Origin of the sequence: uncultured Lactobacillus sp., from assembly GCF_944327175.1 — a bacterium.
Taxonomy (GTDB): domain Bacteria; phylum Bacillota; class Bacilli; order Lactobacillales; family Lactobacillaceae; genus Lactobacillus.
In genome coordinates this window covers 1-47,996 of sequence record NZ_CALVGT010000059.1, presented here as the reverse complement: position 1 = coordinate 47,996, position 47,996 = coordinate 1, and the positions used below count along the sequence as shown (strand labels likewise).

Here is a 47,996-nt window from a genome sequence, read left to right as displayed (position 1 = left end):
TTTTACTGGTAGTATCTTGCTGCTGGAAGCCTACAGGGGGAAGCCGGAGCTGGTGGCTAGTTTACTTGAGCAGTGCCGGGAGACCGGGATTTTTAACCAGATCAGCGGCGTTTTGCTGGGGACATTCAGTGAGCTGGACAAGTTAAAGGAAAGCCGGTTGCCAGAAGAAATTCTCTTAGACCTGCTGCCAGCAAATCTTCCAATCGCCAAGACGGAATTTATTGGCCACCGGCCGGATGCTAAGGCAATAAGGCTGGGGCAAGAGTGCGCTTTCAAGGGATTTGGCGTATAATATAAGTATAAAACCGCCCGCTAAGCCCCGTAGAAATCGGGTGATTATGATGCTTAGCGAGAAGATTATTGACTTGTTAGTATGTTTTGTAGCATTCGTTGTATTTGCAATTGTTGTTTCTATCTATCCAGAGGAAATGTTTGCATTGTTGATCGCGACCGTTCTTTTGATCGGCATTTATGCTGTAGCTAAGGAACTGGTCAAGGACTGGTTGAAACACAACCATCGTTTTGGGGTATGACGGGCGGAAAATAAGCGCGGACTGGATTAATGCCAGACCGCGTTTTTATTTTGAAGCAGAGAAGATTATGGAATACGAATACAGACTGGTTGACCGGGCGGCTTGACTATGGAGAAGACCTGGGAGATCGAGGAAAGAAACAGAAAATGGTTGGGGCTGGAGTAAAACATGGTATTAAACAGAGGCTAGACTGACATTGTGTTGGTCCTAGCCTTTTTTAGGTGTGTCGCCAAAATTGCTTTATTACTTTATAATGGTAAATAGCTAATTTGAGGTAAGGAAAAATGAAGAGTAATTTCGAATTTTTAAAAAATGAGGATGATCTCCAAAAGTATTATGCCAATGCAGTAAATGCTGAAAGGCTGTATGCAGATGGATACTATTCTGAAGAAGTGATCAACGTTAGAAAGATCGCGGAAGAGCTTACTAAAGACATCATGGATTTGGAATACTTGCAGGTTGACGAGCGCGCGACTTTTAACGATAATTTGACTCGCTTGCGGAAGGGTGCCTATGTGACTGACCAGGCTATTAGCGCCTTTTACGAAGTTAAGCGCAGTGGGAATGTTCAAGCACATGCTTTGAAAGAAACGGCCACTAAAGAAAGCGGCTTAAAAGAGCTGAAAAACATTCGCTACCTGCTCGCTGATTTTGCCCACAAATATTACGACATCCATGTCAATACCAGTTCAGATGAGTTTATTGAGCCGGAAAGAGAAACTAATTACTCTTCTTCTGAGAGAAGACTGGTTTACATTCAAACTGCTGATAATTCAAGTGGAAATTGGCCAGCCTATATTGGGGCACGAAAAGTTGGCAAGGCATCTATTGAAGAAGACTTTAACAATGACTTAAGACCTAATAGTGATTATCTGCGTATTCGTGCTGATAAGCGAGTTAAGCAGTACATGGGAACAGGTGGTGTACCATACGTCATTGAATGGGCTGAATTGGGCTACTCACCAGTTACCAAAAGATGGTTTGGTGATGAGGCAGTTCATGATGTCTTAGAACGGTCTGGTATAAAGCACGCTGAAGGACTGGAAGGCAATGAGTGGTACACGGTCGATCTTGAAACTGCGAAAAAGGCGATTCAGGCGGTTAAAGACGGCAAGAGTGCCATTGAGCTGGATAACCAAGTTCCTAAGCAGCAAAAACCAATTGAGGTTAAGATCACTCTTAGACCAGAGCAGAGGGATGCAATCGACAAGACCAAGGCCGCATACAAGCACTACAACCGTATGCTTTGGAACGCAAAGATGCGCTTTGGTAAGACCATCACTGCTTTGAGCTTGGTTAAAGAGTCTAAGTACAAGAAGGTCCTTATTATGACTCACCGGCCGGTGGTCAACGAGGGCTGGTTTGAAGACTTTAACAAGATTGGCATGACCAAGGTTGGCTATCTCTATGGCTCTAGAAACCGGGGCCACAGATCAGTTGAGGAACTGGAAAACTTAGACCAGCCATACGTTTACTTTGCTTCCATTCAGGACCTGCGGGGGTCAACGGAAATCGGCGGCAAGGTCAGTGACAAGAACCATGATGTTTTCTCAGTTGCCTGGGACTTGGTTATTGTTGATGAAGCCCACGAAGGGACGCAGACTGACCTGGCACAAAATGTCCTAGATGCTGTATTAAGAAACAAACGGACTACCAAGCTCTTGGAATTGTCTGGCACTCCGTTCAACCTGCTTTCCGACTATGACGAAGAGCAGATTTTCACTTGGGACTACACCATGGAGCAGGAAGCTAAGCTTGCCTGGTCAGAAGAACACCCGAATGAAATCAACCCATACGAGAGTCTGCCAAAGGTTTCCATGTACACCTTTGAGATGAGTGACCATTTCAAGGACATCAACTTTACCGGGGATGGCTTAGGGAGATACTCATTTAACTTCAAGGAGTTCTTCCGGACTGATGAGAATGGTAAGTTCGTGCATGAGAAGAATGTTCGCCAGTTCTTAAAGAACATTACTTCACCTGGTCCAACAAATTATCCATTTGCCAACCGATCTTTCCGGAACAACTTGCGGCATACTTTATGGATTTTGCCAGGGATTAAAGAATGTAACGCCTTGGAAGACCTGCTTAATGAACCAGGCACAGTTTTCCACGAAGAAGGATACAAAGTAGTTAACGTGGTTCGCGGAGACAAGACAGCTGATGAAGAAGCCAGTCAAAGCGATGTAGAACGTGTTAACCGGGCGATGGATCCAGATCCAGCAACAACTAAGACGATTACCTTAACAGTGCGGAAGATGACCACTGGGGTAACGATTAAGCCTTGGACTGGTGTCTTGTTCTTGTCAAACACCAACAGTGCCATGCAATATCTGCAGGCTGCCTTTAGAGCACAGACGCCATACGCGTCAGAGACTTTCGGTCAGAAAACCAACTGCTACATTTTCGACTTTGCGCCAGACCGGGCTTTGACAGTTATGGCCGAAGCAAGCAGTTTGTCGACGGGGGCTGGTAAGCTGAATAGCGATGAACAGGAAGAGCGGATGACCAAGTTGCTCAACTTCTTGCCGATAATCGGTGAGAAGGGCAATAAGATGCACGTCTACAACGTAAACATGCTGCTCACCAAGCTCAAGAAGGCTTACGCAGAAAGAGCGGTTCGCTCTGGTTTTGATGATAATTCTATCTACTCAGACAAGCTCTTGAATATTGAGAGTCAAGACATTCTTGATAAGTTCAACAAGCTGAAGGCAATTGTTGGGACGACCAAGAAAGAAAAGCAAGAGACAAAGATTGACATCAACAAGCAAGGGTTGACAGACAAAGAGTCAGAGACTGCAAGAAAGGCCAAGAAGAAAAAGCCAAGAGAGCGTACCAAAGAAGAGCAAGAAGCTCTCGACAAGGTTAATGCTCTTAAGCGCCAGCGGCGAGCTTTGATCTCGATTTTGCGTGGTATTTCGATTAGAATACCAATGATGATCTACGGGATGGACATCGACTTTGATGAAGACGTGTCAATTCAGCAATTCATGAACCGGGTTGACGACGTATCTTGGAAAGAATTCATGCCTGCTGGCGTCACGAAGGAAATGTTCAAGCAGTTTATCCCGTACTACGATTCGGAGATCTTCATTGAAGCTGGGAAGATCATCAGAAGACGAGTAAAAGAGATCGATAAGGCTGATCCGCTTGACCGGGTTGAGAAGATCGCGGATATTTTCGGGACTTTTAGAAATCCTGATAAGGAAACCGTGCTTACGCCATGGCGCGTAGTTAACATGCATTTGGGTAAGACGATAGGCGGACTTGTCTATTATGACGACGATTATGAGACCCAGTATGTTGATGGTAAATCTGCGATGCACTGGGTATCATCTGAAGATACAGAGCGGGTTTATCATGAGAATACCCGTATTTTAGAAATCAACGCCAAGACCGGGCTTTATCCGTTGTTTGCGGCTGCATCCCTGTACTGGAAGGAATTCCAGAAGATGAATGATCAGACGGCTGGTAAGTTTAGTTTGATCGACGAGCAGTTCATTTGGCAGAAGATTCTGCGGGAAAACATCTTTGTTGTGGCGAAGACGCCGATGGCAAAGGAAATCGCGATTCGGACTCTTAGAGGATATAATGCGGATTGGGATGTTAACGCGGAATACGTCGAGAATATTATTAAGGACGCCAAGACCGACGTTGATGCTGAAGCTAAAAAGATTGAGGGGCTATTTGGAAACATGAAATTCGACGTCGTAATCGGTAATCCGCCATATCAAGATTCTGCAACAGGTGATAATGACAACTATGCTGCACCGATTTACAGCGACTTTATGGATCTCTCATATAAGCTATCTGATTTGGTGACACTGATTACACCTGCTAGATTTTTGTTTAATGCAGGTGGCACATCTAAACAGTGGAATAAGAAGATGTTGAATGATCCTCATTTCAAGGTTGTTTTGTATGAAGCAAAGAGTGATGTAGTTTTTCCACGCACGGATATAAAAGGTGGAGTTGCTGTCTCTTTGAGAGATACGCATCAAGAATTTGAGCCTATTGAAATTTTTACTGCATTTCCAGAATTAAATGGCATTCTCAAAAAAGCACTTCCAAAAATTAGCAGATCTCTGTCAGAAATAATAACTGGGCGTGGCGTTTATAAGTTGTCAGACAAAGCACTGGTAGATCATCCTGAAATAGAACAATTACAATCGAAGGGACACAAAAAAGACGTTGGTTCAGGTGCCTTCAGAGTTCTAAAAGATGTAGTTTTCTTCAAAGATAAGCCAAGTGATGGACATGATGATTATGTTAGATTTCTAGGCCTATCTAATAGGACGCGTGAATATTGGTGGGGTCGGCAGATATATCAAGATGTTCCAGATAGCTTTTATCACTATAAGGTTTTTGTACCAAAAGCAAATGGTAGCGGTTCGTTAGGTGAAACTTTAACAACACCCCTAATCGGGGAACCCCTAATCGGGGCGACTGAAACCTTTATTTCAATTGGTGATTTCTCTACTAAAATCGAAGCTGCAAATTGTTTGAACTATATCAAGGGTAAGTTTGCTAGAGTAATGTTAGGTGTTTTGAAAACAACTCAAGATAATACTAGAGCAAAGTGGGAGTACGTCCCTCTTCAAGACTTTACCCTTAACTCTGACATTGACTGGACAAAGTCAATCCCAGAAATTGATCAACAGCTATACAAGAAATATAATCTCACTGAGGACGAAATCAACTTTATTGAAACGAAAGTGCAGGCAATGGATTAATGACTGATGAACGATTGATTAAATCAGCAGATCGGGTCAAGGATTTCGGTGAAGTATTTACACCAAAGAACATAGTTGATCTGATGCTGGATCAACCGGAAATTAGTGTTAAAGTAAATGACCTAACTGCCACTTTTTTAGAGCCGGCAGCTGGTGAGGGAGCTTTCTTAACAGAACTACTTACACGTAAGATGCAAGTAGCTCTTGAAGGCAGTACTTCAGTTGATAACTATGAAGATAGAATTCTATCGGCACTTTCGTCTCTTTACGGCATCGAACTGATGGAAGATAACTATAAAATGCTTCGGCACAACATGTACCAAACTTTTGTAGTCGAGTATCTTAGAGGACTCAAGGCAAAGGGACAACCAGAACATGGTAAGCGTAAGGTTTTGAAAAGTGCTAAAACTATCATTTATGCCAACATGGTTCAAGGCAACACTCTGACTTATAAGAATGTTTATGATCAGCCTATCATTTTCAGTGAATGGGCTTCATATAAGCAAGATGGTCGGATTTGGGTTAAGCGCACAACTCAGACTTTTGAGTCAATTGTAGAAGGCGAGCAGACCGATAATGGCTTAGTCGTTCCAGAAGATTCACAGCTCGACTTATTTGCTGATTTTGATCCAGATACCCATGAGGTAAAATCGAAGGATTCTTATCTCCAATATAAGTCCGTTCAAATTATTGACGTCTACAAAGAAGAGTTAGTTGATTCAAACAAAGAATAAGCAAAAAATGCATCCCTAAGTATGATCTTTCATACCAGGGATGCATTTTTGCGTCTATTTAGTTATTAGCTCAAGCCAAGAATCGACTTAGCTGCTCTGCGGCCTTGGTGGATAGCCCCAGATACCGCCGTGCCCGAGCCTGGGTAGTAGGATCCGATCCAGCCGCCGGCGTTCATCCCGGCCGCGTAAAGGCCAGGAATCGGTTGCCCAAAGTTGTCGATGACATTGCACTGCGCGTTGATCTTCAAGCCGCCGATCGCGCCCAGATTGCCAGGCGTGTTAGTGTAGGCATAGTATGGCCCGCTAAATGGCTTAACGCCCATGGTCCGTTCATATTCCGGGTCTCTGCCTTCATCCGCGTGCTTATTCCAGGTTTCCACGCTTTTGACTAGGTTTTCAGCTGGAACGCCAATTTTTTCCGCCAGTTCTTCCAAACTGTCGGCAGTCTTAACCAAGCCGCTTTCGACGTCCTTGGCCAGGCTTGCTTCATTCCATGGAGAAGCCGGCGCGGTAATCGAGTCCTTGCCAAAAATCTGGTAGGTCGGCTTGCCCAGTTTTTTCTCTTCGTTGAAAATTGCCCGGAAGCCATAAGCGTAGGTGGCGTCTTCATTGACAAAGCGCAGGCCCTGCCCGTTGACAAAAATTGACGGGATCGTCGGCAGGCGGTCGTCAGTCCCGTTGCCCGTCCGGGCATCAAAGTCAATCGTGCCGCCAAAGCCAGTGACAGCCGCGCCAATGTTCATGCCCATCACGATCCCGTCGCCTCTGTCAGAAGCAACAGACCAGCAGAGGTGGCGCTTAACGTCTTCATAATGCTGCGGACTGAGGTCCTTGGCCAGTTCTACGTTTTGGTCAATTGAGGCAGCTGACAGAATTACCCCACGGTTGGCCTTAAAAGCGTAGAGCACGCCGTCTTGTTCAGCAATCACCCCGGCTACTTCACTAGAGGTCTCGTTCTTTAAGACCAAAGCAACGACAGCTGTGTCGAATTGGAATTCTGCCCCTTGATTTAAGGCGTATTCGTAGAGCTTACGGGTTGCGATAATCCCGTTGCCGCCAGCACCGCCGCCTTCATAGACGTGGATTCTGTCTGCAAAGGAATCCTTGGCGTAAGGAATTTCAGTGTGGCCATACACGCTGGTCCACTTAACGCCAACTTTGTCTTCCAGCCATTCCAGATTTTTGCCAGCATTTTGAGTAAAGTCACGAACAAGCGGTTCATATAAACGGCCTTCACCAGCAGCCAGATATTCAGCTTCGTACTTTTCAGGCGTATCGTCCTTGTAGTCAGTGAATTCCTTTTGATACTTAGTGCCAGCCGCCTGCATAACGCCGCCGGAAAGGCTGGTCGTCCCGCCAGGAATACCTTGCTTTTCAATCGCCAAGACGCTGGCACCATTTTCCGCAGCCGTTGCTGCAGCAGAAAGCCCGGCACCACCTGCACCGACAACGATCACATCATATTCGTCGTCGAATTCAATGTCGCCTTCATAGAACTTTTCCTTGAGGAGGGGATAGTTGTTAGGCTGGTTATGAATAGAAGCAGAAGAGATAGCGTCAACATCCCCGCTGGTAGCTTCCGCATAAGCCATTTGAGCTGCCTTTCTTAAGGCACCGGTTGAAACTGAGGCACCGGAAATAGCATCTACCTCGACTGAATGCTCAGCGTTGGCTTCTTCCAGCCAGGTGTCAACCCCAAGGGCACCGACAGTGTTGGGCACTTCGCCTTCTGCCTTGACCTTGACAATCTTACCGTTTTCGACATCAACGATTGCCGTGATCTCTGAGTTGAAACCATGGGCTTTAGCTCTGTATTCGATCATGATTTTTTCTCCTTAAAACACAATGCTAATATCACTTATCTTTTTCCTAGCAGTGTTGGTTACGCTTACAAAGTTTATGATACCATATATTATTTAATTTATAAGCAAAAAATAATAAATCAGCTTATTTTAGCTCCATGGTAAAATAAAGCTGTTAGAAGTAAGTGCTTGATTTTTTATAGAGATGGTTATGGCAGAATTAGAGTTAAGAAGGGCTAACGTTGGGGACGCGGAAAGATTGCTTAAAGAAGCAGTTTTTTTAAACTTGAACGCCTGCATCGCTGCCCTTATCGGTGAAGACCCATACCTAGACGACAACAGCATTTGCTTCCATGAGCACTTAGGCTACAACTTTGTCGGCCGTTTCTGCCAGTGCGGCTATAAATTCGGCCGCTGGTATGACATGGTTTGGATGGAAAAGATGCTGGGTGAGCATACCGTGCCTGCACCAGCGATTATTCCTTTTCAGGAGATGAAAAATGATTAACGACATCAATACCCTGGCTGACTACTTAGGCCCCCGCGACTTGCCGGCCTTGACCCGGGCAGCACTAGTAGAGAAATATGGCATCCCCCAGGCCGATGCTTTCGTTTTATTTGGCGGCAGTATTTTGCCCGGCGGAGATATCTTTGCCGCGGCTAAAAAGGCGGGGATTGCCAAAAAGTATATCATCGTCGGTGGGCATGGCCACACGACTGATGGCTTGCGGACCCAGGCAAAAGCTGTCTTTCCTGATCTGGAAGTGGATTCTTTGTCAGAAGCGGAGATTTTTGCCGCCTATTTACAGAGAAAGTACCAAATTACTGCTGACTTGCTTGAATGCCAGTCGACCAATTCAGGCAACAACATCACTTACTTGTTAGACCTGCTTAACCGGCATAATATTGACCTGTCATCGGTCATCCTCTGCCAGGACGCGACCATGCAGCTGCGCTTAAGCGCCGTGTTGCGCAAGTACCGGCCAGAGCTGACCATCATTAATTGCGCGGCTTACCAGGTTCATGTCTTGGAAAAAGACGGACAGCTGGCTTATGATAAGGAGATCCCTGGCATGTGGCCAATGGATCGTTATATCAGCCTGCTCATGGGCGAGATTCCGCGCTTAAGAGACGATATAGATGGCTATGGGCCGCTTGGGAAGAACTATATAGCGCATGTGGATCTGCCATCTTCGGTTGAAGGGGCTTTTGCCCGCCTGCTTAAGGAATTCGGCGGCTCTGTCCGCCAGGCTAACCCGGCATATAAGAGCTAGTTTGAGGTGAAAAATGAACGTAGAAGAAGAGATTTTTTCTAAAAGACAGTGCAGGTTTAATAAGCTGGCCGCCTATGGCTTCAAGAAGAATGGTGATGACTATTATCTTGAAGTTCCCTTGAAAAGTGCTAATTTCCTCGCAAAAATTATAGTTGGATCCCAGCTAAAGCCGGCTTTTGGCCGGCCTTCTTGACTATTGCCGGTGAAATCGCCGTCGCCTTTATCGTCTGGCTGATTTTTTACCAGCAGGAAAAGAAGCTGGCCCAGCAGATGAACGACCGGATCAAGCAGCTGAAAAAGTAGCTATTAGGCAAGATTGGAAGAAATTCCAGTCTTGTTTTTTCGTATAAACAAGAAAGTTGAACTTGTAAAAAATAAGTAGTATTGTTTGTATATCTTTTAGATTAAATCTATAGAAATGTGAGCTAGTGCAATGAAAAAATACGACTACATTATTATCGGCAGCGGCCCGGCGGCCAACCACCTGCTCTTCAAGTTAGCAAGAACTGACCGGACCGCCCTGGTCATTGAAAACAACTTGTGGGGCGGAACCTGCCCAAATACCGGCTGCCAGCCGAAGATTTTTCTTGAAGGCGCCGTCCGGCCGATTTTGAATACGCATTATCTGACTGGCAAGGGAGTAAAAGCAGCCGCCCAGCTGGACTGGAAGACTTTGATCAAGCGCAAGAAAGCGATCTGGGCAGAATTTCGCGCAGAAGAGCGGCCCAGCATCGAAAATGGCCAGGTGGATACTGTCTTTGGCAGCGGGGTGATCACTGGTCCGCATACTGTTCAAGCTGCTGGCGAGGAATATGAGGGCAAAAATATTGTCATCGCGACGGGTCTTCTACCTCACCACTTGGAAGTGCCCGGCAGTGAGTATGCCATCACTAACGATGAGTTTTTTGACTTGGATGAATTGCCGAAAAAGGCGGTCGTCATTGGGGGCGGCTATGTTGCCCTGGAATTGGCCACAATCTTGCAGGCAGCTGGGAGTGAAGTCACGGTCTTGCAGCACTCTGAGAAGTTGCTGCGACCTTTTGACCAGGAATACGTCGAGAAATTGACGGAAATGATGGAAGAGCGCGGCATTGCGATTCATCTGAACACGTCAGTTAAGGCCATCGCCAAAAAGCCTGCTGGCTATGAAGTGACCGCGGAAAACGGACAAAAGTTTGAAACTGATCTGGTGATCGACGCCTCTGGGCGGCGGGCTAACGTCGACGGCCTGGGCCTGGAAAAATTAGGGATCAAGTTTGATCCGGTCAAGGGCGTGGCGGTTAATGAGCACTTGCAGACCAATGTCCCGAGTATTTTTGCCGCCGGGGATGTCGCTGATAATGGGCAAATGAATCTGACGCCTGTTGCCTGGGTTGATTCTTACCACATTTATGATTTTGTCGAAAATGGCCTTACTGAAGGAATTAAGTATCCTGCCGTGGCTACTAGTACCTTCACCTACCCGCAAGTCGCCCAGGTTGGCAAGCAGGAAAGTGAAATGGCAGAAGGAGATACGGTTAGAAGAATGAAGCTGGGGGCGACTTTTGCCTCCATGGGCGAAGGCGATGAAGAGGCGGAATTAAAAGTCATCTTCAACAAGGATGGCGAAGTGGTCGGTGCTTCAGAAATCAGCATCAATGCTGGGGATGACATCAATCTCTTCGCCCCGCTGATTGGGAAGAAGGACCCGGCTGAATTTGCCATGAATAATTTAGGCTTCGCTTTCCCGACTTTAGCCAACAAACTGGACGTTTTATTCCGCTAGAAGCTGTTAGCAAGCAGAATTTGAAAATTTTGAATTCGAGCAAAGGTTTATCCTTTGCTTTTTTCTTTGCCCGGGGATTGAAAATTGACTGCTTTTACAGATTGATCTGCCTGTAAAAAGCCCGTCAGACCAGGCTTTATCAGGACTGACCTGCGACTTTTTCCATTGGGAAAAATCTGCTTTAATCAAAACTGAGCTTCGAACGTTTGGTCGGATTGCTTAAAGTTAAGCAGTAAATTTAGGTGATGTATGAGAAGACAGAAAGGAAAAATTGATGACATATTCAATTCAGCAGATCCGGAAGGGCTTAGAGAATGCTGGCTATGTGGCTAATGACGAAATCACGACCGCCCTGTGGGCCAGCGTGAGCCGGGGCCGGCCCTTGCTTTTAGAAGGTGCAGCTGGGACCGGTAAGACCAGTCTGGCTAAGGCATTGGCAGACGGTTTAAACCTGCCTTACCAGCGGCTGCAGATGTATGAGGGATTGAGCGATGACAAGATTCTGTATGACTACGACTACCAAAAACAGCTGCTGGTTATTGAGATGCTTAAGCCGCGTCTGATGGAAGATTGCAAGGAGATGAATCTCAAGGAAGCTGAGCAGTACGCTCTTAGCAAGCTTGATTTCTATGGGGATGACTTTCTCCTGTCGCGTCCTGTGTTAAAGGCGATTAGGTCGGAAAAGCAGACTGTCCTTTGCATTGATGAGCTTGACAAGGCAGATGAAGCTACTGAATACATGCTCTATGAGTTTTTAGAGAATTATTCTCTGTCCATCCCACAATATGGCATGGTTACCTGCACGCCCGACCAGCGGCCCATCGTCATCATTACTTCAAACGGCTGTCGTGAGCTCTCTGGCCCCTTGCGCCGGCGGTGTAACTATCTTTACTTAAAGCGGAAGAAGACGGCTGAGATGGCCAAAATTTTGGCTCTGAAGACAAATGCTGACCGCAGCCTGGCATTAGGTATTGCCCTGGTGGTTTCTAAAATGACCAATCTGCACTATCAACCGTCACTCGCTGAAGCGATTGACTACGCGAGATTCCTCAGTCAGCAAGAAGATATCAGCAAAGAAACCGCCCTTTCAGCCTTGAGCATCTTACTTAAGGACAACCGGGACTATGACCGGGGAAGGAATTTGCTCTTGAAGCATGGCGGGGAGATCTGGAGCAAAGGCAGTAACGATGAAGACGACAGCGGAAACGATTGAACTGAAAGACTGCTTTTTGCCAGACCTCTTAGCCTTTGGCGACTACCTGCTTAAGCGGGGCTACCAGCTGATGCCGAATTACGCCGAGGAGACTTTGGCATTACTGGCAGACAGCTACTTTGATCAGCCCGATGTCAGCCTGTGGAATTACCAATTGCTGCTAAAGCCATTAATGGTCAAAAGCCCGGCTGAAGCCCAGCACTTTCAAGAAGACTTGAGGAATTATCTGCAGCTGAAAAACAGCTTGCGGGATAAAGAAGAGGACTTGGCCAGAAATCATGAGGAACTTGCTGGTGTTATGCGGAAATTTGACCAAGAAGTGGCCAGTCTGAAAGCAGAAAGCAGGCAATTGGCCCAAGAGCAGGAAAGCTTGCCGGGTAGCTTTAAGATTCCCAAGACCTGGCTTAAAAAATTGGCTAAGCTGCAGACCGAGAATGCTGAAGCCTTCAAAATACTGTTTGCGGATAGTCCTAACCAGAAATTAGGATAGTCCTAACCAGAAATTATTTGCAGAAATGGCTAAAACTCTAGCTGACAATGATCAGCCTGGCAACAGAGAGCTTTTTGATAAACGGCAAGATCTGCTTGCTGATTTAGGAGAAGCGGCTGATAAACTTATTGACTTGCTAAATCCCTTGGCCGGCATGCAGCTCTTAGAAGAGCTGGGCAAGATCTTGAAAAGAATTGACCTCCAGGACAAGCGACTGAAAAGAGCAGGGAGCAAGCAGGAGCAAAAACAAGGCGACTTAGAGCAGAGCCGGGAAGATGCCAGACAAGAAGCTGATCGCCTGCAGATGCGGATTAACGAACTGCAAAACAGGTTAGCATCCCCGGGAAAGCGGGAGTGGAGCAAAGAAGCAAATCAAGGAACGATGAACTTCATCGACAATACCGGCCTGTTAGCCAAGCCCTTTGCCAGCTTGTCCAAGCTTGAGCGTGAACAGATCAGTGACTATGTCAATTTGTACGCCTATAAGTTCAAAGCTCAAGTCGCTAAAAGGTTGATCAGTCCTAGGAAAAGCCGGATTGACCTTGCGGCCAGCATCAAACTGGCCTGCAAAAGTGGTGGTGTCCCACTTGAGCTGCAATACCAGCACCATAAAAAGCGCCCCTGCAAGCTGGTTATCTTCTTGGACGTGTCGGGCTCCTGCATCAAGGCGGCAGAACCCCTCTTCTTATTCGCCTGCTGCTTAAGGGAGATTTTCCCGACAGGCTGTGAGATCTATGCCTTTGTTGACCACTTGGTGGATCTCTCAAATGACTTAAAGGCAGGGATGTCCTATGGCGAACTTACAGAAGTATTGCGTAAGGTGCCAACCATTGGTGTCTACTCGGACTACGGCAAGCCGTTAAGAGAATACAAGGCTAAGCAGGGACAGTTAAACAAGCGGACCATTATGCTCTGGATGGGGGATGCCAGAAACAACCACTTGTCAAGCGAGGAAAAGATCTTCAAGGACTTATGCCAGCGGGTGAAGAAATGCTACTGGCTTAATCCTGAAGCTAAAAGCAAATGGAATACCGGAGACTCTGTCATTGGCAGATATACCCCATATGTCAGTGAACTGGCTGAGGTTACTAATACGGCCTCTTTGATCAAATTTTTGTGTGAATTGCAGAATTGAGGATGAAGATGAAAGAAGAAAGCAAAGTCTTAACTGAAAAGGAAACTGACCAGCTGGTTAGCGATTTCTTTGAGAATTACGGGAGCTACTTTAACCGGCCATATTACCTGGATGTGTTGGCCCAACCCCTGGCTAAGCAGTATCTCCGGCCGAGCAGCTTAAAGGTTTGCCTGGCTTACCAATTGCTGACTAAGGAGTGGCTGAAAGACAAGCTTAAGGAAGAGTCTTTCCTTGAAAATGAGAATCAGCGCATTTACCTGGAATCTGGTGAGTTGAAGAATTATTTGCCTAAGGAAGATTGGGACCTGGCCAGCGACTACCTGTTTCCAGGAGACAAGCAGGCTTACCTGGAACTGACAGCTGATAAAAAGAAACTTCTCTTACCAAGCAACAAGCGCCAGCAGCTTCAGCACTTTAAGACTAGTTTGGCTAATTGCCAGTCCTGGCAAAAGCTGATTTATCATATCCAGGCAAATCATGCTGACCTGTCGATCAATTGGCATTTCAAGAACCAGTCCAAACTGGAAGTGACTTTGACGGGGAGAAAGGATCACGAGCATGCTTTTGCCTTAAAAGATCCAGAGGCGATGGAAGAGGAGTATGACAAGTTTTTGGCCAATTCGAAGAAGAAAGAGGTAAATTACAAGAAAAAAATCAAAGAAAAGGTTGCTTCTTCCAGCCTGCGGGGGGACCTTTTAGCCCGGGCAATTGCTCAGCTTGCCATGAGAAATGATACGCGGATTACGCCAAATAACTGTCTGAAGATTCTGCGGGGATTGTCTTATCCAGATTATGACGTTATTAACCATAGCGACTATGACAAACTTTTTCGCCTGCTGCCAAACCAGGAGATTCTGCAGGTAATTGAGGAGATGCAAAAAGATGGACTGATCGCGGCTGAGGAACGCTTTTATTCCGACTATCATGTCTATTACCATGAATTGGTGCCAACTGATTTGACTGAGGAATTTCTGAATGCGGAAGCAGCTGAAGGGTCAGATCTTGCCTTGCTGAAGGAACTTAATGAGTCTGCGAATAAGACTGATCTTTCTGCTTTTAACGTTGTCAAATTAAGCCAGGAACTTCTACAGCATCCCGCCCTGGTTTGCGTTGACCAGAGTTATCAAGCCTTTATCGACCAGCATGACTTGGCGAGAGAATACTTGAAGACCCGCCTACAGCTGACGACCAACAAGTTTACCAAGAAGTATCTTCGCCTGCTCTTGGAGGGGGATGCAGAAAAAAGCATCCCTGGCCAAGCGGTGAATGCTTGATTGGGGGATGCTTAGTAATTAGTATATAGTATTTAATTCTGTTTTTTGGAGGGATGCTACTTGGTCAGCTGGTCAACAAAGGCCAGGTATGATTCTTGCTCACCAGTTTCTTCAGTCTTTACCTCATCCAGTTTAACCTGGCCGCTATGCAGCTGGTCTTCTGGAATTTCAACAGTATGGGTTTCGGTCGCGTTGCCGATCAGTTCGATCCAGTAGCCGTGGTCCTTTTGGTGCAAGACGGTCTTGACCATACCGCCAGGATTGTAGACAGAGATCTCTTTTTCAAAGTGGCCCAGGTCCGGGTGCGTTAAGGCGAAGGCCAGAGAGCTGGCTGACATCCCCGTCCCGCAGGCGTTAGTAAAGCCAACGCCCCGTTCGTAGGTTCTGACAAAAAGCTGGCTATCGCCGCGGATAACGGTGTAGTTGATGTTGACCCCATCTGAGAAGTAGGGATTTTCGCCGTTCAAGTAGGCACCTAGCTCTCCTAAGACCGGGCTGTCCAGGTCCTCTTCTTTGATAAAGGCAATAAGGTGGGGATTAGGCACGGCCAGAGCGCTAAAACGCCAGCCTGGAACCAGTTCCGGAACCAGTGTGTCCAGCAGGCGGTCATGACCCAGGTTGTCAAAAGGCAAAGACTCTTTGTTAAAGCGGACAGGGGAGATTTCTACCCCGAAAGCCGGCACTCCTTCTGCAAAGTCATCAGCTTGCCGGACGGCCAGGTCAGCGTACATGGTTTCCACTTTAAAATGGCTTTCACCGGTCTTTTCGTGCAGGTAGCGGGCAACCGTTCTAAGACCATTGCCGCACATTGAAGCTTCACTGCCGTCAGCGTTGATAACCCGCATTTTGCCTAAAACGCCAGGGTGGCCTGATCCTTCAACAGACAAGATGCCGTCGGCGCCGCCAAGCAGGCCGTTTTCCCGGTCAGTCAGCGTCTGGGTCAATTGCCGCAATTCACTATCAGTCAGCGGATTTTCCAGTTCAGTCTGGTCCAGAATGAAGAAGGAATTCTGTGAGCCATGGACTTTCAATAATTTAGTCATCTTATTCTCCTTGTGCTTCTTGCTTGAAAAAGTAATCGTAAATCGCTGCTACTGCCCGGTCAGCATCTTTAGCTGCCGTGCCCAGCATGATGGAAATTTCGGAAGCCCCTTGGTTGACCATCCGGAGGGAAATGCCTTCTCTAGATACAGGTGTAGCAATGTCCCGCATGACCCCGATCCGGGCCCGCATCCCTTCACCGACCAGCATGATGATCGCGTAGTCGCTGATCCATTCCAGGTGGTCGGGATCGACTTCAGTTTGAATTTCGTTGCAGACTTGATCGATTAATTCATCGTTTAAAGTGTCTCTGTCAAAGATGATCGTCAAGTCGTCGATCCCAGTTGGCATGTGTTCGTAGGAAAGTTTGTGCTTGCTCAGAATCTGCAGGATACGGAGGGTGAAACCGACTTCCTTGTTGAGCAGGTACTTGTGCAGGTAGAGAGCACCAAAGTGCTTGCCACTGGCGATCCCGGTAATAATAGTTTCCGGCTTGAAGCCTTTTTCCGGCACGATCATGGTTCCGCGCTTTTCCGGATGCTGAGTGTTCTTGACGTTGATCGGAATCTGTCCTTGAATGGCCGGGATCAAGGCTTCATCGTGGAAGACAGAGAAACCAGCATAGGACAACTCCCGCATCTCCCGATAAGTCATCGTGTGAATCGGCTGCGGATCGTCAACAACCTTCGGGTTAGCAGAGAAAATAGCATCGACATCAGTAAAGTTTTCATATAAATCAGCGTGGAAGCCTCTGGCTAAAATTGCCCCGGTTATGTCTGAACCACCTCTTGAGAAGGTGGCGATGTGACCAGCCAGAGTATAGCCGTAAAAGCCTGGGAAAATCAGCTTTTCGTCTGAATCATAGGCAAAGTTTTCCAGGAGCTGGTAGCTTTCCGGATTAACAGATGCGTTATTTGGACTTCCAGTAACGATGATCCCGGCTTCTTTAGGGTCAACGTAGCGGGCCTTTACTCCCTTGCTTTGCAGAATCTTGGCGATTAACTTAGCGTTAAGGCGCTCGCCGTGGGCCTTAAAGGCTGCCTGCAGATAGTTCTTGTTTGGATAGTGCTCCTTTGGCAAATCCAGCAGGATTTCTTTCAAGGGCAGGATTTCTTCAAGCGGCAAGCTAAAGTACTCGCCGATTTCAACGTAGCGCTGGAAGATCTGGTCAGCAACTTCAAGCCCGTTTCTGCCATGGTTGATTTCATGGGCGTACTTGATCAAGAGGTCAGTGACCTTGACGTCATCGTCAAAGCGTTTGCCTGGGGCAGACGTAACGACAACTTGTCTTTCAGCTTCAGCGGTAATAATCTTCAAAGCATTTTCTACAGCAGGGCCGCTAGCCAGGGAACTGCCACCAAACTTAACAACTTTCATGGGCTACTCTCTTTCGTGTTTGTCTTTAATCATAATTTAAGTTTAATCAGAATGGACTTTACCATTTTTCTCTGGAAAATGCAAAGAAAGATTCTGGAGATTCATGATAATCGTCTTCTAAACACTGTGATATCAGTGCTTGAGGAAGCTTGAAATAAAAATATGCAAATAAAAAGCGAAAAAGCTGTTGACAAGATGAGTCCAATATTATAGACTGATTACAAATTGAAGAGGCGCAACCGACAAGAGTAAGGCAAGGAAGCCAGCCAGGCGGAGAACTTGCAAGAAAGGGGAGGTTGCCGAAGCATCCGTTTTGGCAAGGCGGATTGGCTGGGCTATGGCTTAAGAGGTCATGGACTGTCGCAGGGAAGGTACCTGCGTTGCGCTTGCAATTTGACGAGAGAATTTAATTTTGAATTTATTCGGGCTCCAGATTGTTAAAGCGATCTGGAGCTTTTTCTTTGCCTCTTCGAAGTAACAGAAACAGATGCAGATTAGAAAGAGAAAGATACTATGGCAGAATTAGACGCGCAAAGCATTATCAACTACATTGGTTCAGCACCAAAGAAGACCCCGGTTAAGGTTTACTTGAGAGGAGCAAGTCTTGATAAGGTCACTTTCCCGGAAGGCACGGATCCTTTTGTCAGCGGTCAAGCCGGCGTAGTCTTCGGCGACTGGCAAGTTCTTAAGCCGTTTTTAGCAGAACACGAAGCTGACTTTGAATCTGTACGCGTGGAAAACACGGCTCGCAATTCAGCTGTTCCTTTGCTGGACCTTAAGGAAATCAATGCCCGGATCGAACCAGGCGCTATTATCCGTGACCAAGTCTTGATCGGTGACAATGCGGTCATCATGATGGGGGCAGTAATCAACATCGGTGCGGAAATCGGTACTGGCTCAATGATCGACATGGGGGCCATCTTAGGTGGCCGGGCAATCGTTGGCAAGAACTGTCACATCGGTGCTGGTACGGTCTTAGCTGGTGTGGTTGAGCCAGCTTCTGCCTTGCCAGTCCGTGTTGACGATGATGTTTTGATTGGGGCCAACGCGGTTGTTTTGGAAGGCGTCCACGTTGGTGAAGGCGCGGTTGTCGCAGCTGGCGCGGTCGTAACTAAGGATGTTGCTCCGCACACGGTTGTTGCCGGTGTTCCAGCCAAGGTAATCAAGGAAGTCGATGCCAAGACCGAAAGCAAGACTGGTCTGGAAGAAGACTTGCGCAAGCTGTAAAGATCAAAGCCGACAAAACAGATAGAAATAAAAGTTAGTCCACATTAAGGAAGTTTTTCAATGGCAGTATTGACCGAAGCCGAGTTGCTTCAAATCCGGCGCCAACTCCACCAGATTCCGGAATTGGCTTTAGAAGAATATCAAACTCACGCTTATCTCTTGGATGTGATCAAGCAGATGAAGCAAGACTACCTGGAAATCAGGGAGCCAGCAGAATTGCCAACTGCCCTCCTGGTTCTGGTTAAGGGGTCAAAGGCCAAACGGACCATCGGCTACCGGGCGGATATCGATGCTTTACCAGTTACTGAAGCAACCGGCCTGCCATTTGCTTCCAAGCACCAGGGAGTGATGCACGCCTGCGGGCACGACATTCATATGACGGTTGCTTTGGGTATTCTCAGCTACTTTAGTGAACATCAGCCAAGCGATAACCTCTTGTTCTTCTTCCAGCCAGCTGAAGAAAGCGAGAGCGGCGGCATGAAGGCCTACCAGCTGGGACTTTTTACTGGCAAGTGGAAGGTCGATGAATTCTACGGCCTGCATGACAATCCAAGTCTGCCGGCTGGGGCAATTGGCTGCCGTAATGGCACTTTGTTTGCCGGAACGACTGAAATCAACATTGACATTCAAGGCAAGGGCGGGCACGCCGCCTTTCCGCAATTGTCAAATGACGCGGTTGTCGCGGCAGCGGCCTTGATTATGCAGGTCCAGACCATCATTTCCAGAAATATCGATCCAATTCAAAGCGGAGTTATCACCTTAGGCAAGGTGACTGCTGGCAAGATCAGAAACGTAATTGCTGATTCAGCCAGAATTGAAGGCACGATCCGGGGACTGACCCAAAGCATGATCGAACTGATTGACAAGCGGCTGGCTGAAGTCTGCCAGGGAATTGAGCTGAGCTTTGGCGTCAAAGTCAAGCTGGAGCTTAACCAGGGCGGCTACTGGCCAGTTGAGAATAACCCTGAATTGACGGAAAACTTCATTAATTACATGAAGCAGGCTGTCGGAGTTGAGTATGTCGAAACATCCCCAGCCATGACCGGGGAAGACTTCGGCTACCTCCTGGCCCAGATTCCGGGAACCATGTTCTGGCTGGGCGTTGAAGACGACTCACCCCTGCACTCAGCAACATTAACCCCCCAGGAAAGTTCAATCAGCCGCGGCATCGCGGCAATTACCGGCTTTTTAGAATACCGGATGACAGAAGAATAAGGAAACAAACAATAGAGGCAAAGACAATGAACCAAAACTTACAAAACGCGGACTTACTGACAGCAATCATTACGCCTTTTACGGAAGACGGACAGATCGACTTTGCCAGCTTGACTGAATTAACCAACAATTTGATTGACCAGGGCTCTAACGGCTTTGTAATCGGCGGGACAACCGGGGAGACGCCTACCTTGACCCATGATGAAAAGATCGCCTTGTACACCCGCTTTGGCCAGATTGTAAACGGGCGTGTACCGGTTATTGCCGGTACTGGCAGCAATAACACAGCGGAAACTATCGCTTTTACTGAAGAAGTTGCCCAGATTCCGGGCATCGACTATGCTCTGGTTGTCGTTCCGCCATACAACAAGCCAAACCAGCGGTCAATGATCGCTCACTTTACGGCAGTTGCTGACCAGGTTCACATTCCAGTAGTCATTTACAACATTCCGGGCCGGACTGGGGTTAAAATGGAAGTGTCAACCATTTTACAGCTGGCCCAGCATCCCAATATTGCCGGTATCAAGCAGTGCGCCAGCCTGGAAGAAATCGAAGAGATCGTTTCCGGCCGGCCAGTAGACTTTGCCGTCTTTACCGGTGAAGATGCCCAGGCGCTGACTGCCAGAGTTTTGGGCGCTGACGGGGTCATCTCAGTTGCCAGTCACCTGTACACCCCAAGAATGCGGGAAATGTACGATGATCTTTACGCGGGCAACTTTGCCTTGGCCGGCAGCTTGCAGCGCTGGCTGACCCCGCGGATGAACGCCTTGTTCATGTTCCCGTCACCATCACCGGTTAAGGCGGCTTTAGCTGCCATGGGCTACCAAGTAGGGGGCTTACGGTTGCCGCTTGTAGCTTTGAACGGTGAAGAAAAGGAAGAACTCGCCACTGCTTTGAAGCTGCCAAAGGATGCATTAGCTGGTCAGCTGACGCGTGATATGTTAGAAGGAGAATAAGATGCCAAGAATTTTATTGGCCGGTTTTGCCGGCTCAATGGGCCAGCAAGTCGTTAAATTAATAGCAAGCCTGCCAGACTTTGAAATAACTGCCGGCCTGGCCCACCGTTTAAAGAGCAGCGATCCAGCAGACTATGGCTTACCGGCAGATACTAAGCTGTACACCAGCCTGGATGAAATTCCAGCCGACGCAGCAGATATCTGGATTGACTTTACTGTTCCAGCCTCTGTCTACCAAAACGTCCGCTACGCCTTGGAAAACGACTACCGGCCAATCGTAGGGACGACTGGCTTGACTGACCAGCAAGAAGCTGAGTTGAAGCAATTGGCCAAGAAGAAGGGTATTGGCGGCTTGATCGCTCCTAACTTTGGCATGTCAGCTGTTTTATTGATGAAGTTCGCCCAGGAAGCAGCTAAATACTTCCCAGACGTGGAAATCATCGAAATGCACCACGAAGATAAGAAGGATGCTCCATCAGGCACGGCCTTGGCCACAGCCAAGCTGATCGCTGAAGTCCGCGAGCCCCACCAAACTGCAGCAGACACGACAGAAAGTCTGCCAGGTGCAAGAGGGGGCGATTACCAAGGCATCAAGCTGCACGCGGTTCGCTTGCCAGGCTACGTCGCTCATGAACAGGTGCTTTTTGGGGGCAAGGGGGAAGCCTTGACCATCCGGCAGGACTCCTTTGACCGGTCATCCTTCATGAGCGGGGTCAAGGTTGCCTTGGAAAAGGCAGCTGGCTTAGACCAGCTCTATGTCGGCCTGGAAAACATTTTGTAGAAAGTATTCTTTGTTTTTTATAGAAAGACGATCATCATGCCAGAAACAGATCCTAATTTGCGGGATTTAGGCAACAGAAAGCTTGCTAAAATCGCGCCTTCAGCCATCCGGGCTTTTGACGAAGAAATCTCCCAGATCCCAGGAATCATCAAGCTCACCTTGGGAGAACCAGACTTCGCGGTACCAGACCATGTTAAAATGGCTGCTATTCGGGGAATCGAAGCGGACGACTCCCACTACGGGCCATCAAAAGGGAAGCTGGCCCTGCGTCAAGCCATCAGCAAGTATCTCGCGGCAAGCAGACAGGTTGACTATGACCCGGAAACTGAAGTTATTGTCACTGACGGGGCAACTGAAGCAATTACAGCAACTTTACTGGGACTTTTAAATCCAGGTGACAAGGTTTTAGTGCCAACACCAGTCTTTTCCCTTTATTTCACCAACATTGAAATGGCAGGCGGGGAAGTGGTGATGATCGACACCTCAGATACTGGCTTCAACTTGACGCCAGAGAGCTTGGAAGCGGAGATTGAGGCGGCCGGCGACCAGGTTAAGGCAATCATGCTCAACTACCCATGCAACCCAACAGGGCGGACTTCTGCCAAAGCTGAGTTAACTGCTTTGGCAGAAGTGATCAAGAAGCACCATTTGCTGGCAATCTGTGATGAAATCTACAGCGAACTGACTTATGACCAAGAACATTTCTCTTTGGCTACTTTACTGCCGGGACAGGTAATCTTGATCAGCGGTTTATCAAAGTCACACGCTATGACTGGCTACCGGCTCGGATATATCGCGGCTCCAGCAAGTTTACTGCCAAATGTGGCTAAGGCGCATAGTTTCATGGTGACCTGCGTGGACAATATTGCGCAGGACGCGGCAATTGAAGCCTTGACCAAGGGGCTTGACGATCCAAAGGAATTTAAGGCGGCCTACCAGCGCCGGCGGGACTTTATGGTTGATAATCTGACTAAGCTGGGCTTTGAAATGGCCGTACCGCAAGGGGCATTTTATATTTTTGCCAAGATTCCGGAGAAGTTTGGCAGCGATGACTTTGCCTTTGCCAAAGATGTAGCTAAAAAAGCCCATGTTGGCTTGATTCCAGGCAGTGTATTTGGGAAGGGATCAGCTGGCTATGTCCGCTTCTCTTACGCGGCAGCTGATGACAAGCTGGCGGAAGTAGTCAAGCGGCTTGGTGAATACGTTGCTCAGCTCTAATATTTTTACTAAGACAGCAGTTTGCTGTCTTTTTTTATACCGAATGATATAATTTAGAAAGAATCTAAAGAATTAGTATGACAAGGAGCATATAAATAATGTCTGAATACCCACAACTTAACCTTGACCAAGCCAAGGGCCCAAAGGCAACTATCAAGACCAACCACGGCGACATCGTCATTCAGCTTTTCCCAGAAGAAGCACCAATGACTGTTGAAAACTTCGTCCGCCTGGCACAAAAGGGCTACTACGACGGCGTGACTTTCCACCGGGTGATCAGCGATTTCATGATCCAAGGCGGGGACCCGGAAGGTACTGGTGCTGGCGGTCAAAGCATCTGGGGCCATAACTTTGAAGACGAATTCTCAAACGAACTCTTCAACTTGCGCGGGGCTTTGTCAATGGCTAATGCTGGTCCAAACACCAACGGCTCACAGTTCTTCATCGTGCAAAACAAGAATATGCCAAAGCGGTTTATCCAACAATTGCGCGATGCCCAATATCCAGAAGAAGTTGTTAAGGCCTACAAGCAAGGTGGTACGCCATGGCTTGACCACAGACACACTGTTTTTGGCCATGTAACTGAAGGCATGGATGTCGTTGACGAAATTGCCAAGGTAGCCAAGGACGGCAACGATAAGCCACTTGAAGACGTGGTAATCACGACTGTTGAAATTGCTGACTAAAAGTAAGTGAGAAAGGCTTGCGTGAACGAGAGTGAAGTTAAAACGGGTTTGGCTCGTTAAGTTAATATTTGTACTGGCTTTTGCCATTATTTTGGCGCCAAAGGCAAAGACTACGGCAGCTTCAGATGCTGACAAACCGTTTTACAAGAATGCCATGGTCAACACATACGTGTACGACGAAAAAGGCAAACGGACCAAGGACAAGAAGATCTTGGCCGGTAAAGCTGTTGGCTGCTACAGCATGATAAATTATGTTGACGACAAGCCATATATTATGATTGGTCAAAACAAGTACGTGGCATATATGAATGTGATTGGCCTGGATTGCCAGCTGAATCATAACAGCTACATTTATTCCAGCAAAGGCAAACGAATGAAGAATTCCTGTGTTTTGCTGAAGAATGGCTCGGTAACTGTCTATGGCGGCAAGAAAAAGATCAATGGCCGCAAGTACTGGGCAATCGGTGTCGGCTTGTATGTCAAGGCAAGCAATATCGAAACGCCTAAAGGCGAAGTTACCAGCGATCCAAACACGCAGAATCAAACAACTGAACCGCAAACATCTTAAACTTGAGCACTGCAAATGCAGTGCTTTTTTTGTTTAGAGGGGACTGGATTTCGTTTTTTACTTATAGTTCGAATAATACATATTATGTAAAGCTAAGTAGTGAAATCTGGAAGAGAGGACGCTGATTAGCCCCAGATGGTAATTTAGTCCGGTAGTATTTAATACTGCGCTTTGATATAATTATGATAATCTTTTACGCAATTACTTTTAGATTGGAGATTAGTTTATGTTTAGCTACAAGATCAACGATGAATTAGAGTTAGCCGTGCCAAGACTGACCGACGGTGAAGCTCTGTATGACTTAATTGACAGAAACCGGGACAATTTATCCTACTACTTGCCTTGGGTTGACCACGTTCATGACATGCAAGCTGAGACTGACGCTATTAGACGTGGTTTAGTCAGGTTTGCTGAAGGCAAAGCCTTAGACCTGCACATTTGGTATCATGGCCGTTTAGCTGGTAAAGTCAGCTTGAATTCAATTGATGCTAGATATTCTGAGGCAGATATCGGCTACTTTTTAGGCAAAGAATTCCGCGGACGTGGGATTATGACGCTGGCTACCCGGGCAATTATTGATATCGCTTTTGAGGAATATGGCCTGCACAGAATTCAGCTGCAGTGCGCAGTAGACAATCAGCCAAGCAATAATGTGGCTAAACGGCTGGGGATGCGGTTTGAAGGCTGCCATAAGGGCCGGCTGATCCTTAGAGACGGCTATCACGACAGCAATGAGTACGCGGTGCTTGCTGAAGAATGGCCTGATTTGCAGGAAAAGTACTAAGCTACCCTTGCTTAGAGATCAAAGTTTTAGCGCTGTTTTCTTGTGTGTGTTAGTTTAAAACTGTAATTTTAATGACAGAAGTTCGAAATGCTCTTTTGGCTCAAGGATTTGCTTTTTGGCAAGTTTACTGAGTTTTTGAGCATTTTTTCTTTTTCTTTTCTGTTTTTGATTTCTTTTTTATCAAGCTACAGAAAATTTATCAAGCTACAGAAAAAATCTGCCGGTATTTGCAGCAGATTCACTAGCTAAGCCTTGTCAGATGGCTTTCGGCTGAACGACCAGATGATACTTGGCAGCCTCCTTCTTTTCGCCATCAAGATTCATTGCTACCGGCGTTGTAATTTTGCATTCTTTTACCTGCTTCACCACTACATCCTTGCAGCTATTCAGGTTCTTTCGCAGAATTTTATAGATATAATATGGCGCAAATAAGCGGTTCGCTTTTGGCAGGATAACCATGTCAATCAGACCGTCGTTAATCTTTGATTTGGGTGAAATTTGGAAGCCTCTGCCGTAAAAACGCCCATGCAAAAGGCACAAAGCGTGACATGGTCGTTAAAAAGCAGGCCATTTTGGCCCATGGCCTTCACTTTGGCAAACTTATAGCGGCTGATATTGCGCAGGATTGAAGCCACATATGCCTCGCTTTTAGGCGTTTTAACGTCATGTACCGTATTGGCAATCAAGGCGTCAAGTCCAAAGCAACCAACGTTGACGCAGTAGCGCTCAACATTGACTAAAATCGTGTCAATTGGAATCGCTGGCCGGTCTAAAGTCGCTTTGAGGATGCTTCAAGACTCATATGACGGTGAATCGCGTGGTAAAAGTCATTGCCCGTCCCAAATGGCAGGCAAACGACTTCGTGGTATGTATGCACGAGGTTTTGGATGACCTGGTTGAAAAAGCCATCTCTGCCAACTGAGTATAATCGGTTTTTTTCCGGGTAGTTATTAACGATTTCCATTACGTGGTCCTTGTACTCACTAAAGTAGATCTCGTAGTCTCTCCCCTTCATCACCCTAGCAATATTTTTGACTAAGGAATCACTTTTGGACTGATCCGGACTTGGCTTGATTAGAAAAACGTGCTTCATGTATGATATCGACTTCCTTTTACAATTATTTAATGTAAGCACAATCTCGCCAGTTTGTACAGAAGGCGGCAAGATGCTGCCTCCCCTATTCCCTCCCCCGCTCGTTGGGGTGAGGTCTTTAGTTGTGCTACTAATTAGTAGCATAACTTTTGAGGAGATGCTATAATAGTGATACAAAAATCAAGGAGATATTGGAGCCTATGGAAGTCGCTGAAGCACTGGCAAAGCTAAAATTTCTGGTCAGTCATGATAGATTTAAATTGGTTGCAAGACGAGGCACAATGAAAGAGCCTGTTTCTCGCATGTTAGCAAAGACAATCATTGAGAAGTTATCGTCAGAAGACTTTGTAAAACATGAGCGAAATCGCAATAATTATACTCAATTTATTTGGGTATTTAAAACTGAGTATGATCAAACATACTATATTAAGTTTGTTTTTGCAGAAAATGGTCATCTTGTAGTCTTTATCAGCTTTCACCTTGATTCAAATTAGCAAAAGGAGATGTTTTCTATGTCATACGTAAAAGATTTTACGACAGTCTACACTATCGGAAACCGAAACTACGAGATTACTGCGCCAGCTCGCTTCGATGATGAAACAAATCAGCCAATTTACGATGCTGAACTTGATGAACGTGCAACTGAAATGGCAAGACAAGCGTATCGCGACGACATGGGTCTTCTCTCGCCAACAGATCTCAAAAAATATCGGGCTAAAGTTGGTCTTTCGCAACGTAATTTAGCAGAATTGACAGGACTTAGTCCAAACACTATTGCTCTGTACGAAGCTGGTGCATTTCCTACACCGGCAAACAATAAAATGTTAAAGTACTTGATCAATGACGATGAATTGTTGCGTCAATACATAATAGATGACACTAATAATTACTCAAATGATCTTGTTGCTAAGGTCAGAGCATATCTTCAGCAAGAAGATATTGTTGTTATTGACCAAAGCTTCCAACCAAAGTTCACTGCTGTACAACTGGCAAATTGGCTAAGAGTTGAAAATTATTTTGGCCGAGAATTAGATGAAAATTTTGAGCCATTGACGCAAATGAAGCTATTAAAGCTACTGTATTTTGCGTATGGACGCTATTTGGTGAAAACGCACAACAAATTATTTACGTCCCCAATAGTGCACTTAAAGTACGGCCCTGTAATTACAGAAGTACATAGCAAATTTAATGGTCTTACGGTATTAGATACTGGAAAGCCTAGTAAAGAAGCCTTTGATGATTACAATTTGGTTTCTCAAGATAGCGATATCTCTCATCTATTGAGATTAGTTAATGAAGCCTACATTAATTATAGTGCATCTGGATTAAGCCAAAAAACGCATCAACCAGGATCTCCATGGTCTTTAACTGACGACGGCCAGATTATCAAGGATCAATTGATTTTTGATACATTCAGTAATGGCTTAGAAGAGTAAACGCTTTTATAGATAACAAGAGCCCTACCAAAACTTTAGGTAGAGCTCTTGTTGCTTTATTTAATTCTTTGTTGAATAAGCACTAGCATACCGGCCAGCAATTCGACCTGAATTCCAGGCAAAGGCATTGCTTAAACCTTCAATTGTTGGATAAGATGAGTCATAAAGGCCCGATGCGTCATTTCCGACCGCATAAATACCGTCAATTACTTGTCTCGTCACATTTAGAGCTTCAAAATGCTCATTGACTAATGCCCCACCGACAGTCCCCAGGGTAGTTGAATTAGCACGAACTGCATAGAAAGGTCCCTCTTTGACTGGCAAAGTCATGAAATGGTCATCTTTGTAAAGGTCCAGGTCTTTGCCTTCTACCACCAGTTCATTGTATCGGTTAACAGTTGCAGTAAGATTTGCTGGATCAACCGCAATCTTTTCTGCTAAATCTTGAATGCTATCTGCCTTGAAGACAGCGCCTTGGCTGATACCCTCATTTAAATCTTGATCTAGTTGCGGATATGGACCAACTTGATAAGTCATTGGCTTTTTATCGAGCAAGCGGAAGGTTCTTTCAAATGAACTTGTCCAGTCCAAGGCTTGTTGACGGAGATAATCGACAGTTGCTTGGTCAAAAAGGAAGTAGTAGTACCCACCGATCTGGTAGACTGAATCACCCCATAAGGCGAAATCATATACTACGTCTTCATTAGTAAATCGCTTGCCTTCCCGGCTAACCCATAAGAGTGGGATGTTGGTCAAGTCAAAAAGACTTGCGTTGTGCCACTTTGGATCCGTCTTTGAGTAGACAGTTGCCGCATGGTTTTCAAAAATTCTCTTGTAATCGCTAACGCCGCCAGCTTCTTTTAGCATCTGCAGGCCATCACCGGTAGCTTTCCGTTCACCCATTGAGTACAGGTCATCTGGATCAATTGCTAAAGTACGCTTAATTTCGTCCTTATTGCCAACAAATCCCCCATCAGCCAAGATTACGGCTTTAGTTTCCAAGGTGATTTCTTCGCCTTTTCTGTTTGCTTTAACGGCAGTTACTTTCCCCTGTTCTTGAACAATTTTTTCGGCTGAAGTTTCGGTCATAAGGACTCCGCCGTTTTCTAAAAACTTGTTCATTACTCGCTTAAATCCGTTAAACTTATCGATAAATTGGTGATAGGTTCTGGGATGCTCCTGGTGGACTTCTTGAGTGTTGGTCACTAATTCAGTCTCCAAACCTGATTCAGCCATCCAATCGATTGTAGCTGCTGATTCTTCAAGAATGGCCTTAACCATTAACGCGTTAGATGAATGGTGAGTATAATTGATGATTTCCTCATAGGCATCTTTTAGGTTGTATTTCACTCCAGCTTCTTTTTGAGCCCTGCTTTCAACCGCAAATAGTCCTTGGGCACCAAACATCCCTGCACCGCCAAATTTGTCGCCTTTTTCCAATAGTGCTACTTTTGCTCCGCATTCTGATGCAGTTAATGCTGCACTGATGCCAGAAGCACCAGCTCCTACTACTACGATATCAAAGTTCATTTTGTTCTCCTTAAAATAGCTTAGTTACCTTAATCACTATATTTACAGCATAACACGATATGAGGATACCGCTTTCTTTGTTGAGATTATACTGTGTTAAGGTTAAACTTAATATCAAAAGGAAGTTAGCATGTACAATTATGAACTTGATACATTTCTAGCAGTTGCAGAAGCTGGAAGTTTTAGTAAAGCAGCAAAAAAATTATATATATCTACACCAGCTGTTGTTCAGCAAATGAATCTTTTGGAAAAGCGGTTAAATGTCCAGCTTTTTGTTAGGAATACCCATGGTGTAACACTTACTCCAGCAGGAATTGAATTTATTAAATGGAGCAGACAGATAATTTTTGATTGCCAACAGGCGGAGAAGACATTAGGAAAATATCAGCAAAAAATTGTTTTTGCATCTGGATATTTAAATGGGCAAACTTTAAGTAGTCACCTAATTCCACAATTTCAAAAGAACCATCCTAAAGCACAAATATCTTTTATAGAGATAAATGATTATCAGCAAATACCTGCTGAAGTAGACATTTTAGAAATGGCTTATGCGAAAGAGCCGCTGAGTGAACACGAATTTTCTTTCATATCCATTGCGCCATCGCCTCTTCGAGTAGCTTTGCCAGCAAGTCATCCCTTAGCCAAGAAAAAGCAACTGTCTTTGCAAGACTTGGCAGCACAGGATTTAGAAATCGTGGCTCCATCTATTGCAGGCTTTGAGGATGCGATGTTAAGCAAACTTCTAAATGTTCGCCCGGCAGTTAAACTGCACTATTATAGCGTGTTTAACAAAGCAGTGGTCAATCAAGCACAGCTGATAAAGCATCTGTTACTAATTCCAGAGGCTTATTCAGAATTGTGCCATCCATATATTGTTAAGCCGGTCTCTTGGTCCTTTACAACCAGCTATGGCTTCTACTGTCGTAAACCAATTCCCAAATTAGTACAAGAATTTATTGATCTTGCCCAAAAAAGTTAGTAGATTCTTTCACCCTTGGCATATGCTTCTTTTACCTCAGCTAACGTCATCTTGTTTGGTCCACCATCGATATTTCATGAAACTGAAAGCGAAATAAGCACTCAGCCTTACTTCTCCATCACCGCTCTTAAAGGCGAAGAGACCATGTCCAGCGTTGGCTTTGCCTTGAATGGAACTGTTAAAGAAGTCGACCTTTCCTATCTGGACAAGATCTATGACCAGCATCTCGAAATGCTGGAGATCAACAAAACTGACTCTGAGCGCCGGAAACTGCTCCGGCCTTTTGAAATCACCCCAACTGACGGTTTCGTCTATGACTTGTGGCAAATGCCGATCTTCCAAAAAGCCTTCACCTTCTGATCCTATGGAAAAAGCGACCGAAACTGCATCATTTCCGACCGCTTTTTTTGCTATAAAAACTAGTCTTGCTTGGTCTCTTCTAAAACGATCCCCTGGTAAAGCTTAACAGTAACTAGGTAGTAAACCAGGTACAAGAGGAAGAAGGCCAAGAAAGGAATCCAAATACGGAAGTAGGGGTCTGGCAAGAGAAGCGTGAAGAACTTCAAGCCGAAGAGCACGTCCAGGCTGCCAAGTACCGCTGGTGCCACAAACAGAATGGCAATTTCTTTTCTGATCGCTGACTTCAAGACGCTGTTTCTAGCCCCAAGCTTGTAGAGCATCTTGTAGCGCAATTTATCACTGGCAGCGGCTGACAGGATCTTAAACATCAGAGTTGAAGCCAGCATCATCAAGAAGGACAAGCCGAGGAATAGGCCCATGAATTCAAAGCCTGAGCACATTGCCGCGATCTGCTGGTAAAGAACCGGCTTGGTAAATTCCAGGTAGCCGTAAGTCATGGAGTTCTTGCTGAAAAGCTGCATTTCTTGATCAATAAGTTTCAGCAGTTTCTTGTTGTTCTTGGCAAAATCCTCAACCTTGTAAAAAGCAATTACCTTGGTCGTCAGCTTCTTTTTGGCAAAAGCTGCATCTGACAAGGCTACAAAACCCTTGCTGGAATCTTCTGGGAAAAGTCTGGCGGCTTGAGCAGAATTTCTGATCGTGGCTGTAGTCTGCTTGCCAGTTAAGGTCTTGGAAGTAACCTTAACCGTGTGGTAGATCTGCCCTTCCTTATCAATCGCCTTCTTCTTGTCTGAAGATGCCGCATTATACATTTTGATCTTGAGCGGCGTCCGGTCAATTTCACTTTTATTGACATAGAGAACGCCTTTTTTCTCATCTGCCTTGTAGCTGTAAGTGACTTTCTCTTCTGTACCGATTTTTTCAACCTTGTCAGCCAGCTTCTTCTGCTTGCCAACCAAGACAAAGTCGTAGTACATAACATCAGTCATGGCATTCTTCAAGTTGTCAAAGTTAATGCCGACTGTAATAGCGCCAAGGGCCAGGGCCAGCATAATTGAGATGGCTGACAGGATTCTGGTGTAGCCATGCAGGCGGAACTTTAATTGTCCCAGAGTGTATGGCCGCATCCCCTTGTAGAGGAAGCCATGTCTTTTCCGTAAAAAGTCGATCACAGCCACAAAGAAGGCGTCAAAGATGAAAAAGCTGCCTAAAACGATAGTGACTAAAGCAATTGGAATTGCCTTCAGTTGCAAAGTAGACACATGCCACATTGCCCAGTAGCCGGTGGCCATTAAGGCAACACCAGCGATAGCCTGGATAGTCCGCAAGACTGGCCGGCTCTTCAGCTTGCTTGGCTTTTGGTCTTCTTTTAAGAGATTGATCAGAGTAGTCTTGGTCAGCCTAACCGCATTCCAGGAAGCGGCCAGGAAGAACAAGGCAACAAAGAAGAGTAAGGTCCAGAGAACCGCTGGCAGGTAGAGCGGGTTAAAGTGAGCCAGAGTCAGCCCCAGCTGCTTAACCATCAAAGCTGAAACCAGTTCAGTTAAGCCTACGCCTAAAACAATTCCGATCCCGGTTGCCAGAAGGCCGGTTACCAAGGTTTCAGCAAAGATCAGTTGGCCGATCTTGCTGCTTTTTGCCCCCAGCATCATATACATGCCATAATCCCGCTTTCTCATGCTCAAGAGGAAGCTGTTAGCATATGCCAGGTAAACCAGGGTTAAGATGGCCAAAAGGACGATCCCAAAGGAAAAAATAAACTTGGTCGATTGCATGGTCAGCTGGCCCGCTACGCTGGACTTCAGGAAAGACGGGTTAGCGGCCAGAGTCAAGAACATGTAGAAGATCATGCTGGCGGCGCTAAGGCCGGAAAACAGGACCAGGTAGTCTTTTAGCCGGCTTTTCAGCCCGGTCATTGACAGTTTAAAAATCATGTTAATCCCTTTCTTTACTCAACTAGTCGGCATTTTCGCTGAGCTGGCTGATCAGCTTCTTGTAAAAGTCCTGCCGCTTCATACCTCCGCGCTTGATCTCTTCATCAATCAAGCCGTCCCTAATAAAGAGGATCCGGTCAGCAAATGATGCTGAGAACGGGTCGTGAGTGACCATCAAGATTGAAACCTGGTCCTTCTCATTAAGCAGCTCCATCGTATCCAGCAAGGCTCTGGAAGACTTGGAGTCAAGCGCCCCAGTTGGCTCGTCCGCCATCAAGATTGCTGGTTCATGAACTAAAGCCCTGGCAGCAGCAACTCTTTGCTTCTGCCCACCGGAGATGGCTGCCGGGTATTTTTCCAAGACTTCGCTGATGTTGAGCTTGGCGGCGATCTTATCGACCTTAGAATCGATTTCTGAGCTTTTTACCCCTTGTAAAGACAAAGGCAGGGCAATGTTTTCTCTAGCGGTTAGGTTGTCCAAGAGGTTGAAGTCCTGGAAGATAAAGCCAATTTCTTTAGCCCGGAAGTCGGCCATCTGGTTCTTCTTCAGCTTGGCAATGTTTTTACCATTGATCGTAACCTCGCCGCTACTTGGCTTGTCCAAGGTCGACATGATGTTTAAAAGAGTAGTCTTACCAGACCCGGAAGTCCCCATGATAGCGACGAATTCGCCCTTGTCCACGCTAAGAGACACGCCCTTTAAGGCCTGGAACTGCTTCTCCCCTTTCTTACCGTAAGTCTTCGTAACGTTGTTGACAGTCATCACTTTTTCCATATTTACCCCCCTAAATCGTATCGGTGTATTACTGTTGTGATACACTAAATAATACTGAAGTCTTTTAGAATCGTCAATAGGAATTTTAGCGATTTATAAAAAAGTTGTAACAAAAAACAGGCGAAACTTTTCTTTGATAGAAAGCTTCGCCTGTTTCGGCATAAATGGCAGAGTTGTTTGGGTGCTTTACAAATCTTCACCCAGCGGAGTTGAAGCATATCTTACCAACAATTCCGGGGTTGCTTTGTAGTATGGAGTGCTCTTTTTCCAGCTTGGCAATTCCAGTCATTTCTTCGTCAGTCAGCTGCAAGTCAAAGATATTGAACTTGTCACGGATGTGGTCTGGCTTCTGTGAGTCAAGAGAGTAACTTTGTTAAAAACTTGTCATCATTATCTACCATGATTAACTCAACTCCTGTTTCAGCTTGAGAACCTTATCTTCGATTTCTTTAATCACCTGCATAAAGGCCTCATCATCCTGGCCCGTTGGATCCTCGAGTCCCCAGTCTACCCGCTTTTTAGCAGGCAAGTAAGGGCAGCGTACTCCGCATCCCATGGTGACTACGTAATCAACGTTTGGCAGGTCAGCGAGTGTCTTAGGCTTTTGACCATTTGCCAGCATATCGATGCCATAATGCTCTTTGATCAGCCGAACCGCGTTGGGATTGATCCGATCTTTTAAGTCCGTGCCGGCTGAATAGGATTCAAAGACATCTCCGGCCAACTTTTTGCCTAAGGCTTCTGCAATTTGACTGCGGCAGGAATTATGGGTGCAAATAAAAGCTACTTTTGCTTTGGTCATGATATTCTCCTGTTATTTCTTCTCAAGTTATTCACCTTTCCTAACTTAAACATCCAACTTGATCATATCCCTAAAATCCGTCAATAAAAAGGCTTTAAGCAAAAAAGCCGCATACAACCGTATGTGGTTCTCCATATCTAAAATTATGTTAAATTGTATTTAGATTTCATTTTGTTTCCGGGTTATTACTAAAACTGCCAGTGAATAGAAGACTATTCCAGTAAGCAACAGGACAACTACTGACACCCAAGCTGGGGCGGTATGGCCATCATAGACGAAGACAATCCCGAACATTTCCTTGATTTCTTTTAATACACTTGCCGGCTGCTTGGCAAAATTCTCCTTAATCGCTGCTTTCATCAACAATTGCCGGTAAAGTACTGCTGAGTGAGCACATGGGAAATACTTGACCAGCCATTGAACGTTGTCTGGCAGACTCCCAATTGGAATATATGCCCCGACCAAAAAGCCGATCAGAGTTCCGACAATCGAGCTGGCGGCAGAATAGGAGCTGTTGGTCTTCAAAAAAGAAATTATGAAGGAAGCAATCGCCGATGAAGCAAAGGCTGACAAGACAATTACACCAAATAACTTTAGTAAAGTCTCTATATCCAGTACTGCTCCGCCGGACAAGCCCAGGTAGATTTCCCCGAAAATTAAGGTAAAAATGGACATGATGATGCTGATGATGAAGCCGGTCACGATATAGCCGCCCGCGACCTGTCTTCTGCTGATCGGAGATGAGTAAAAGTCCTTAATCGCTTTATTCTCCCGGTCGCTGATCATTACCCCATATGCTCCTAAACTGGTCGTGATCGACGCCGAAGCCAGCATCCCCGCTAGCATCCAAGCCCGCATCAAACGATTGGGATGTGGCAGAAACTTTAATCCGCTGTTCACCGAGTCACCAATAAATAAGATATAGAGGGCAAAAATAATAATGACGCTCAGCATTGAGAAGAAAACCGAAGCTTTGTCTCTAAAGTAAATCTTGAGATTTCTTTTGACCATCGCGCTCATTCTCTTAGCCTCCTCCCTGTAATGTTCAAGAAGACGTCATCCATCGTTCCGTGCAGGACTTCAAAACTTTGCAGCCGGTCCCTAATTCCTTCTACGATATCGATGGCATCCATGGTATTCGTTAATTCAACTTCATAGTAGTCTGCTACCTTATCCCACTTGAGCGAAAGAGCAGTCAGCATGTTATCCAGATTATTTCCTGCCTTAGGATACAGCTTCAGCCGGTCATAGCTATAGCGCTCTTTCAAGCTGATCGGACTGCCTTCAGCGACAATCTTCCCGTGATCCAGTATTACCACATAGTCAGCCGCAGCAGCTTCTGCCATATAGTGCGTCGTCAAAAAGATGGTCATCCCCTGCTCTTTTTGCAAGCGCCGGATTGTCTCCCAGATGTGTTGCCTGGTTTGTGGATCAAGACCCGTCGTTGGTTCATCTAGGAAAAGGATTTTCGGCGTATTTAAGAGCGCTCTGGCGATATCCACCCGCCGCCTCTGTCCTCCGGACAATTTTCCGTATTGCTGCTTAAGCAGATCTTCAATCTCCGTATATTCGCTTGCCCGGGCAACAGCTGCTTTTACCTCTGCTTTGCTGTGATAGTAAAAGCCTGCACGAAGAGTTAAGTTCTCAAGTACTGTAAGCCGCTTATCCAGCAGTCCTTCTTGAAAAACAATTCCGATCTTCTGCTTGATCGCTTGGGCTTGAGACTTCATATCGATCCCGGCTAGCTTGATCTCGCCAGAATCGAACTTGGTCAAAGTTGATAGACAGTCGACCGTTGTTGACTTGCCGGCTCCATTTGGGCCAAGGAAGGCGAAAAGCTCGCCTTCACGAACAGTAAAGGAGATGTCATTGACAACTTTCAAGTTGCCATAGGACTTAGAAAGGTTCTTAACTTCAATAGCGTTATTCATTGCTTTACCACCGCTTTCTATTTATATTTCTGAGTCAATTTTACAGCTACTAGCATTTTCTTGGGTTAAATCTTGGTAAGATGCAAAAATACGCCGCTGAGTTGTAGCGAAAATGTTACGTACACATGGTAGAATGGTCGTAAAAGATCATTGTGAGGTAGCTATTATGAAAATACGACGTGCACAAGGCAAAGATATCCCTGCAATTTCAAAGTTACTGGGTGAGGTACTGGAAATCCATGCAGCTATTCGCCCAGACATTTTTATTCCAGGAACGACCAAGTATACTGCTGAGGAACTAACTGAAATTCTAAATGACAATCAAAAGCCAGTCTATGTGGCTGTTGATGAGAATGATGAAGTATTGGGTTACGCCTTTACCCAACTGCAAGAGCAGCCTTTCTCAACAAATATGGTTCAGTTTAAATCTTTGTTTATTGACGACCTATGCGTTGACAGCTCAGCCCGCTCACAAGGGGTTGGCAAGGCTTTACTCAATTTTGTCAAACAAGAAGCGAAAAGATTGGGCTGCTATGAGCTTACCCTCAATGTGTGGGCAGGAAATGATTCAGCAATTCGCTTTTATGAGAAAAATGGTTTAAAGACTAAAGAAACAACCATGGAATATATCTTGTAAGCTAAAAATCCCGATCTCACAACTGCTGAGACCGGGATTATTTTTTATCATTAAACTTTACATAAACTAAGTTATGTAGTTTTACTTTTATACAAAAGCAGCGTGCTGAGAGAGCGATTCTATCGCTCTCAAATATCCAAAGATGGTTAACTGCACGTTTAAATGCAACAGAATGCGATTTGGTAAATTCTTGCTTTTTACCCTAAGCGGAAAGATTTCAGATCTTCCTCCATGCTTTCGTCTTCTAGGCCAATGTAGCGCAAGGTGGTGGTTGGGCTGCTGTGGTTTAGCATCTTCTGTAGCTTATACAGGGCCCGGGGATCTGGATCACCTGCTGGTGTCGTCGCGCTCTTGATGTAGTGATAGCCAAAAGTCTTTCTCAAGGTGTGGGTACCAACAGTGTTGGGATCAATCTCGCACTGCCGGGCGGCCCGCTTCAAATCTTTATAGAATGACTTTCCTTCAATATGCCCCTCCCCTTTTCTAGAAGGAAAGAGCCAGTCACTTGGCTTCAGCTGCATCTGCTCAATATAATTTTCCAAGTCCCGGCTGATATTGCCAATGTAGGCATGCCGGTTCTTGTGGGTCTTGGTTTCAACTAGGTTATACCATTCCCCGTCCTCAATGTCTGAGACCTTGGCCTTGACAATGTCGGAGATCCGGAGACCCGTGTTGATCCCAAAGACGAAAATCATGGCATTCCGCAAGCCGTTCCTGTTTTGCCCAGTTACTGTTCCTGTCCCAAATTGCAGGGCCCGTTTCATGGCATTGATTTCCTTAGCAGTTTTCAGCGGCCGGATATTTCTGCTGCTCTCGGTTTTTTTGACTTTTCTGCCCATTTTGCTGTTAAAATCCTCCCCTCTTTGAATGCGTCTTTATTTATTCATTCTATCATAATGGTGCATTGAAGCGGGAAAATTGTCCAAAATTCCGTCCTAACTAATCAAGATTTGAATGCGTAAAAATGCTTATTTCTACGCATTAGGTAAAACGAAGATTTTTTGCTTAAACTGCTGAGAAAAGCTCTCATTTGCGCCCAAATTTATAGAGATGATTACTTGCCCTTTTTCCCGCAAATGAGGTCAAAAAGAAGTCAAGCAAACTTTAAACTAAAAAAGCAGCATCCCCTCACGCAAAAATCTGCAGGGATGCTACTTACTTGCTTCACAAATCCAGCTTGGCCGAATACTTGATGATCACCGATCCGTCATGACCTAAAACAGAACTGCTGAAGTCTTCCTGGTAAAAAGGCGGGACAACTTTTGCCGCGCTTTTCAAAAAATCTAGTGCCTGCAGCCCGTTTCTAGCAACTTCGTCATTCTTCATTTCCTGGTAAAAGCAGGCGTATTCCCCTGCCACTTTCTGGCTCCAAAGTTGATTGGATTTAAATTTAAAGAAACGCCATGTCTAAAGGGACTGACTTCCAGGTATTCTTCCAGACAAGTCTCAACCGTCATTTTTTTAAAACCGGTCTGTTTTAAATCACTGATTCTCTGGTCACTAGACTTGATCTTCTCCAGCTCAGCAATCTCTTTTGCAACAGCCTCCTGCTGCTTAACCAGATATTTTTGCCGGTCGGCCAAATCCTTTAAGGCAAAAAAGTACCCGACCTCCTGCAGACTGCTGCCCATTTTTTCCAGCAAGCGAATCGTTGCAACCTGGTCAACTTGTTCTAGGCGATAATAGCGGTAGCCATATCTTTGACGACCGCCGGCTTCAAAAGTCCTTTCGTCTTATATATGTAAAGTGCCTTCTTAGTGACAGAGCACATTTTGGCAAAATTACCGGTCTTGACCAATTCCTCGTCCATGCCAGTTTCGTCATTTTTCTTTGCAAAAATTCCTCAGCTCTTGACTGTTCCCTTAGGACATAGTTTACCCTAAAGGTATGCAATTTGAAAGTAGGTAAAATATAACAGAAGAATTGAAAAAGAAAGTCTGGTCCTACAGCCTCCCGATGATCAGCAAGCTTTTTGTCCAGCAGCTCTACAGCGTCATTGACATGGCCATCATTGGCCGCTACCTGGGAGCCAGAATCATCTGCGTCTTAGGGTCAACCATCTTCGTTATTAAAGAAATGAAACACTTGGAAGCAACAGAAAAAGCCGGTTAATACCGGCTTTTTGTCTGTAGTCATAACAGAGATATGTAAAATGGAAGTTTCACCGGGCCCGGTGGTCGTTCTCTGCTTTCTTGTAGAATTCCTCTTTGGATTTCCGCATGGCCTTGTCTGCTTAGTAGAGCAGGTCGCTGATGTTCACGTGGTCAGCTTTCTCTTGCTTGATCCCCAGCGATATATAGTAGCCTTGCTTTTTTCAGGTTCAAAAGCAATTGATCGCACTTTTCCTGGACCTGGTCTAACGGTTCGTCCAAGGCGATTTCTAAAAAATCATCTCCGCCGAAGCGGAAGGACATGTCTTGTCCGAACTTATTAGCCAATCACAGGCAAGAAGGCAAAAATCCAGGCGACGACAAAAGCTGGTAAAAAGTTGGCAACCCGGACTTTTTTATCCCAAAGCAGATTAACCCCAACGCAGAAAATCAAAACAGAGCCGACCAAGGAAATATTTGCTAAGGCAGCAGTGGTCATAACTGGCTTGATATAGTGAGCCAGTAAAGTTAAGCTTCCTTGCAAAAGGCCGACAGACACAAAGGAAAAGATGCAGCCCTTTCCTTTGGCACTGGTCATTACCATGATAATAACGAAGTCGAGAATCGCTTTAGCGATCAAGGTATCTGGCTTATGATAAATCCCATCATTGATTGAGCCAACAATCGCCATAGCACCAATGCACACAACCAGGGATGCATCGACAAAAGCCGTAGTGAAGGCTGGGTCTTTGCTGTTTCCAGTTTTGCGCTTGAGAAAGTGGCAAAAAGATTCAAAATAGGCCTCAATATTAAGCAGTTCTCCCACCAGGCCACCGATAGCCAAGGACAGGATCATCATCAAACTGGAGTTGCTGGTCAGATGACCAGCCTTGACCTGTAACATTTTTTCCATTGTACCGGCAATTCCTAAGAACATAGTCCCCAGTCCACAGGCAACCATTAATGTTTCTTGCACCCGGGCTTTTAGTAAGTGGCCAGAATTAAGGCCTAGTAAGCCACCACAGATGATGGCGGTGACATTGATTATAGTTCCGATTCCTGGCATGTGTTTCACCTCAGTCAAAAGTATAGCATAGGAGGCAGGATTTTTAATTTAAATATCATTTTAATAACACTTAATCGTTTAGAGTAGATATTTGAAGTAGGTTGGTTATAATCAAAGCACAATAAAGATACTTTGTTGACCTAGAATGTTCACATAGCTATAATCAAAGTGGATGTTTTAAATCTAATATATTAATATATGAATGGAGAGGAAAAATGAAAAAGAAGTTAATAACATTCTTAGTGAGCCTGGGTTTGGTTCTCAGCTTTGGATTGTTATCCAATTCAAGCAATGCAAACGCTGCAGCTTATGGTGCTAAATTATATACCACTCCAAAAGCTATACGAGGAACCTGGTACTTTGCAAAAGCTGGAAAAGTTGATACTCAAGATGTTCCAGCAAAATATCAGCACTTGTACAAAAAGATCAAGATTACTGCTCATACAATTACGTTTACCAAGCGTAAAAGAGCCGGGTTGTCTGGACGTTATACTTTTTACGAGAGCACTAAGAAAACATATAAGGAAATGTCATCGAAGAAAATGGCTGCAGCAGAAAAATATGCTACTAAACATAAATGGCTTAGTCCGAGACATGGAAGTAAAACGGGTTTTGATTTTTATGAATATTGGTTACATGGATATGAAAGTTCAAACAGCGGTGGCTTAAGCGTAAAAAAGGGTCGCTTAATGTTTTTAAATGTTTATTCAAAAGACTATTTTGTCAAAAAGAGATAATTCGTTGTGCTTCTCAAGCGAAGCATAGCGGAATCCACCAAGAACTAGCTTATGTCATTCGACATAGGCTAGTTTTACTTTCCCATTCCATTTTCAATTATGTACATCTTTTTGCTTTCTGAAAACTGAATGTTCGTGATTATCAACTAATGTGCTGCTTCTTTTGGTTTTCTTACCCATATCTTGTTAAAATGCATACAAAATATACACCTTTCTTAATGAAGATCAAGAAAACCACTTGCAAGCCTTGCATCTATCCTTTATACTATTGAAAAAACAGAAAGGAAGCAGCCAAAATGACCGCATTTATTAACGTTAATCCCAATATCTGCCCAGCTTCATTCGCTGTTTCTTTTCTATTTTTTCAAATTATTAATATTTCATCACTTAAGACATGTCACTCGTTGATATGTCTTTTTTTATAGGAGTCAAACAATCTATGAAAGCGCGTTTAATACTGGAAGATGGACACGTTTTTGAAGGCGAAAGCTTCGGCGCGGTCCATGATGTTATCAGCGAATTCGTCTTCAACACGGCGATGACTGGTTATGTGGAAGTCTTGACCGACCCGTCATATGCTGGCCAAAGCGTGGTCATGACCTATCCCCTAATCGGCAACTACGGCGTTCCCCTGGATGACCAGGAAGCCGCCCACCCCTTTGTCGAAGCCTTTGTAGTAAGCGAGCTTTCCCGGCTGGGATCCAATTTCCGCATGAACATGAGTCTGAACGACTACATGATTGAAAACAACATACCTGGCATCCAAGGCGTTGACACCCGGGCCATCACCCGGATTCTGCGCAAAGAAGGCTGCATGAACGGGATGATTACCACTAAAGATTACAAAGTCAGTGAAGTAATCGACCAGATCAAGGCCTTCAAGATCCAAGGCGTCGTTGAAAAATGCAGCTGCCTTGAACCCTACCATGTCGGTCAAGGTGACTACGAAGTTGCCCTCTACGACTTCGGTGCCAAGCGCAATATCGCCAGAGAATTAGCTAAAAGAGGATGCCATGTCACAGTCCTGCCGGCTGATACCCCTGCCCAATATGTAATAGACCACAACTTTGACGGGATCATGCTGTCAAACGGCCCTGGCGACCCAAGCGAATGCACGGAAATCATTGACCAGCTGAAGATCCTGGCTTCCTCCAGTATCCCGATCTTCGCCATCTGCCTGGGCCACCAGCTTTTGGCCTTAGCCCACGGCTTTGAGACGGAAAAAATGGTCTACGGCCACCACGGCAGCAACCACCCAGTCAAGGATCTGACCACTGGCCGGGTTTACATCTCCACGCAAAACCACAATTACGTGATCAAGGAAGACACAATTGATCCAAAGCAAGCCAAGGTTTGGTTCAAGAACGTCAACGACAAGACCATCGAAGGCCTGGAATACTTAAATGAAAACATCAAGTCCATCCAGTTCCACCCGGAAGCCTGCGGCGGACCGCATGACGCGGAATACCTCTTTGACAACTTTATTGAAATGATGGGAGAACATAAGAATGCCTAAGCGTGACGATATCAAAAAAGTTTTAGTGATTGGTTCCGGCCCGATCATCATCGGCCAAGCCGCTGAATTCGACTATGCCGGTACCCAGGCCTGCCGGGCCCTCAGAGAAGAAGGCATCGAAGTTGTCCTGATCAACTCCAATCCGGCCACGATCATGACTGACGGTGACATGGCTGACCACGTCTACATCGAACCTTTGACTGTCCCAGTCGTTAAGCAATTGATAGAAAAGGAAAAGCCGGACGCCCTCCTGCCAACCATGGGTGGGCAAAATGGCTTGAACATTGCCATGGCTTTAGCTGATGAAGGCTTTTTGGAAAAGCACCATGTCAAGACGATCGGTACTGACACCGACACGATCAAGATGGCTGAAGACCGGCTGGAATTCAAGAACTTGATGGGAAGAATCGGTGAACCGGTTGCCAAGTCAGTTGTCGTCAACTACGTTGAAGACGCCATCGCTTTTGCCAAAGAAATCGGCTACCCAGTAGTTGTCCGCCCGGCCTACACTTTGGGCGGTACTGGCGGCGGGATCGCCCACAACGAACAAGAACTGCATGAAATCTGTTCTAACGGCCTCCGCCTTTCCCGAGTTACTGAATGTTTGATTGAACAATCAATTGCCGGCTGGAAGGAAGTTGAATACGAAGTTATGCGCGATGGTGCTGGCAACTGCATCACCGTCTGCAACATGGAAAACATGGACCCGGTCGGCGTCCACACCGGTGACAGTATTGTGGTTGCACCATCTCAAACCTTGTCAGACAAGGACTACCAGATGCTCCGGTCTTCCGCCCTCAATATCATCACTGCCTTAAACATCAAGGGCGGCTGCAATGTTCAGTTTGCCCTTAACCCAGACTCCTTTGAATACTGCGTCATTGAAGTTAATCCTCGGGTTTCCCGGTCTTCTGCCCTGGCTTCAAAAGCAACCGGCTACCCTATCGCTAAGCTTGCGACCAAGATTGCCCTTGGCTATACCCTGGACGAAATCGTCAACGCCGTGACTGGCAAGACCTATGCTTCGTACGAACCGACTCTTGACTACATCGTCTGCAAGATTCCTAAGTGGCCTTTTGACAAGTTCTACGACGCTTCCCGCAAGCTGGGCACGCAGATGAAGGCGACCGGGGAAGTCATGGCCATCTGCAACAACTTTGAAGGTGCCTTCATGAAGGCACTCCGGTCTCTGGAACAAGACAGTTACTATCTTTATAATGAAGAAATTGCTCAGCTGTCAGCCGATGAACTCCGAAAAGACCTGCGCAAGATTGACGACAAGCGGGCCTTCAGAATCGCTGAAGCCTTGAGAAAGGGTGTCTCCATCCGGGAAATTCACGCCATCACCAAGATCGATGTCTGGTTTATCGACAAGATCAAGCACCTGGTTGAAATTGAAGACCGGCTGAAGAGCGAAGAATTGACCCCAGACCTTTTGAAACTGGCCAAGCACTGCGAATTCCCAGACCGGGTCATCGCCAGCTTGACTGGCAAAACGGCTGATGAAGTCTACTACCTCAGAAAGGGCTTGAAGATTACGGCTGCCTTCAAGACGGTTGACACCTGTGCGGCTGAGTTTGACGCGGAAACTCCATACTTCTACAGCGTCTATGGCGGTGAACATGAAATCCAGCCAGACCAGTCCAAGAAAAAAGTGATCGTCTTCGGCTCCGGCCCAATCAGAATCGGGCAAGGGATTGAATTTGACTACTGCTGCGTGCACAGCGTCTGGGCCTTGAAGGAAGCTGGCTACGAAACCATCATCGTTAACAACAATCCGGAAACTGCTTCAACCGACTTTGACATCGCCGACCGTCTTTACTTTGAACCTTTAACCGCTGAAGACGTCCAGAGCATCATTGAACTCGAGAAGCCAGACGGGGCTATCGTCCAATTCGGCGGACAAACCGCCATCAAGCTCTCCCAGGACTTGATGAAGATGGGCGTGCCAATCCTTGGCACTTCTGCCGACAGTGTTGACGCGGCTGAAGACCGGGAAAGATTCGACGAGATTTTGGAAAAGTGCCAGATCGACCGGCCGAAGGGGCAAAACGTCTTTACTGCTGAAGAAGCCTTAAAGGCCGCAAGCAACTTGGGTTACCCGGTTTTGGTTCGTCCTTCCTACGTTTTAGGCGGGGCCGGGATGGAAATTGCCTTAAACGACGGCGACCTCAAGCGCTTCATCGACCACATTACATCCCAGTTCAACATTGAAGATCACCCGATTTTGATCGACAAGTACCTGGCCGGCAAGGAATGTGAAGTTGACGCCATCTGCGATGACGAAGGCATCTTGATTCCTGGGATCATGGAACACGTAGAAAGAGCTGGTGTCCACTCTGGTGACTCTATCTCCATCTACCCGCCGCAAAAGATCTCCCAGGAGATGAAAGAACGGATCGTTGAATACTCCAAGCGCCTGGCCAAGGCCTTGAAGGTCAAGGGCTTGATGAACATCCAGTTTATCGTTTACGAAAATGAAGTTTACGTGATCGAAGTCAACCCCCGCTCCTCCAGAACCATCCCTTATATCTCCAAGGTAACCGGGATTCCCCTGGTTGATGTGGCCACCAACGTCATCATCGGCAAGTCCATCAAGGAACAAGGCTATGACTACGGCCTGGCTCCAGAAAAGAAGACAGTTGCCGTCAAGATGCCAGTCTTCTCCTTTGAAAAGATTACCGGGGCGGAAATTGCCTTGGGGCCGGAAATGAAGTCAACCGGTGAAGTTCTGGGGATTTCTGAAGACGTTGAAGAAGCCATGTACAAGGCATTTATGGGGACTGGGCTGGACCTGCCTAAGCACAAGAAGGTCATCTGCACGGTCAAGGATTCAGCTAAGGAAGAATTCCTGCCAATCGCCAAGGAATACCACGACTTCGGCTACGATCTTTACGCGACCCAAGGAACATACGACTTCCTGCAGAGTCATGGAATCCCTGCCCGCTTGGTCAACCGGATCAATGACAAGGAGAACACCATCTTTGACTTGATCTTGACGGAAACGGTCGACCTGGTTATCGACATCCCAACCAGAAACAACAACTTGAAGGACGGCTTCTTAATCCGCCGCTTTGCCGTAGAAGCCGGAGTGCCGATCTACACTTCCCTTGATACGGCGCGTGCCTTGATCCACGCCTTAGAAGCCAAGCACGACAACAAAATCTCCTTGGTCGACATCACCAAGCTGTAGAAACTGTATTCCTCACTACTCAATAGTTTAAACGTCAGCATTTGCTGGCGTTTTTCTTTGAAAAAGTTTCTAGATTTCCACTTGTAATAACTTAGCACATTAATCGTCGGGCCTACTGGGGGCGGCAAGACCACCCTGGTCAAGCTCTTGATGAGCTTTTATGAGTTAAACAGCGGGAAGTCACGATTGGCGGCCAGGACATCAGCAAGTGGAAGTCGGCGACCATGACAGTTTGATGGCAAAGAAGGGCTTTTACGCCGACCTTTACCAATCACAGTTTGAACATGGTGAAGAATAAGAAAAATGCAAATCATTTTAGATACATTAAGAGCCACCAAGCTCAAACTTGGTGGCTTTTACTATTTCACGCTTCTGGTCGCGATGAAAGTCGGGATATTCAATTCGTGCAGGTGGCCTTCGCCATTGGTATCTTCATAGAGATTGGTTAAAGTAAATCCCGCTTCTAGCTGGCCGCCGATCTGTTCATCCAGGGTATGAGAGAATTGGACACCAGAATCATCTTTTTCCAGCTGCAGCATCTGGTCAGGATTTTTCAGCGGATTAAAAGGCAAGGAGTTGACGACATACTTTTCTTCATCGCTATCAAACAGGTAGTTGATCCCGTTATCCAGGCCAAGCAAGAGGACTCCGCCTTTTTTCAAGACCCGGTAGCATTCTTTCCAGATCGGCTTGACTTTTTCAACGTAGCAGTTGGCAACTGGCTGAATGATCATGTCGAAGCTTTCGTCAACAAAAGGCAAAGGCTGGGTCATATCGGCTTTGACAATGTCGATATCGTAGCCTTCTCGCTCAGCAACCAGGCGCTCGCTTTCCAGCTGCTGGTCAGAATAGTCCAGGACTGTGCATTTTGCCCCCAGGGCAGTCAAGATCGGCATCTGCTGGCCACCCCCGCTGGCTAGGCCAAGAACCTTTTTTCCTTGTAAGTCACCAAACCAGCTGTGCGGGACATACTTAACCGGGGTTAACTTGATCTCCCACTTTCCTTTTTTAGCGGCTTGGAAGGTGTCGTGGTCAATCGCCTTGCCCCACTCCCAGCCTTCTTTGACCCAGCGGTCAATCGTTTCAGCGTTGATGTCTTGATAGTTCGTAATTGTTTTTCCTCCACGTAATTAATAGTTTTAGTTTAACACAGCGTTAAAATTCTTTCCGGAATTTATAACTTTGGCTTAACTTTTTTGCCATTTACCGTTGATTTTCTCAGTTTTAGGATTAAGATAGAAGACATGAAATCAAAACAACATTGCTTTGAAAAGGAAAAGTAGTTTTGGCGAGACCTGCAGAGAGCTTCTGGTTGGTGTGAAGAAGCGGTAAGCAGCTTAGGCGTCAAAGCAGTTGGCAAGTATAAACTGGTCGTAGAGCTTGAAAATCCAGGACCAACCTTCATCGACAAGATGGTTATGCCAGCCTTTTACCCGTAAAATACCCGCTTGGTCGAAAAATACTGTTAAAACTATTAAATTATTTTTAAGGAGGTCAAAATATGGCTCTAAAATATGCTAACAAAAAGAAATTATTACTTTATATACTCCTAGCCTTTGTTAGTGCCTGCGGAAATGTTGTTATTGCATATGTAACCAAAATTATGCTGAACAGTGCTCAATATCATCAAGGCAGCTTAGACCGATTAATTTCTGTTGCATTAATCGGTGCTGGCTTTTTAATTGTTATCATGTTTACCAATTTTGCCTATAGATACATCCGATTTGATATCATACATGACATTAATATTGAGTTAAAGAAAAAGAACATCACCTACTTGATATATCAACAAAGCGACTCTCAAAAAGATGGTCTTAATTTGATGACAAATGATCTTAAGCAGATTGAAACACTCAAGATTTCCAATGAGTTAATGATCATTTCTGAAACACTAGCCTTCATCACATCAATTGTAATTGGGTTGATAAACTCATAGAGTTTAACAATAATCTTTGTAATAGCAACTGTTATACCTGGTTTTATTCAGAGATTTTTCGTTAAGAATATTCAAAAGAAGTCGGCAATTTGGGAAGAAAGCAATGCCAATTATACTCAGGCGGTATCTGATGCTATTAACGGCTCTAAAACGGCTATGCTCTACGATGTTCAGATTCCAATCGTTTCTTACGTTGTAAAACAAACAACTAAGATGGAAAATTCTTTGAGAAGTTTGAATTTCACTCAAGGAGCTATCTCAACCATCATTATCACCGTGGCTGACATTTTCAGCTTCATTCTTCCATTTTTGGTTGGTGCCATTTTGATGTTTAATGGTCAAATTGGTGCTGGTACCTTGGTCATGATTGTTCAACTATCCAACGACTTTATTAATCCTGTAACCATGATTTTGGACCAGATCAATCAAATTAGATCTACTAAACCAATGTGGGATAAAGTTGACAGGTCGTTGAACTTTACACCTAATATTGAAGCTTCGACTAGTCTATCTTTTTCACACTTATCATTGGATAAGGTTTCCTATAAAAGAAATGATAAAACTATCTTTAATGATGTGAGTTTCAGCCTTAATTCAGGAGAAAAGGTTCTACTCACTGCCCCCAGTGGATGGGGTAAATCTACCTTGCTGCGTTCACTAATCGGGCAACTCTCCCCTACTAGTGGGAAAATCTTCATTAATGATGAGAATATTAGTGGAGATTGGAATAAAGCTCATGACTATTTTGGATATATCAATCAGCGACCTTTCATTTTTGATCGCGACCTCGCATTTAATATTACTCTAGGTAAGAAATTTACTGATTCAGAATTACAAGAAGCGATTAAACAAGCTGGTTTATCTAAGTTAGTTGATGAAAAAGGATTAGACTATCCAGTTGGGCAAAATGGTGCTAACCTATCTGGAGGACAAATTCAAAGAGTTGAAATTGCTAGAGCATTATAGGCTAAGCGTCCTGTTATTCTGGCAGATGAAGCTACGAGTTCTCTTGATGAAAAGTTATCCTCACAAATTCATGATGTTTTACTTACTTAAACTTCCCACTTGCAAAAGTGGGCTTGTACCTTGAAAATTCAATAGTTTAGCCAATAAAAAAGCACAAGCCCTTTGTTCGCTTGATATAATTTAGTCAACCACAACATCATCAATATCAA

Annotated in this window: 47 protein-coding genes, 3 pseudogenes and 1 riboswitch; of the genes and pseudogenes, 32 read left to right on the top strand and 18 right to left on the bottom strand. The window is 45.6% G+C overall.

From position 1 onward, the window contains the following. The 3 genes and pseudogenes from Q0J41_RS08270 to Q0J41_RS08260 form a co-directional block, all read left to right on the top strand. Positions 1 to 292, top strand: a pseudogene (locus Q0J41_RS08270) (LD-carboxypeptidase); the annotation flags it as partial. A 525-nt stretch (positions 293 to 817) separates the two neighbouring features. Next, positions 818 to 5,266, top strand: coding sequence for an Eco57I restriction-modification methylase domain-containing protein (locus tag Q0J41_RS08265; RefSeq protein WP_296228332.1), 4,449 nt, complete (start codon positions 818 to 820; stop codon positions 5,264 to 5,266). After that, positions 5,266 to 6,000, top strand: coding sequence for a methylase (locus Q0J41_RS08260; RefSeq protein WP_296228331.1), 735 nt, complete (start codon positions 5,266 to 5,268; stop codon positions 5,998 to 6,000). The genes Q0J41_RS08265 and Q0J41_RS08260 overlap by 1 nt, the downstream gene beginning before the upstream one ends. A 65-nt stretch (positions 6,001 to 6,065) precedes the next feature. On the opposite strand, the gene Q0J41_RS08255 is transcribed toward Q0J41_RS08260, so the two are convergent. Next, positions 6,066 to 7,823: an FAD-dependent oxidoreductase gene (locus tag Q0J41_RS08255; RefSeq protein ID WP_296228328.1), complete on the bottom strand. Its 1,758-nt coding sequence runs from the start codon at positions 7,821 to 7,823 to the stop codon at positions 6,066 to 6,068. A 241-nt stretch (positions 7,824 to 8,064) separates the two neighbouring features. Between Q0J41_RS08255 and Q0J41_RS08250 the strand changes: the two are divergent. From Q0J41_RS08250 to Q0J41_RS08210, 9 genes and pseudogenes are all read left to right on the top strand, one after another. Continuing rightward, positions 8,065 to 8,310, top strand: a pseudogene (locus tag Q0J41_RS08250) (GNAT family N-acetyltransferase); the annotation flags it as partial. After that, a complete protein-coding gene (locus tag Q0J41_RS08245) occupies positions 8,303 to 9,076 on the top strand; it encodes an ElyC/SanA/YdcF family protein (protein WP_296228325.1) in 774 nt (257 codons plus the stop codon). The pseudogene Q0J41_RS08250 and the gene Q0J41_RS08245, both read left to right, overlap by 8 nt. A gap of 13 nt (positions 9,077 to 9,089) precedes the next feature. Continuing rightward, complete coding sequence (locus Q0J41_RS08240) at positions 9,090 to 9,269, top strand: hypothetical protein (RefSeq protein WP_296228322.1); 180 nt, start codon at positions 9,090 to 9,092, stop codon at positions 9,267 to 9,269. Further along, complete coding sequence (locus Q0J41_RS08235) at positions 9,266 to 9,379, top strand: hypothetical protein (RefSeq protein WP_296228320.1); 114 nt, start codon at positions 9,266 to 9,268, stop codon at positions 9,377 to 9,379. Before Q0J41_RS08240 ends, Q0J41_RS08235 begins: the two co-directional genes overlap by 4 nt. Positions 9,380 to 9,509: 130 nt before the next feature. Then, positions 9,510 to 10,841: an NAD(P)/FAD-dependent oxidoreductase gene (locus Q0J41_RS08230; RefSeq protein ID WP_296228319.1), complete on the top strand. Its 1,332-nt coding sequence runs from the start codon at positions 9,510 to 9,512 to the stop codon at positions 10,839 to 10,841. 274 nt (positions 10,842 to 11,115) lie between these two features. Next, positions 11,116 to 12,054: a MoxR family ATPase gene (locus tag Q0J41_RS08225; RefSeq protein ID WP_296228316.1), complete on the top strand. Its 939-nt coding sequence runs from the start codon at positions 11,116 to 11,118 to the stop codon at positions 12,052 to 12,054. Then, on the top strand, positions 12,029 to 12,544 hold the full coding sequence (locus Q0J41_RS08220) for a hypothetical protein (protein ID WP_296228313.1): 516 nt from the start codon (positions 12,029 to 12,031) through the stop codon (positions 12,542 to 12,544). The genes Q0J41_RS08225 and Q0J41_RS08220 overlap by 26 nt, the downstream gene beginning before the upstream one ends. A 25-nt stretch (positions 12,545 to 12,569) precedes the next feature. After that, complete coding sequence (locus Q0J41_RS08215) at positions 12,570 to 13,679, top strand: VWA domain-containing protein (RefSeq protein WP_296228310.1); 1,110 nt, start codon at positions 12,570 to 12,572, stop codon at positions 13,677 to 13,679. An 8-nt stretch (positions 13,680 to 13,687) separates the two neighbouring features. Next, positions 13,688 to 14,953, top strand: a complete 1,266-nt coding sequence (locus Q0J41_RS08210) for a hypothetical protein (protein WP_296228309.1) — start codon at positions 13,688 to 13,690, stop codon at positions 14,951 to 14,953. 56 nt (positions 14,954 to 15,009) lie between these two features. Here Q0J41_RS08210 and dapF read toward each other — a convergent pair whose 3' ends face one another. Together dapF and Q0J41_RS08200 are read right to left on the bottom strand one after the other, a co-directional pair. Then, positions 15,010 to 15,996, bottom strand: a complete 987-nt coding sequence (gene dapF, locus Q0J41_RS08205; RefSeq protein ID WP_296228307.1) for a diaminopimelate epimerase — start codon at positions 15,994 to 15,996, stop codon at positions 15,010 to 15,012. A 1-nt stretch (position 15,997) separates the two neighbouring features. Continuing rightward, entirely contained in the window at positions 15,998 to 17,371 is a 1,374-nt protein-coding gene (locus Q0J41_RS08200) for an aspartate kinase (protein ID WP_296228305.1), read from the bottom strand. Positions 17,372 to 17,591: 220 nt separating this feature from the next. Next, a riboswitch (Lysine riboswitch) is annotated at positions 17,592 to 17,768 on the top strand. A gap of 116 nt (positions 17,769 to 17,884) precedes the next feature. Here Q0J41_RS08200 and dapD point away from each other — a divergent pair. From dapD to Q0J41_RS08160, 8 genes are all read left to right on the top strand, one after another. Beyond that, positions 17,885 to 18,598, top strand: coding sequence for a 2,3,4,5-tetrahydropyridine-2,6-dicarboxylate N-acetyltransferase (gene dapD, locus Q0J41_RS08195; RefSeq protein WP_296228302.1), 714 nt, complete (start codon positions 17,885 to 17,887; stop codon positions 18,596 to 18,598). Between the two features lie 60 nt (positions 18,599 to 18,658). Then, the gene (locus Q0J41_RS08190) at positions 18,659 to 19,813 is read left to right on the top strand and encodes an N-acetyldiaminopimelate deacetylase (RefSeq protein WP_296228299.1); all 1,155 of its coding nucleotides are present in this window, start codon (positions 18,659 to 18,661) and stop codon (positions 19,811 to 19,813) included. 26 nt (positions 19,814 to 19,839) lie between these two features. Next, positions 19,840 to 20,769, top strand: coding sequence for a 4-hydroxy-tetrahydrodipicolinate synthase (gene dapA, locus Q0J41_RS08185; RefSeq protein ID WP_296228297.1), 930 nt, complete (start codon positions 19,840 to 19,842; stop codon positions 20,767 to 20,769). Position 20,770: 1 nt separating this feature from the next. After that, positions 20,771 to 21,550, top strand: coding sequence for a 4-hydroxy-tetrahydrodipicolinate reductase (gene dapB / locus Q0J41_RS08180; protein ID WP_296228295.1), 780 nt, complete (start codon positions 20,771 to 20,773; stop codon positions 21,548 to 21,550). A 36-nt stretch (positions 21,551 to 21,586) separates the two neighbouring features. Further along, positions 21,587 to 22,768: an aminotransferase class I/II-fold pyridoxal phosphate-dependent enzyme gene (locus Q0J41_RS08175; protein ID WP_296228293.1), complete on the top strand. Its 1,182-nt coding sequence runs from the start codon at positions 21,587 to 21,589 to the stop codon at positions 22,766 to 22,768. Positions 22,769 to 22,866: 98 nt separating this feature from the next. Beyond that, positions 22,867 to 23,454, top strand: coding sequence for a peptidylprolyl isomerase (locus Q0J41_RS08170; RefSeq protein ID WP_003614261.1), 588 nt, complete (start codon positions 22,867 to 22,869; stop codon positions 23,452 to 23,454). A 31-nt stretch (positions 23,455 to 23,485) separates the two neighbouring features. Further along, positions 23,486 to 24,022 (top strand): SLAP domain-containing protein, encoded by a 537-nt coding sequence (locus tag Q0J41_RS08165; RefSeq protein ID WP_296228286.1) that lies wholly within the window; start codon positions 23,486 to 23,488, stop codon positions 24,020 to 24,022. 226 nt (positions 24,023 to 24,248) lie between these two features. Beyond that, entirely contained in the window at positions 24,249 to 24,806 is a 558-nt protein-coding gene (locus tag Q0J41_RS08160; protein ID WP_296228284.1) for a GNAT family protein, read from the top strand. A 255-nt stretch (positions 24,807 to 25,061) separates the two neighbouring features. On the opposite strand, the gene Q0J41_RS08155 is transcribed toward Q0J41_RS08160, so the two are convergent. The 3 genes from Q0J41_RS08155 to Q0J41_RS08145 all read right to left on the bottom strand — a co-directional run bounded on the left by Q0J41_RS08155 (position 25,062) and on the right by Q0J41_RS08145 (position 25,899). Further along, a complete protein-coding gene (locus Q0J41_RS08155) occupies positions 25,062 to 25,337 on the bottom strand; it encodes a hypothetical protein (RefSeq protein ID WP_296228343.1) in 276 nt (91 codons plus the stop codon). Then, the gene (locus Q0J41_RS08150) at positions 25,271 to 25,441 is read right to left on the bottom strand and encodes a hypothetical protein (RefSeq protein WP_296228348.1); all 171 of its coding nucleotides are present in this window, start codon (positions 25,439 to 25,441) and stop codon (positions 25,271 to 25,273) included. Before Q0J41_RS08150 ends, Q0J41_RS08155 begins: the two co-directional genes overlap by 67 nt. A gap of 134 nt (positions 25,442 to 25,575) precedes the next feature. Continuing rightward, complete coding sequence (locus tag Q0J41_RS08145; RefSeq protein WP_296228282.1) at positions 25,576 to 25,899, bottom strand: diacylglycerol kinase family protein; 324 nt, start codon at positions 25,897 to 25,899, stop codon at positions 25,576 to 25,578. Positions 25,900 to 26,099: 200 nt separating this feature from the next. Between Q0J41_RS08145 and Q0J41_RS08140 the strand changes: the two genes are divergently transcribed. Together Q0J41_RS08140 and Q0J41_RS08135 are read left to right on the top strand one after the other, a co-directional pair. Further along, positions 26,100 to 26,393 carry a type II toxin-antitoxin system MqsR family toxin gene (locus tag Q0J41_RS08140; protein ID WP_296228280.1) on the top strand — a complete coding sequence of 98 codons (294 nt, stop codon included), beginning with the start codon at positions 26,100 to 26,102 and terminating at the stop codon, positions 26,391 to 26,393. A gap of 18 nt (positions 26,394 to 26,411) precedes the next feature. Then, positions 26,412 to 27,335, top strand: a complete 924-nt coding sequence (locus Q0J41_RS08135; RefSeq protein ID WP_296228278.1) for a type II toxin-antitoxin system antitoxin SocA domain-containing protein — start codon at positions 26,412 to 26,414, stop codon at positions 27,333 to 27,335. A gap of 60 nt (positions 27,336 to 27,395) precedes the next feature. On the opposite strand, the gene Q0J41_RS08130 is transcribed toward Q0J41_RS08135, so the two are convergent. Further along, a complete protein-coding gene (locus Q0J41_RS08130) occupies positions 27,396 to 28,865 on the bottom strand; it encodes an FAD-dependent oxidoreductase (RefSeq protein ID WP_296228276.1) in 1,470 nt (489 codons plus the stop codon). Between the two features lie 130 nt (positions 28,866 to 28,995). Between Q0J41_RS08130 and Q0J41_RS08125 the strand changes: the two genes are divergently transcribed. Beyond that, a complete protein-coding gene (locus tag Q0J41_RS08125) occupies positions 28,996 to 29,844 on the top strand; it encodes a LysR family transcriptional regulator (protein WP_296228274.1) in 849 nt (282 codons plus the stop codon). A gap of 15 nt (positions 29,845 to 29,859) precedes the next feature. After that, positions 29,860 to 30,204, top strand: coding sequence for a hypothetical protein (locus Q0J41_RS08120; protein ID WP_296228272.1), 345 nt, complete (start codon positions 29,860 to 29,862; stop codon positions 30,202 to 30,204). A gap of 59 nt (positions 30,205 to 30,263) precedes the next feature. Here Q0J41_RS08120 and Q0J41_RS08115 read toward each other — a convergent pair whose 3' ends face one another. From Q0J41_RS08115 to Q0J41_RS08095, 5 genes are all read right to left on the bottom strand, one after another. Then, positions 30,264 to 32,138, bottom strand: coding sequence for an FtsX-like permease family protein (locus Q0J41_RS08115; protein WP_296228270.1), 1,875 nt, complete (start codon positions 32,136 to 32,138; stop codon positions 30,264 to 30,266). A gap of 22 nt (positions 32,139 to 32,160) precedes the next feature. After that, positions 32,161 to 32,913 carry an ABC transporter ATP-binding protein gene (locus Q0J41_RS08110; protein ID WP_296228267.1) on the bottom strand — a complete coding sequence of 251 codons (753 nt, stop codon included), beginning with the start codon at positions 32,911 to 32,913 and terminating at the stop codon, positions 32,161 to 32,163. A 403-nt stretch (positions 32,914 to 33,316) separates the two neighbouring features. Then, on the bottom strand, positions 33,317 to 33,715 hold the full coding sequence (locus Q0J41_RS08105; RefSeq protein WP_296228265.1) for an arsenate reductase ArsC: 399 nt from the start codon (positions 33,713 to 33,715) through the stop codon (positions 33,317 to 33,319). 159 nt (positions 33,716 to 33,874) lie between these two features. Beyond that, positions 33,875 to 34,735 (bottom strand): ABC transporter permease, encoded by an 861-nt coding sequence (locus tag Q0J41_RS08100; RefSeq protein WP_296228263.1) that lies wholly within the window; start codon positions 34,733 to 34,735, stop codon positions 33,875 to 33,877. Then, a complete protein-coding gene (locus tag Q0J41_RS08095; protein WP_296228260.1) occupies positions 34,732 to 35,646 on the bottom strand; it encodes an ABC transporter ATP-binding protein in 915 nt (304 codons plus the stop codon). The genes Q0J41_RS08100 and Q0J41_RS08095 overlap by 4 nt, the downstream gene beginning before the upstream one ends. A gap of 112 nt (positions 35,647 to 35,758) precedes the next feature. Between Q0J41_RS08095 and Q0J41_RS08090 the strand changes: the two genes are divergently transcribed. Then, entirely contained in the window at positions 35,759 to 36,283 is a 525-nt protein-coding gene (locus Q0J41_RS08090) for a GNAT family N-acetyltransferase (protein ID WP_296228257.1), read from the top strand. 197 nt (positions 36,284 to 36,480) lie between these two features. Here the strand turns inward: Q0J41_RS08090 and Q0J41_RS08085 are convergent, their stop codons facing one another. The 4 genes from Q0J41_RS08085 to Q0J41_RS08070 form a co-directional block, all read right to left on the bottom strand. Continuing rightward, entirely contained in the window at positions 36,481 to 37,122 is a 642-nt protein-coding gene (locus Q0J41_RS08085; RefSeq protein WP_296228255.1) for a tyrosine-type recombinase/integrase, read from the bottom strand. Positions 37,123 to 37,447: 325 nt separating this feature from the next. Further along, a complete protein-coding gene (locus tag Q0J41_RS08080; RefSeq protein ID WP_296228253.1) occupies positions 37,448 to 37,609 on the bottom strand; it encodes a hypothetical protein in 162 nt (53 codons plus the stop codon). Next, the gene (locus Q0J41_RS08075) at positions 37,606 to 37,926 is read right to left on the bottom strand and encodes a hypothetical protein (protein WP_296228251.1); all 321 of its coding nucleotides are present in this window, start codon (positions 37,924 to 37,926) and stop codon (positions 37,606 to 37,608) included. The genes Q0J41_RS08080 and Q0J41_RS08075 overlap by 4 nt, the downstream gene beginning before the upstream one ends. A gap of 29 nt (positions 37,927 to 37,955) precedes the next feature. Next, positions 37,956 to 38,093, bottom strand: coding sequence for a hypothetical protein (locus tag Q0J41_RS08070; RefSeq protein ID WP_296228249.1), 138 nt, complete (start codon positions 38,091 to 38,093; stop codon positions 37,956 to 37,958). Between the two features lie 113 nt (positions 38,094 to 38,206). Here Q0J41_RS08070 and Q0J41_RS08065 point away from each other — a divergent pair, with 113 nt between their 5' ends. Then, positions 38,207 to 38,395, top strand: a complete 189-nt coding sequence (locus Q0J41_RS08065; RefSeq protein ID WP_296228247.1) for a hypothetical protein — start codon at positions 38,207 to 38,209, stop codon at positions 38,393 to 38,395. Positions 38,396 to 38,713: 318 nt separating this feature from the next. Here the strand turns inward: Q0J41_RS08065 and Q0J41_RS08060 are convergent, their stop codons facing one another. Next, positions 38,714 to 39,439 (bottom strand): DUF554 domain-containing protein, encoded by a 726-nt coding sequence (locus tag Q0J41_RS08060; RefSeq protein WP_296228244.1) that lies wholly within the window; start codon positions 39,437 to 39,439, stop codon positions 38,714 to 38,716. Between the two features lie 215 nt (positions 39,440 to 39,654). Between Q0J41_RS08060 and Q0J41_RS08055 the strand changes: the two genes are divergently transcribed. The 4 genes and pseudogenes from Q0J41_RS08055 to Q0J41_RS08580 form a co-directional block, all read left to right on the top strand. Further along, the gene (locus Q0J41_RS08055; protein ID WP_296228242.1) at positions 39,655 to 40,176 is read left to right on the top strand and encodes a hypothetical protein; all 522 of its coding nucleotides are present in this window, start codon (positions 39,655 to 39,657) and stop codon (positions 40,174 to 40,176) included. Between the two features lie 439 nt (positions 40,177 to 40,615). After that, a complete protein-coding gene (locus Q0J41_RS08050) occupies positions 40,616 to 41,692 on the top strand; it encodes a carbamoyl phosphate synthase small subunit (RefSeq protein ID WP_296228240.1) in 1,077 nt (358 codons plus the stop codon). Continuing rightward, on the top strand, positions 41,685 to 44,885 hold the full coding sequence (carB, locus tag Q0J41_RS08045) for a carbamoyl-phosphate synthase large subunit (protein WP_296228239.1): 3,201 nt from the start codon (positions 41,685 to 41,687) through the stop codon (positions 44,883 to 44,885). Before Q0J41_RS08050 ends, carB begins: the two co-directional genes overlap by 8 nt. Before the next feature lie 102 nt (positions 44,886 to 44,987). Continuing rightward, positions 44,988 to 45,065, top strand: a pseudogene (locus Q0J41_RS08580) (hypothetical protein); the annotation flags it as partial. A 179-nt stretch (positions 45,066 to 45,244) separates the two neighbouring features. Here Q0J41_RS08580 and Q0J41_RS08040 read toward each other — a convergent pair. Further along, positions 45,245 to 45,997, bottom strand: a complete 753-nt coding sequence (locus tag Q0J41_RS08040) for a methyltransferase domain-containing protein (RefSeq protein WP_366937251.1) — start codon at positions 45,995 to 45,997, stop codon at positions 45,245 to 45,247. A 389-nt stretch (positions 45,998 to 46,386) separates the two neighbouring features. Between Q0J41_RS08040 and Q0J41_RS08035 the strand changes: the two genes are divergently transcribed. Then, positions 46,387 to 46,821 (top strand): hypothetical protein, encoded by a 435-nt coding sequence (locus Q0J41_RS08035; RefSeq protein WP_296228237.1) that lies wholly within the window; start codon positions 46,387 to 46,389, stop codon positions 46,819 to 46,821. 9 nt (positions 46,822 to 46,830) lie between these two features. Then, positions 46,831 to 47,787: an ABC transporter ATP-binding protein gene (locus Q0J41_RS08030; protein ID WP_366937250.1), complete on the top strand. Its 957-nt coding sequence runs from the start codon at positions 46,831 to 46,833 to the stop codon at positions 47,785 to 47,787. Positions 47,788 to 47,996 lie beyond the last annotated feature (209 nt).

What these genes read in the sequence shown, in the direction of transcription:
- Q0J41_RS08255 (WP_296228328.1), bottom strand. Translation starts at nt 7,823, where the DNA reads ATGATCGAATACAGAGCTAAAGCCCATGGTTTCAACTCAGAGATCACG.
- Q0J41_RS08130 (WP_296228276.1), bottom strand. Translation starts at nt 28,865, where the DNA reads ATGAACTTTGATATCGTAGTAGTAGGAGCTGGTGCTTCTGGCATCAGT.
- Q0J41_RS08050 (WP_296228240.1), top strand. Translation starts at nt 40,616, where the DNA reads ATGAAAGCGCGTTTAATACTGGAAGATGGACACGTTTTTGAAGGCGAA.
- Q0J41_RS08145 (WP_296228282.1), bottom strand. Translation starts at nt 25,899, where the DNA reads ATGAAGCACGTTTTTCTAATCAAGCCAAGTCCGGATCAGTCCAAAAGT.
- Q0J41_RS08170 (WP_003614261.1), top strand. Translation starts at nt 22,867, where the DNA reads ATGTCTGAATACCCACAACTTAACCTTGACCAAGCCAAGGGCCCAAAG.
- Q0J41_RS08060 (WP_296228244.1), bottom strand. Translation starts at nt 39,439, where the DNA reads ATGCCAGGAATCGGAACTATAATCAATGTCACCGCCATCATCTGTGGT.
- Q0J41_RS08090 (WP_296228257.1), top strand. Translation starts at nt 35,759, where the DNA reads ATGTTACGTACACATGGTAGAATGGTCGTAAAAGATCATTGTGAGGTA.
- Q0J41_RS08115 (WP_296228270.1), bottom strand. Translation starts at nt 32,138, where the DNA reads ATGATTTTTAAACTGTCAATGACCGGGCTGAAAAGCCGGCTAAAAGAC.
- Q0J41_RS08265 (WP_296228332.1), top strand. Translation starts at nt 818, where the DNA reads ATGAAGAGTAATTTCGAATTTTTAAAAAATGAGGATGATCTCCAAAAG.
- Q0J41_RS08125 (WP_296228274.1), top strand. Translation starts at nt 28,996, where the DNA reads ATGTACAATTATGAACTTGATACATTTCTAGCAGTTGCAGAAGCTGGA.
- dapA (WP_296228297.1), top strand. Translation starts at nt 19,840, where the DNA reads ATGAACCAAAACTTACAAAACGCGGACTTACTGACAGCAATCATTACG.
- Q0J41_RS08105 (WP_296228265.1), bottom strand. Translation starts at nt 33,715, where the DNA reads ATGACCAAAGCAAAAGTAGCTTTTATTTGCACCCATAATTCCTGCCGC.
- Q0J41_RS08220 (WP_296228313.1), top strand. Translation starts at nt 12,029, where the DNA reads ATGAAGACGACAGCGGAAACGATTGAACTGAAAGACTGCTTTTTGCCA.
- Q0J41_RS08135 (WP_296228278.1), top strand. Translation starts at nt 26,412, where the DNA reads ATGTCATACGTAAAAGATTTTACGACAGTCTACACTATCGGAAACCGA.
- dapB (WP_296228295.1), top strand. Translation starts at nt 20,771, where the DNA reads ATGCCAAGAATTTTATTGGCCGGTTTTGCCGGCTCAATGGGCCAGCAA.
- Q0J41_RS08140 (WP_296228280.1), top strand. Translation starts at nt 26,100, where the DNA reads ATGGAAGTCGCTGAAGCACTGGCAAAGCTAAAATTTCTGGTCAGTCAT.
- Q0J41_RS08085 (WP_296228255.1), bottom strand. Translation starts at nt 37,122, where the DNA reads ATGGGCAGAAAAGTCAAAAAAACCGAGAGCAGCAGAAATATCCGGCCG.
- Q0J41_RS08240 (WP_296228322.1), top strand. Translation starts at nt 9,090, where the DNA reads ATGAACGTAGAAGAAGAGATTTTTTCTAAAAGACAGTGCAGGTTTAAT.
- Q0J41_RS08230 (WP_296228319.1), top strand. Translation starts at nt 9,510, where the DNA reads ATGAAAAAATACGACTACATTATTATCGGCAGCGGCCCGGCGGCCAAC.
- Q0J41_RS08100 (WP_296228263.1), bottom strand. Translation starts at nt 34,735, where the DNA reads ATGAGCGCGATGGTCAAAAGAAATCTCAAGATTTACTTTAGAGACAAA.
- Q0J41_RS08225 (WP_296228316.1), top strand. Translation starts at nt 11,116, where the DNA reads ATGACATATTCAATTCAGCAGATCCGGAAGGGCTTAGAGAATGCTGGC.
- Q0J41_RS08245 (WP_296228325.1), top strand. Translation starts at nt 8,303, where the DNA reads ATGATTAACGACATCAATACCCTGGCTGACTACTTAGGCCCCCGCGAC.
- Q0J41_RS08190 (WP_296228299.1), top strand. Translation starts at nt 18,659, where the DNA reads ATGGCAGTATTGACCGAAGCCGAGTTGCTTCAAATCCGGCGCCAACTC.
- Q0J41_RS08210 (WP_296228309.1), top strand. Translation starts at nt 13,688, where the DNA reads ATGAAAGAAGAAAGCAAAGTCTTAACTGAAAAGGAAACTGACCAGCTG.
- Q0J41_RS08070 (WP_296228249.1), bottom strand. Translation starts at nt 38,093, where the DNA reads ATGGACGAGGAATTGGTCAAGACCGGTAATTTTGCCAAAATGTGCTCT.
- Q0J41_RS08080 (WP_296228253.1), bottom strand. Translation starts at nt 37,609, where the DNA reads ATGAAGAATGACGAAGTTGCTAGAAACGGGCTGCAGGCACTAGATTTT.
- Q0J41_RS08200 (WP_296228305.1), bottom strand. Translation starts at nt 17,371, where the DNA reads ATGAAAGTTGTTAAGTTTGGTGGCAGTTCCCTGGCTAGCGGCCCTGCT.
- Q0J41_RS08035 (WP_296228237.1), top strand. Translation starts at nt 46,387, where the DNA reads ATGGCTCTAAAATATGCTAACAAAAAGAAATTATTACTTTATATACTC.
- Q0J41_RS08160 (WP_296228284.1), top strand. Translation starts at nt 24,249, where the DNA reads ATGTTTAGCTACAAGATCAACGATGAATTAGAGTTAGCCGTGCCAAGA.
- Q0J41_RS08055 (WP_296228242.1), top strand. Translation starts at nt 39,655, where the DNA reads ATGAAAAAGAAGTTAATAACATTCTTAGTGAGCCTGGGTTTGGTTCTC.
- Q0J41_RS08110 (WP_296228267.1), bottom strand. Translation starts at nt 32,913, where the DNA reads ATGGAAAAAGTGATGACTGTCAACAACGTTACGAAGACTTACGGTAAG.
- carB (WP_296228239.1), top strand. Translation starts at nt 41,685, where the DNA reads ATGCCTAAGCGTGACGATATCAAAAAAGTTTTAGTGATTGGTTCCGGC.
- Q0J41_RS08260 (WP_296228331.1), top strand. Translation starts at nt 5,266, where the DNA reads ATGACTGATGAACGATTGATTAAATCAGCAGATCGGGTCAAGGATTTC.
- dapD (WP_296228302.1), top strand. Translation starts at nt 17,885, where the DNA reads ATGGCAGAATTAGACGCGCAAAGCATTATCAACTACATTGGTTCAGCA.
- Q0J41_RS08095 (WP_296228260.1), bottom strand. Translation starts at nt 35,646, where the DNA reads ATGAATAACGCTATTGAAGTTAAGAACCTTTCTAAGTCCTATGGCAAC.
- dapF (WP_296228307.1), bottom strand. Translation starts at nt 15,996, where the DNA reads ATGACTAAATTATTGAAAGTCCATGGCTCACAGAATTCCTTCTTCATT.
- Q0J41_RS08175 (WP_296228293.1), top strand. Translation starts at nt 21,587, where the DNA reads ATGCCAGAAACAGATCCTAATTTGCGGGATTTAGGCAACAGAAAGCTT.
- Q0J41_RS08215 (WP_296228310.1), top strand. Translation starts at nt 12,570, where the DNA reads ATGGCTAAAACTCTAGCTGACAATGATCAGCCTGGCAACAGAGAGCTT.